This is a genomic window from Pseudonocardia sp. GCM10023141 (genome assembly GCF_042653605.1).
This window is the reverse complement of sequence record NZ_JBHSIR010000064.1, coordinates 1-57671: the sequence shown is the minus strand read 5'-3', so window position 1 is coordinate 57671 and position 57671 is coordinate 1. Positions and strand designations below refer to the sequence as shown.

Sequence of the window (57671 nt, the reverse complement as noted above, 5' to 3'; positions counted from 1 at the left end):
GCGGCCGCGGGCACCCGTGACGGCCCGTCCCAGCAGCGCGCCGCCCCCGGCCAGCAGGAGCTGCCAACTGGCCGAGGCCGCCAGCGCGGCGAGCACGAAGACCACCTGCTCGGCGGGCGTGGGGCTCGCCGACCCGGTCTGCAGGCCGACGACCAGCGCCACGAAGTAGACGACCGTGGTGGGGTTGATGATCGTCAGGCCCACGAGGTGCAGGAAGACCCGCTTCGGTCGAGCACCGGGCTCGGTCACGGTGCCCGGCGCGGCGGTGCGGAGCCCGGACCACACCGCCCGCACTGCCAGCACGATCAGCACCGCGACCGACACCCAGCGCAGCACACCCAGCGCGGGCCGGATGGCAGCGGCGAGCGCACCGCCGCCGAGGACAGCGGCCAGCGCGTAGGCGCCGTCGACCGCGGCGACGCCGAGCGCGGCGGCCGCCCCGGTGCGGAACGACGTGCGGGCGGTGAGCAGCACGACGTACGTCGCGACGGGCCCGACGGGGACGGCGATGCCGAACCCCGCCAGCAGCCCCGCGGCCAGCGCGGCGATCACGTGCGGAAGCGGGTCGACCTCCACCGGCGGCCGGTCTGCTGCTGGACCGGCGCGGTAGCGACGGCACCACACAGCAGGTCAGCGAGTCGGGAGAACATGCAGGCATGGTCGTGCACGTCCGCCGGAACCGGCAACCGGGTTTCGGCTGGGAGGGTGCTGAAGAACTCCGGCCGTGGCGAGCGGCGTCCAGGTGGTGTCATCGCAAGGCGCGCTCCTAGCGTGCGCCGTCCACGAGCATCGTGAGCAGGCTCGACAGGTCGGTGCCCGTCACCGCCCAGGCCCGCACGAACGTCGACGCCGGCACGAGCGACGGCATCGTCGTCACCACGTCGACGACCGCGCCGGCATCGGTGAGGGCGAAGGCGATCTCGGCGAGGCCCCGGCAGTCCAGCAAGCGGAACGCGGCGAGCGCAGCCTCCTGCACCCGCTCGGCGACGGCGTCGTCGAGCTTCGCGGGGATGTCGATCCCGTCGTCGGCAGCAGGGTCCTCGACCGTGCGGAGCTCCGCGGGCGCGCTCACGCGGACGTCCCCGTCGGGGAACTCCAGCACCCCGCACCGGACGGCACGCCCCTCGCCGGATCCGGTGGCGATCCCAGCCGCGCCCAGCAGCGTCGCAACGAGCGCGCGGTCGCGCACCGCGGCGCTGGCCAGCAGCCGCGAACCGACGTACGGAACGCCGATCATCTCCAGGATGCCCTGCACGGTGCCGCCCTTGCCGTAGGGGCCGTGCAGCACGGGGAACACGACATCGGCGCCGCCCACGATCGCCGCGTCGAGCTCCCCCGACGGCGTGATGGCGGTGGCGACGGCGTCGAAGCGGGCGGGGTCGAGGTGGGCGAGCACGCTGTCGGCCGAGGCCCGCTCGCCGTCACGCCCACCGGACAGGACGGCCACCCGCACCTTGGCTCCCATGCGGGCGAGCCTAGATGCGCCGACCCACCCCGACTCAGGGGCCACCTCACCCCGACTCGCGGGCCGATCCGTCCCGACTCGCGGTGATTGCGCCGATCGAACACGCCGATTTCGCGATTCCGGCACGCCGATTTGGCCGATCTGGCACGCCGTGTGCGCCGATCGAGCACGCATCACGCGCGCGTGGCCGTGTCGACATCGCGCACACGGCGTGTCGAGATGGGCAAATCGGCGTGTCGGGATGGCGGAATCAGCGGCGGGGCGGGGTCGGTCAGGAGCCGAAGCGCTGTTCCAGGTCCTGGACCTCGGGGAGGCCGATGAGGTCGGTGAAGCCGTCGAACGTCGGGAGGCCCGCCATCGCCGCCGCCGGCGTGCCGTCGGTCCTGATCGTGGCGAGCAGCGCCTGGATGCCCGCCGTCGCGGCCAGCAACGTGCCGATCGGGAACAGCACCAGCGAGAAGCCGTGCTCGGCGATGCGCTCCAGCGGGATCGGTGGCGTGCGGCCGCCCTCTGCCCAGTTGAACACCAGCGGCGCGACGCCCTTGAGCTCCGTGGCGACCTGCACGATGGCGTCCTCACTGGTCGGCGCCTCGACGAACAGCACGTCGGCACCGGCCTCGGCATAGGAACGGGCCCGGGCGATCGCCGCGTCCAGCCCCTCGACGGCGGCGGCGTCGGTGCGCGCGATGAGCACGAGTTCCGGGTCGCGGCGGGCGGCGACGGCGGCCCGGATCTTCCCGACCATCTCCGCTGCCGGGATCACCTCCTTGCCGCTCATGTGCCCGCACTTCTTGGGCGTGACCTGGTCCTCGAGGTGGATCCCGGCGACGCCCGCCTGCTCGTAGCCCTGCACGGTCCGCAGCACGTTGATCGCGTTGCCGTAGCCGGTGTCGGCGTCCGCGATCACCGGGACGTCCACCGCGGCGATGAGCCGGCGGGCGTTGTCGATCATCTCCGTGGCCGTGAGCAGCCCGACGTCCGGCCGCCCGATCAGCGAGGCCGTCGTGCCGAACCCGGTCATGTAGACCGCCTCGAAGCCGGCCTGCTCGATGAGCCGGGCCGACAACGCGTCATAGGCCCCTGGCGCGACGAGCGGCTCCGCGCGAGCCAGCAGCTCGCGCAACCGGGCGCGGGGTGACGTCGGTCCCGACAGCAGCTCTCCCACTTGCTTCCTTCCGCTATTTGTATGCAACTTGGCAAAAAGTAGTCGCGAATCCTTGCCGGGGGAAGCCGTCCGCCATAAGTTGCACACAATCTGACGGAGGGTAGGCATGACGCGGGCATCGGAACGGGCCGCCGGCACGATGCGGGAGCTGATACTGAGCGGCGACTTCGCCGCTGGCGCCCGGCTGGGTGAGGCGGAGCTGGCGGAGCGCCTCGGCGTCAGCCGGACACCCGTGCGCGAGGCGTTGACCCGGCTCGCCGCCGAGGGACTCGTGGAGATCATCCCCAACCGCGGCGCCCGCGTGAGCAGCTGGACGGTGGCCGAGCTGGAGGGCGTCTTCGAGCTGCGCGCCGCGCTGGAACCCCGCCTCACCGGGTTGGCCGTGCCCCGCGCCTCCGCAGCCGACACCGCCGAGCTCGCGGACCTCGCGCACGCGATGGAACGCGTCGGGCTGCCCGGCCCCGGCCAGGACCTCGACGCCATCGTTGCGCTCAACCGCGCGTTCCACGGCCGTCTCGTCGCGCTCGCCGATCACCCCGCGATGGCCACCGCGCTGGCCGGGGCCATCCACGCCCCGATCGTGCTGCGCAACTTCCACGCCTACGACGACGCATCGCTGCGCCGCAGCCTGTCCCACCACGTCGAGATCGTCGCGGCGATCCGGGCGGGCGACCCGGCCTGGGCCCAGGCCGTCATGACCGCACACATCCACAACGCGCGGGCCGTGATGGTCTGCGTGGCTGCAGAGGAGACAGGCGTATGACGTACCGCCTCGGTGTCGACGTCGGCGGCACCTTCACCGACGTGCTGCTCGTGGAGGAGGCCAGCGGCGCCACGTGGCGGGCCAAGACGGCCTCCACCCCCGCCGACCAGGCCGTCGGCGTGCTCACCGGGATCGGGAAGGTGTGCGCCGAGGCCGGGATCGAGCTCTCGGAGGTGGCACAGGTGCTGCACGGCACCACGGTCGCGACCAACGCGATCCTGGAGGGCAAGGGCGCCACCGTCGGCCTCGTCACGACGAAGGGCTTCCGGCAGGTCCTGCAGATCGCGCGCTCCTTCGTTCCCGGCGGGCTGGCCGGCTGGATCATCTGGCCGAAGCCCGAGCCGCTGGCCGCACTGGAGAACACCGTCGAGGTCGACGAGCGCATCGCGAGCGACGGCGCCGTGATCCGCGCGCTCGACGAGGACGACGTCCGCGCGCAGCTCGGCAAGCTCTCCGGCATCCAGGCGCTGGCCGTCTCGCTGATCAACTCCTTCGCCGACCCCGCGCACGAGCAGCGGATCCGGGAGATCGCCGCCGAGCTGCACCCCGGCATCCCCGTCTCGCTCTCGAGCGACGTGCTGCCGGAGCTGCGCGAGTACGAGCGCACCGTCACCACCGTGGCGAACGGCTACGTCCAGCCGCAGGTCAAGCGCTACGTGGAGACGTTGAGCGCGAAGCTGGCCGAGGGTGGGGTCACCGGCGAGCTTGCCATCCTGCGCAGCGACGGCGGGCTGTCGTCGGCCGCCGCGGCCGCCACGTCACCGGTGACGATGCTGCTGTCCGGCCCGGCGGGCGGCGTCACGGGCGCGGTGTGGATCGCCGAGCAGTGCGGCTACTCCGACCTCATCACGTTCGACATGGGCGGCACCTCCACCGACGTCGCACTGGTGCAGGGCCTCTCGCCGCGCATCGGCCGCGAGACGAAGGTCGGCGACCTCACCGTGCGCGCCTCCAGCGTCGACGTCCGGACGGTCGGCGCCGGCGGCGGCTCGATCGCCCACGTGCCCGAGCTGACCCGCGCGCTGCGCGTCGGCCCGCAGTCGGCGGGTGCCGATCCCGGCCCGGCCGCCTACGGCAAGGGCGGCACCGAACCGACCGTGACCGACGCCAACGTGGTGCTGGGCTACCTGCCCGCGACGCTGGCCGGGGGCGAGATCGCCTTGGACGTCGCCGCCTCCCGCGACGCGGTCGACCTCGTCGCCAAGGCCATGGGACTCGGCTCGCCCGAGCAGGCCGCGGCCGGGATCGTCGACATCGTCAACGAGAACATGCTCGGCGGCCTGCGCCTGGTCTCGGTGCAGCAGGGGTTCGACCCGCGCGACTTCGCGCTCGTCGCCTTCGGCGGTGCGGGTCCCCTGCACGCCAACGCACTGGGCAAGCTGACCGGCGCCTGGCCGGTGATCGTGCCACCGTCTCCGGGCGTCCTCTGCGCGTTGGGGGACGCGACCACGTCCAAGCGCAGCGAGTCGGCCCGCACCGTGCTGCGGCGGTTCGCCGATCTCACCGGGGGTGAGCTGGCCACGATCCTGCGGGAGCTGGCCACCGACGCCGGGGCGCGGCTGGCCGAGCAGGGCGTCGCCGCGGCCGACCAGACCGTGACCTACCAGGTGGACGTGCGCTACCACGGCCAGGGCTTCGAGATCCCGATCATCGTGCCGGGACTCGACGGCGACCCGCTCGCCGCGCTCGCCGCGGACTTCGACACCGAGCACGAGCGGCTGTTCTCGTTCCTGCTGACGACCGATCACGAGCTCGTCAACGCGCGTGCGACCGTGTCCGGCCCGCGCCCGGAGGTGGCCGCGGTGACGCTGCCGCCGAGCGAGGGCCCACCGACCCCGATCGACACGCACCCGATCCACGTCTCGGGCACCACGGTCGAGGCGAACATCTACGACCGCGCCACCCTCCGCGCAGGCGACGTGATCACCGGGCCCGCGATCGTCACGGAGATGGACTCCACGACCCTCGTGCTGCCCGACCACGCCGCCACCGTGCACCCGTCCGGCAGCCTGCTGATCAACCCGATTTCGGAGGCGTGAGATGGCGCGCATCATCGAGACGGCCACCGGTGCCGTCGAGAAGACCGACGTCGACCCCGTCACCCTGGACCTGATCGAGAACGGCCTGCGCAACGCCCGCTACGAGATGGACGAGGTGCTCTTCCGCACCGCGCTGTCGCCCGGCATCCGCGAGCAGCACGACGAGTTCCCGCTGATCGCCGACCCGAGCGGGAAGATGGTGGTGGGGCAGTTCGGCCTGTCGGTGCCCGATTTCCTCGACGGTTTCGACGGCACCGTCGAGGAGGGCGACGTGCTGCTGACCAGCGACCCGTACGCCTGCGGTGCCGCTATCAGCCACGCCAACGACTGGCTGATCGTCGTGCCGATCTTCCACGACGGCCGCGTGGTGGGCTGGGCGTCGATGTTCGGGCACATGTCCGACGTCGGCGGCAAGACGCCGAGCTCGATGCCCACCGACGCGCGCACGATCTACGAGGAGGGCGTGGTGATCCCGCCCTTCAAGCTGTACTCGCAGGGCCGGATCAACGAGGACGCGCTGCGGATCATCCTCAACCAGGTGCGCATGCCCGACTGGAACCGTGCCGACCTCAACGGGCTGGTCGCGGCCTGCCGCACCGCGTCGCGGCGGGTCGTCGAGATGTGCGAGCGGTTCGGCACCGCCACCTACCTCTCCGCGCTCGACGCGCTGCTGCAGCGCAACTACGACGCGATGAAGGCGCTGCTGGGCATGGTGTTCGAGGACGGCAGGACGCTCTCGTTCACCGACTACATCTGCGACGACGGTGTGGGCAACGGGCCGTACGAGCTGAAGCTCTCGCTGACCCGCACCGGCGAGAAGGTGCACCTGGACTTCACCGGCAGCTCGCCGCAGGCCGCGGGCCCGATCAACTACTACATCAACGAGAACCTCACCCGGATGTTCTTCGGCATCTACATGATCACGGTGGCCGACCCGCAGATCCTGTGGAACGACGGCTTCTACCCGCTCGTCGACGTCACGATCCCGGACGGCTCGTACTGGAAGCCGAAGCACCCGGCCTCGCTCAACGGGCGCAACCACGGCATCGGGCGCGTGTTCGACCTGTTCGGTGGACTGCTGGGCCAGACCAACCCGGCGCTGCTCAACGCGGCGGGCTTCTCGTCGAGCCCGCACTTCATGTACTCCGGCCACTACTCCGGCGGTGACCGCAAGGGCGAGTGGTTCCAGCTCTACTCGATCGGCTTCGGCGGGATCCCGGGTCGGCCGCTCGGCGACGGTCCCGACGGCCACTCACTGTGGCCCAGCTTCGTCAACATCCCGTGCGAGTACCTGGAGTCCTACTACCCGCTGCGGATCGAGAAGTGGGAGACGATCGCCGACACCGGCGGCGCGGGACTGCACCGCGGCGGAAACGGCGTCGACGTCGCCTACGTGTTCGAGGAGCCCGGCGAGATCGCGATCCACGACGACCGCTGGCTCACCTACCCGTGGGGCGTCAACGGCGGCACCCCCGGCGCGCGGGGCACGAAGTGGCTCGACCACCCCGACGGCACCCGCACGGTGCTGCCGTCCAAGTGCCACGACGTGAAGGTGTTCCCCGGCGACGTCCTGCACTTCGTCACGTGGGGCGGCGGCGGCTGGGGCGACCCGCTGGAACGCGACCCGGCGCTCGTCGAGCTGGAGGTGCGGCGCGGGCTCGTGACGACCGACGGTGCCCGGCGCTACGGCGTGGTGATCGGCGACGCCGCGGCGACCGCGGCGCTGCGCACCGAGCTGCGGGCCGCCCGACCGGCTGAGCTGCCCGTCTTCGACATGGGCCCGCCCATCGCCGAACTGCTGGCCAACTGCGAGGCGGAGACGGGGTTGCCCGCGCCGAAGCGACCGACATGGGCCTGACCCGCTCAGTACTGGTTGCGACGCGCCTCCAGCCGCAGGGCCGCGTCGATCATGCGCGCCGGCACCTTGAAGCCGTGCTGGCTGCGCGCGATCTGCCCGGCCGTCGGCACGTCCTTGCGATCGGGCCACGTCGCGGTGCCGTTGACGCGCAACGTGTCGCCGATACCCGGGATCATGAACAGCATCCCGACCTGCGGGCGCTCCAGGATGTTGAGCAGGCTGTCGAGGCGGCGGTTGCCCCTGCGGTCGCCGAAAGCGAGCGTCCGGTCGTCGAGCACGATGACGCTGCCGGCCGGGTCGCCGCGCGGCGAGACGTCGCAGCTGCCGTCGTCGGCCATGGTGGCGAGCAGGAAGAACGGGCTCGCCTCGAGGAACCGGCGCGACTCCGCGTCGATGTGGTCGGTGGACTTCTCCGCCACCGCCCGATGCGGTTCCTTGACGACCTCGCCCAACGCTTCCCGGGACGTGATCACCTGAAGCATTGGGTAAGGCTACCCTTAATCGGCAGTGCGCGGTGAGCGGCCCGCACGGCACCGCGTTCTCGGGACGGGTGGGCTGGGGCACCCGTCCCGCGGTGCTCGTCATCGACCTCGTGCGTGCCTACACCGATCCCGCCGGGCCGTTCGCGCTGCCCGACCCGGCCCCGGCCGTCGCCGCGACGGCCGAACTGGTGGCCGCGGCCCGCGCCGCAGGCCACCCGGTGGTGTGGACGGTCGTGCGCTACACGAGCGGAATGATCGACGGCGGCCTGTTCGTGCGGAAGGTGCCCGCGCTCGCCGCGTTCGCCGAGGATGCAACGGGAGGTTGGGGTGAGCTCACCGTGCGGCCGATCGCGGGCGAACCGGTGGTGGCGAAGCAGTACGCGTCGGGGTTCTTCGGAACCTCCCTCGCGTCGACTCTGCATGCGGCCGCGGTGGACACCGTGGTGATCGCCGGCGTCTCGACGTCGGGGTGCGTGCGGGCAACAGCCACCGACGCGCTGGGTCACGGCTTCCGCCCGCAGGTCGTGCGGCAGGCGTGCGCCGACCGCACGACGGCGCTGCACGACTCCAACCTGGCCGACCTGGATGCGAAGTACGCCGACGTGATCGACCTGGCCGAGGCGTTGCGGCAGCTCTGAGAGCTGCGGGTAGCAGGGGCCCGGCGTGGGGCTGCGGGGTGCGATTCTGTGATCAACGCCTACTGGTTCGGTGTTGACCATGACCCAGTGGGCGTTGATCTCCGTGCCGGTGGCCGAGCGCGCACTGGTTCATGATCGAACCGGAACCTGTGGGCGTTGATCACTCGCCCGGCGCGGCGGGCTCTCGCGTTGGGTGCAGTTGCAAGTAGGTCCACGCAGGCAGGCCGCCTGCTGTCGGCGATGGCAGGAAAGCCACTTTCCTGCAACGTCGTTGCGGGAAAGTGGCTTTCCTGCAACCGGGCGCGGGACAACGGGGCACAGGGCACACTCGACCCGTGAGCATCGATCTCGATCCCGTCCGCGCCATGGTCGCCAAGGAGACGGGGCTGGCGAGCATCAGCGTCGTCCGCGCCGACGGCACCCCGCACAGCTCGCTGGTCAACGCCGGCGTGCTCGACCATCCCATCAGCGGAGTGCCGGTGGTCGCCTACGTCACCTACGGGCAGGTGAAGCTGCGCAACCTCCGCGCCCGCCCCGCCACGTCCGTGCTGTGGCGCTCGGGCTGGCAGTGGGCCGGCATCGACGGGCCGAGCCAGCTCATCGGGCCGGACGACCCGTGCGAGGGCATCGACGCCGAGGGTTTGCGCCTGTTACTGCGCGCGATCTTCGTCGGGGCGGGCGGCTCGCACGACGACTGGGACACGTATGACCAGGTCATGCGCGATCAGGGCCGCGTCGCGGTGCTGATCGAGCCGACCCGCGTCTACGGCAACGGCTGACGTCTTTCGCGAATCGACCACGGGAGGCGACCCCGTGGCGCACCCTCCCCCGCATGACACTCCCGAACGCCTCCGACGCCCCGCCGCTGCACACCGACGCCGACGTGCTCGAGCGCGTCCGACAGATCGTCGGACCGGCGATCGCCGCGAGCCAGCTCTGGATCATGTTCGTCGACGGTGACGGCCGGCAGGCCCCGGTCGTCATGCCGGTCTCGGACGTCCCCCGACACCCGCCGACCGGCCTGCTCGCCGGGCTGACCGGCGTCATCGGCGGCCTGCACCGCGAGCTGATCACCGACCGCGGCTCCGGGTCGGTGATCCTCACCTACGAGCGGGTCGGGCCCGACGCGGTGCAGCCTGCCGACCGGGAGTGGGCCGCCGCGCTCATCGGGTGCTGCGAGCGGGCCGGGATGGCGCTGCGGGGGATCTTCCTCAGCACCCGGGCCGGGGTACGGCGGCTCTGAGTCCCGCGACGTCGTCCCGGATCCGCGCCGCCTCCGCCAGCTGCTGTTCCCGGCCCCGTTCGAGAAAGTCCGCGATCACGCCCAGCTCCGCCTCCGTGTAGCGCTCCAGCAGCGCGACGCCCGAGTCGCGGATCGGCCCGTAGACCCGATCGAGCCGCTCCGCGCACCCGGCGACGACGGTGATCACGGCGCGACGACGGTCGCCCGGGTCGGTGTCGCGCGCGAGCAACCCGCGCGCCACCAGCCGCTGGACCGCCTCGGTCGTCGCCGCCGGGCTGAGCCCGACGGCGGCCGCGAGCGTCCCTGCCGACTGCGGGCCGCCGACCGTCACGACGCCGAGCAGCCGCAGGTCGGTGCGGTTGATCCCGAACAGGGCCGCGGCCGCCTGGTCGACGACGTCCACGGAGTCACCGAAGCGTTCGGCCGCGGTGGCCGCGCGCTCCACGGCAGATTGCTTCGGCACCCGAAGGACTGTAGCGTCGAGGAAAAGATTCGGCTACCGAAGGGATTTCCAGATGGTTTCCACCGCGCTCCCCGGCTGGCTCCGACCGGCGAACCGGCTCATTCGCGGGATGAGCCGGATCGGCCTGTCGCTCGGCACGATCCACGTGCTGACGGTGCCCGGCCGCACCTCGGGACGGCCGCGACCGACACCCGTCTCCCCGCTCACGGTGGACGGGCGCCGCTACGTCGTCGCCGGGCTGCCGGACGGCGACTGGGCCCGCAACGTCCGGGCGGCCGGCCGGGGCGATCTCGCCAAGGGCCGCCGCCACCAGCGGGTCGATCTCGTGGAGGTGACCGACGCCGACGTCCGGCGCGCCGTCATGATGGCGTTTCCGACCGAGGTGCCGGGCGGCGTCTCGTTCTTCGTCCGGCTCGGCCTGGTCACGACGGCGAGCCCGGCGGAGTTCGCTGCCGCCGCCGACCGGGTCGCGGTGTTCGAGGTGCGCCGCTGAGCACCGCCGGTCCGGACGTCAGAGGTCGAGGATCGGGCAGGTGAAGAACCCGCCGGAACCCTTGATCTTCCGCGCGCCGGGCTTGGGGTTGCCCTTGCGGGACCCGATGGGAGGTGGAGGCCACCTGACCCCGGCGCCTCGGCACGCCCTGTTGCAGGAAAGCCACTTTCCCGCAAGGAGGTTGCAGGAAAGTGGCTTTCCTGCAAGGCGAGGGTGGCGGGGCGGCGGCCCTGATCACCGCTGCGCCGTCCCCGCCACCAGCGGCGCGGGGGCGAGTCCCAGCGTCCTGGCCACCGCGACGGCGAAATGGTCGGCAACCCCCTGCGCGGTGGCGACGTAGTCGTCGTCGAGGTTGGTCAGCCGGTCGTAGTACATGCTGATCGTGGCCACCAGCGAGTCGCCGTAGAGCATCGGCAGCGTCAGGAGGCTGACGTACCCCTCGGCCCGCACCAGGTCATGGGCGGCCGCCATCAGCGGGTCGGTGCGCGCGTCGGCCACCACCATGTGCAGCCGCGTGTCCCACACCCGCTTGATCACGCCGTCGGTGCGGCCGTCCTCGATCCGCTCGATGAGCGCGTCGAGGTAGCGCGTGGAGATCCCGCGCAGCTTCGCCACGCTCGTCGCCCGCCTCCCGACGCCCGGCTTGCTCGTGGCGATCAGCGCGCGATCGGCACCCAGCCCGATCGTCACCGCGTCGCAGATCGCCTCGGTGAGCTCGTCGAAGTTGCCGTAGCGCGGCGGCCCGATCATCTGCGCGGCGAGCACCTCGGTGTCGATCCGCGGCCCGGGCGGGCCCCCGGCGCGCGCCGGGCCGCCGACCTCGCCGATGAGGTGGCACGAGGCGGCCGACCGCACGCCGGGATGGCTCTCCACCGTCTGCACCTGGAACCGCAGCGCCGCGGCGTCGTCCGGGAAGGACGCGGCCACGAGGACGTCGGCGGAGCCGGTGATGAGGTGCACGCGGTCCACCTCCGGCAGGGCGGCGAGGTACTCCGCCACCTGGAAGCGCTTGCCCGCCTCCGTATGGAGCAGGTAGACCATCCGGCTGCGCTGCGTCGACTCGGCCAGGTCCGCGGTGACGGTGAGCCCGTGCTCCGCGACGAGGCGCGCGATCCGGCTCCGGACCGTCTTCTCCGACACCCCCACCAGCTTCGCCAGCTCCACGTTCGGAGCGCGGCCGTCCTGCTTCAGCGCGGCGATCAGCGCCCGATCCAGTTCGTCCAGATCTCGGCGACGTTCTCTCCCAGGCATCTTGACGTCCTACCCCCTCATCCCGTTAACTCCCCGAAATCGGCATCAATAACCCATCAAGTGCCGATATTCGACCCTATCACTCTCCCCGGCAGCGGCTTACGCCGATCTTCGGGGTTCGCAACGACGCGCATTGGGAGACCGGATGTCCGGACTGATCGGATCGCGCCGAACGAGGGCCGCCGTTGCGGCGGCAGCCGTGCTGGGCCTGGTGCTGGCCGGATGCGGCGGTGGGACCGGTGCGCAGGCGCCTGCGCCCGCTGGCCCCGGAGCGTCGATCGGCACCGCGCCGACGGGGCCCGCCAACCCGAACGCCACCCTCCGCTTCAGCTACGCCACCGACGCGAGCAAGAACTACGACCCGGCCACCGCGGCCAACCAGTTCGTCAACGCGTTCCTGCTGCCCGCCTACGACCGGCTCTTCGACATCGACGCCAAGGGCGCGGTCGTGCCGATGCTCGCGGAGCGCTCGGGGCTGACCGACGACGGCAGGACGCTGACGCTGACCCTGCGCGAAGGCGTGGTCTTCCACGACGGCACCCCGTTCGACGCCGCCGCGGTCAAGGCCAACATCGAGCGCGGCAAGACCGCGGAGCGCTCGACGCTCAAGCCCGACCTCGCCGTCGTGACGGCCGTGGACGTCGTGGACGCCCGCACCGTCGCGCTGCGGCTCTCCGCGCCCACCGCGTCGCTGCCGGCCGCGCTCGCCGACCGGGCCGGGATGATGGTCTCCCCCAAGGCCTTCACCAACCCCGATCTGGACCTCAAGCCCGTCGGCGCGGGGCCCTACCGCGTGGTGGAGGACCAGCCGGGCGCGCTCGTGGTCTACGAGAAGTTCGACCGCTACTGGAACGCCCAGGCCAACACGAACGCGGTCAAGCGCATCGAGATGCGCATCCAGCTCAACCCCGAGACGCGGCTGCGCTCGATCGGCGCGGGCGAGTTCGACGCCACCGCGATCAACCTCGACCAGTACGCGGCGGCGGCCGGCGCGGGCGGCCAGGTCCTCGTGCAGCCCGGCACCGGCGCGTTCCTGGTCTACCTGAACATGAGCAAGAACCCCGCGCTCGCGAAGCCCGACGTCCGCGCCGCACTGTCGATGGCCGTGGACCGGGCCGGCATCTCCAGCGCGATCCTCGGTGGCCAGTGCGCGGCGTCGCCGCAGATCTTCCCGAAGGGCTACTGGGCCGCCGCCACCGATCTCGGCCCCGCAGCGTCGACGTTCGACGTGACCGCGGCCAAGCAGAAACTGGCCGACGCCGGGTTCCCGAACGGCTTCTCGATGTCCATGACCGTGATCAACGTGGCGCCCTACTCGACGGTCGCCGAGGCCGTCGCGAGCCAGCTCGGCCAGATCGGGGTGAAGGTCGACCTGCAGGTCGCCGAGCCCGCACAGGTGATCGCCGGGTTCACCGGGCAGAAGAGCGTCGACTCCTACGTCTCGGCGTGGCCCGGTGCCGTCGACCCGGCCCGCACGGTCGCCTCGCTGTTCCTGGCGGGCGGCACGTTCAACCCCGGTGGCACGCAGGACGAGGAGATCGCGCGGCTGGCCAAGCAGGGCCTGGCGATCCCGGACGGCGACGCCCGCGCGAAGGTCTACCAGCAGATCGCGGCCCGGGCCGTCGACCAGCACATCCAGCTGCCGATCTGCAGCTCGCCGGTGCTGCTGATGGCCTCCTCCAAGGTCCGTGGGCTCGGCACGACGATCGCGGGCGCGCCCGACCTGCGTGCCGTCGAACTGGTCACGGGCTGAGCATGCTGCGCATGATCGTGGGCCGGGTGGCCACGCTGGTGCTGCTGGTCTGGGTCGTCTCGATCGCGGTGTTCGCGCTCGTGCTGCTGATCCCGGGCGACCCGACCAGCACGCTGCTCGGCGACAACGCCACGCCGGAACAGGTCGCCACGCTGCGGGCGAGCCTCGGCCTCGACGACCCGTTGATCGTCCGCTACGGCGACTGGCTCGGCGGGGCGCTGCACGGTGACCTCGGCACGTCGATGCTGTCGAGCTACCCGGTGACGCAGGCGATCACCGACCGGATCGGCATCACCGTCTCGCTGGTGGCGCTGGCGCTGCTGGTCTCCGTGGTCGTCGGCATGGTCATCGGCGTGCTCGCCGCCGTGCGGCAGGGCGGCATCCTCGACCGGATCGCGCTGCTGGGCAGCTCGGTCGGGATCGCGATGCCGAACTTCTGGCTCGGACTGGTGCTCGTGACGTTCCTGGGCGCCCAGCTGGGGCTGTTCCCGACCAGCGGCTACGTCGATCTGGGCAAGGACCCCGGCGGCTGGTTCGCGCACCTGGCGCTGCCCGTCGTGACGCTGGCGGCGGGCGGGGCCGCGGAGGTCGCGCGGCAGACCCGCGCGAGCGTCGTCGACACCCTGCAGCTCGAGTTCGTCCGCACCCTGCACGCCAAGGGCCTCAGCCCGGTCAGCGTGGTGGGCAAGCACGCGCTGCGCACCGCGATGATCCCGGTCGTCACGGTGATCGGCCTGCAGGTCAGCCGGCTGTTCGGGCTGTCGGTGCTGGTGGAGGCCGTGTTCGCGCTGCCGGGCATCGGCTCGCTGATGGTGGCGTCGGTGTTCGACCGCGACATCCCGATGGTGCAGGGCACCGTGCTGCTGGCCACGGTCGTCGTCGTCACCGTGAACCTGCTCGTCGACCTCTCCTACGGCTGGCTCAACCCGAAGGCGGCACTGACCTCATGACGGCCGTACTGGACAGGACCGCACCCGCGGCCGCACCGGAGACGGCGTGGGGCGCGTTCCGCCGCCGCTTCGCCACCCAGCGGCTCGCACTCGTCATGGCCGGGCTGCTGGCGGTGCTGGTCGTGATCGCCGTGCTCGCGCCGTGGATCACGCCGCTGGACCCCAACGCGCAGACGCTGCTCGACCGCCTCGCGCCACCGAGCGCGCGGCACTGGCTCGGCGCCGACGACCTCGGTCGCGACGTCGCGTCGCGGCTGATCGTCGCCACCCGCGTCACGATCTACGCGAGCGCGCTCGCCACGGCCGTCAGCATGGCCATCGGCCTGCCGTTCGGGCTGCTCGCCGGCTACCTGCGCGGCTGGACCGACGCGGTGCTCAGCCGCGTCGCCGACGCGTTGATGGCGATCCCGCCGCTGCTGTTCGCGATGGCGATCGTGGCCGTGCTCGGGCGCGGGGTGACCAACGCGATGATCGCGATCGGGATCGTGACGGCGCCGCGGTTCTACCGCATGGCCCGCGGCGTCGCGCTCGTGATCCGCCAGGAGACCTACATCGAGGCGGCCCGCTCGATCGGCTGCCCGACCGGGCGGATCGTGCGCACGCACGTGCTGCCCAACATGGCGTCGCCGCTGATCGTGCAGGTCTCGATCACGATGGGCTTCGCGATCCTCTTCGAGGCCGGGCTGTCGTTCCTCGGACTCGGCGTGCAGCCGCCCGACGCGTCGTGGGGCTCGATGCTGCAGCGCTCCACGCAGTTCGCCGGCGCGGCGCCGCTGCTGGTGCTGCTGCCCGGCATCGCGATCCTGCTGACGGTGCTGGCGCTCAACACCGTCGGCGACGCCGTGCGCGACTCGGTCGGCCGCGAGAACCGGAGGCTGGTGTGAACGTCCTGGACGTGCGCGACCTGGTGGTCGAGGTGGGCACCGCGGGCGGCCCACTCGTCGTCGTCGACGGCGTGAGCCTCGCGGTCGCGGCGGGCGAGACGCTCGGGCTCGTCGGCGAGTCCGGCTCCGGCAAGACGCTCACCGCGCTGGCGATCATGCGACTGCTCGGCTCGACGGCCAGGGTCGCGAGCGGGCAGGTGCTGCTGGAGGGCACCGACCTGACGACGTTGGACGCGAAGCGGATGCGCGAGGTCCGCGGCGGCCGGATCGGGATGGTGTTCCAGGAGCCGATGACCGCGCTCGACCCTGCCTACACCGTGGGCGAGCAGGTCGCGGAGACCGTGCGCCGGCACCGGGGGGTGGGCCGCAAGGAGGCCTGGTCCCGCGCCGTTGCGCTGCTGGACCGGGTCGGCATCCCGTCGCCGGAGCGCCGCGCCCGCGACTACCCGCACCACTTCTCCGGCGGCATGCGGCAGCGGGTGGTGATCGCGATGGCGCTCTCGTGCGACCCGGTGATGCTGCTGGCCGACGAGCCGACGACCGCGCTCGACGTCACGGTGCAGGAGCAGATTCTGACGTTGCTGGCCGACCTGCGTGACGAGTCGGGGCTCGCGCTGCTGTTCATCTCCCACGACCTCGGCGTGATCGCCGACATCTGCGACCGCGTCGCGGTGATGTACGCGGGCCAGGTCGTGGAGACCGCATCGGTGTACGAGCTCTTCGCCGCGCCCCGCCACCCCTACACCGACGCGCTACTGCGCTGCGTCCCCGGCGCTACCGGCACCCGGCTCGCGACGATCCCGGGCACCGTCCCGGCGTTCGACGCGCTGCCACCGGGGTGCCGGTTCGCGCCGCGGTGCACGCACGCGGCCCCGCGGTGCGCCGCGGGACCCGTCGCACTCGACGCCGTGACCACCGATCACGGGGCCCGCTGCGTGCGGCTCGACGAGCTGGCGGGAGCGGCATCGTGACCGAGCTGCTGCAGGTGCACGGCCTGGCCAAGTCGTTCCCCGCCCGGCGCAGCGGGTTCGGGCGGCCGCGCGCCTGGGTGCACGCCGTGCGCGACGTCTCGTTCACGCTCGATCGCGGCCGCACGCTCGGGGTGGTCGGCGAGTCGGGCTCGGGCAAGTCGACGGCCGCGCGGCTGCTGCTGGGCCTGGTCCGCGCCGACACCGGTGCGGTGCACCTCGACGGCACCGACGTGCTCGCCGCCCGCGGACCCGCGCTGCACGGGTTGCGCCGCAGGATGCCGATGGTGTTCCAGGACCCCTACTCCTCGCTGGACCCGACGTGGGTGGTGCGCGACATCGTCACCGAGCCGCTGCGGCTGACCGGCGAGCGCGACCGCGCCACGCTGGGCGCCAGGGCGGGCGAGCTGCTGGAGCTCGTCGGGCTCGCACCGGAGTTCGCCCGGCGCTACCCGCACGAGCTCTCCGGCGGGCAGCGGCAGCGGATCGCGCTGGCGCGGGCGCTGGCCTGCGAGCCCGATCTCGTCGTGCTCGACGAGGCCGTCGCGGCGCTGGACGTCTCGACCCGGGCCGGGATCATCGGGCTGCTGCAGGACCTGCAGGAGCGCCTCGGTGTGGCGTACCTGTTCATCTCCCACGACCTGGCGCTCGTGCGGGTGGTCAGCCACGACATCGCGGTCATGTACCTGGGCCGGATCGTGGAAACCGGCCCGACCGAGGCCGTCTACGCCGACCCGGCGCACCCGTACACGCGCGCGTTGATCGCCGCCGCCCCGGTGCCCGACCCGGTCGTGCAGCGCCGCCGCGAGCGGCCACCGGTGCGCGGGGAGGTGCCCAGCGCCCTCGCCGTGCCCAGCGGCTGCACGTTCCACACCCGCTGCCCGCTCGCCACCGAGATCTGCCGCACCACCGAACCGCCCGAGGTCGCCATCGCACCGGGCCACTCGGCCGCCTGCCACCACACCGACACCGCCGCGCCGACGCCGGAACCCGCCCTCATCAACACCGCAACGAAGGGGAAGCCGTGAGCACACTGGACTACCGCAAGGGCCTCTACGACCTGGGCAGCGGCTGCCACTCCTGGATGCTGCCCGACGGCAGCTGGGGGTGGAGCAACTCCGGCCTGATCACCGGGTCGGGCACGTCCCTCATGGTCGACACCCTCTTCGACCTCGCGCTGACCAGGGAGATGCTGGCCGGGATCGCGCCGGTCACCGACGAGTTCCCGCTGGCCACCCTGGTCAACACGCACTCGGACGGCGACCACGTCTTCGGCAACGAGCTGCTCGCCGAGCGCGACGTCGAGATCATCGCCTCGGCCGCGGCGGCCGAGCTGATGACCCAGGACGCCGTCGACGCGCTGGCGTCGATCAAGCGACGCGAGGACGTGCTGGGCGAGTTCGCACGGGCGATCTTCGGGCCGTTCGAGTTCGAGGGCATCACCGCCACCGGGCCGGACCGCACGTTCGAGGGCGAGCTGAGCCTCGACGTCGGGGGCCGCGAGGTGCAGCTGATCCAGGTCGGCCCGGCGCACACCCCCGGCGACACGCTCGTGCTCGTCCCGGACGCCCGCATCCTCTACGCGGGCGACATCCTGTTCATCGGCGGCACCCCGATCGCGTGGGCCGGCCCGATCGACCGCTGGATCAACGCCTGCGACCGGATCCTCGACATGGAGGTCGACCAGATCGTGCCGGGCCACGGCCCGATCACCGACAAGTCCGGTGTCGACGGCATGCGCGAGTACCTGGTGTTCGTCGACGCGGAGGCCCGCAAGCGCTTCGAGGACGGCGTGGGCGTGGACGACGCGATCGCCTCGATCGACCTCGGCAAGTGGGCCGAGATGCCCGAGCACGGGCGGCTCGCGCAGAACGTGCTCAACGTCTACCAGCAGCTCGACCCGAGCCTGCCGCGCCCGGACCGGCTCACGGTACTGACCCGGATCGCGGCGCTCGAGGGGTTCACCGCACCGTCCGACGAGAAGGTGGGCAACTGATGCGCTTCGTCACCTACGCCGCGGCAGCGGGCGATGACCGGGTCGGCGTCGTCGACGGGACCGACGTCCACGGCTACGAGCCCGGCGTCACCCTGCTCGATCTGCTCGACGCCGACGGCCTGCGGGAGGCGGGCGAGCGGGCCGCCGCGTCGCCGAGCGAGACCGTGCCACTGGCCGGGCTCACCCTGCGCGCACCGCTGCAGCCCCGCTCGATCCGCGACTGCACGGGCTTCCTGCAGCACCTGCGCAACTGCCAGGGCGCCGCCGACATCCCCGTCGACGAGCGCAACAACCAGTTCCCGGCCTTCTACCAGGGCAACGTCAATGCGGTGGTCGGGCCGCACGACGACGTGCCGATCTCACCGGGGTGCGAGCGCTTCGACTACGAGCTCGAGGTCTGCGCGGTGATCGGCAAGCCCGCCGCCAACGTCGCGCTCGACCGCGCGGAGGAGCACATCGCGGGCTACATGCTGTTCTGCGACTGGAGCGCGCGGGACCTGCAGATGAACGAGATGGCGCTGCGGCTGGGGCCGGCCAAGGGCAAGGACGGCACCAACACGCTCGGCCCCATGCTCGTCACACCCGACGAGATCGCGCCCTACCGCAGCCGCAACGCCTTCGACCTGGGCATGACCGGCTACGTCAACGGCGAGCTGGTCAGCGAGGGGCGCTGGGACTCGATCGACTGGGGCTTCCCCGACATGATCACCTACACGTCGCGGGGCACGCACCTGCGGCCCGGTGACGTGATCGGGTCGGGCACCGTGCCGTCGGGCTGCCTGTTCGAGCACTTCGCGATGGACCCCGACCACTTCCGCGGCTGGCTCCAGCCCGGTGACGAGGTGCGGCTGGTCGTCGAGCAGCTCGGCGAGATCCGCCACCGGGTGGTCGCCGGGGCCAAGGCCGAGCCGCTGAGCTCGGGGTACTGAGCATGACGGTCGCGACGGCGCCGGCCGAGCTCACGCTGCGCCGGCTCTTCGTCGGCGCGCTGGACCGGTTCGGCGACCGTCCGGCCGTCGTCTTCGCGGGGCGGACGTGGAGCTACGCGGAGATCGTCCGCGACGCGAACCGGCTCGCGCACGTGCTGGTCGCCGCCGGCGTCACGCCCGGCACGCCGGTGGCGATCATGATGTCCAACTGCGTCGAGTGGGTGGTGGCCGACCAGGCGATCATCCGTGCGGGCGCGGCGAAGGTGCCGGTCAACGACATGCTCTCGGCGTCGGAGATCGGCTACATCCTGCGCGACTCCGGCGCGGTCGTGGCGCTGGCCGACGCGGGCCTCGTCGATGCGGCGCTGGGCGCGGGCTCGGCTGCGCTGCGCACCGTGATCGTGGTCGGCGAGCCGGTGGCGGGCACGCGGTCGTGGGACGAGGTGCTGGCGAGTGCGCCGGACGGTGTCACCGACGGCGGCCCGCCCGAGGCCGACGTCACCGGCTCCGACGTCGGCATCATCGCCTACACCGGCGGCACCACGGGCCGGCAGAAGGGCGTGGTCCACACCCAGCGCGGGCTGGCGGTCAACATCCTCGCGCACGTCGTCGAGATGGGCCTGCTCGACGACGAGCGCCTGCTGCTCACCTCGCCGCTGCCGCACTCGGCGGGCTTCCTGACCCAGGCCGGGCTGCTCAAGGGGGCGCTGCACCTCGTCGAGCGGCGGTTCGACCCCGACCTGGTGCTCGACCGGATCGAGCGCGACCGCGCCACGTTCCTGTTCATGGTGCCGACGATGATCTACCGGGTGCTCGACGCCGCCGGGCGCCGCGACGTCGACCTGACGTCGTTGCGCACCATCCTCTACGGAGCCGCGCCGATCACCCTGGAGCGCCTCGAGCAGGGGCTGCGCCGGCTCGGGCCGGTGTTCATGCAGCTCTACGGGCAGTCCGAGGCACCCAACTTCCTCACCAGGCTCACCCGGGAGGACCACGACCTGGCCCATCCGGAGCGCCTGGGCAGCTGCGGACGGGCCGCGACGCTCGCCGAGATCGCCGTGCTCGACGACGACGGCGTGCCGGTCGAATCGGGGCGGCCGGGCGAGATCTGCGCGCGGGCCCCGTACGTCATGGAGGGCTACCTCGGCCTGCCGGACAAGACCGCCGAGACGCTGCGCGGTGGCTGGCTGCACACCGGTGACCTGGGGCGGATGGACGCCGACGGGTACGTCCACCTGCTCGACCGCAAGCACGACATGATCATCAGCGGCGGCATGAACGTGTACTCCACGGAGGTGGAGAACGTGGTGCAGACCGCGCCAGGGGTGGCTCAGGTGGCCGTGGTCGGCATCCCGCACCCGGACTGGGGCGAGGCGGTGGTGGCGTTCGTCGTCACCACGGCGGAGCCCGACACGGATCACCAGGAGGGGAGCGCGTTCGACGAGGCGGCCACCACCGCGGCCTGCCGCGCCGAGCTGGCGGCGTACAAGCGTCCGAAGGCCTACCGGAGGGTCGCCGAGCTGCCCGTCACCGCGTTCGGGAAGGTCGACAAGAAGGCGCTGCGGGCGAGCTGGCCGGGTTGGTGAACCTGGTGAATCAGCTGCGCGTCAGCAGCGACCGGGCGAAGAACGCCAGGTTGGCCGGACGCTCGGCCAGCCGGCGCATGAAGTAGCCGTACCACTCGGTGCCGTAGGGCAGGTAGACGCGCATCGCCAGCCCGTCGGCGGACAGCTCCTGTTGGGCCTGCGGGCGCACCCCGTGCAGCATCTGCAGCTCGAAGTCCTGCTGACCGCGGCCGTGCGCCCCCGCGAGGTGGCGGGCGATCGCGATGAGGCGCGGGTCGTGGCTGGCCACCATCGGCAGCCCGGCGCCCGCCATGAGCACCTTGAGGCAGCGCACGTACGAGCCGTCGACATCGGCCGCGTCCCGGAACGCGACGCTCGACGGCTCGTCGTAGGCGCCCTTGCACAGCCGGACGCGCGAGCCGGCGCCGGCGAGGTCGCGGCAGTCGGACTCGGTGCGGCGCAGCATCGCCTGCAGCACGGCCCCGACCCACGGGTGGTCAACGCGCAGGTCCCGGACGGTCTCCAGGGTGCGGTCGGTGGTGGTGTGGTCCTCCATGTCGACGGTGACGGTGGTGCCCGCCGCCGCGGCGGCTGCGCAGATCCGGCGCGCGTTCTCCAGCGCGATCTTGTCGGCGTCGACGGCGAGGCTCTGCCCCAGTGCCGAGAGCTTCACCGACACCTCGACGCGCCCGGCCAGTCCCTCGTCGGCGACGCGCGCGAGCAGCGTGACGTAGGCGTCGACCACGGCGTCGGCGTGCTCGCGGTCGGTCACGTCCTCGCCGAGGTGGTCGATGGTCACCAGCCGGTCGCGGGTGATCCCGCGCGCAGCGGCGATCACGTCGTCGGTGGTGACGCCCGCGACGAAGCGGTCCACCACGGGACGCAGCAACGGGGTGCCTTCGGCCAGGTTGCGACAGGTCTGCGACCGGGCCGCGGCGAGCAGCCCGGACCTCAACGGCGCGGTCATCATGGCCAGGAACGTTAGAGCGCCACATCCGGCGCCGGTTGGTTCAGCCGGACAACGAATGCCCCGCCGAGTCGTACGATCGTCTGATGGAGGCAACGGTGCGACGGCTGCTCGCGGCCATCGGCGAGCCGCTGGTGGACGTGCTCGTGGCGCCCGCGGGTCTGGACGTCGCGGTCACCGGGCTGGCCATCGTCGACCCCGACGACGAGCCCGACGACCATGCGGGCCGGCTGGTGCTCGTGATCGGCGCGCGGGGCCGTTCCGCGGAGCGGGCCGTGCGCGGGGTCGCGCGCGGCGGTGCCGTCGCCGTGGCCGTCAAGGCCGGCCCCGGGGCCGCCCGCGAGCTGCGGGCCGTGTGCACCGAGGCCGGCGTCGCGTTGCTGGCCGTGCGCGACGACGCCCGCTGGGACCACGTCGAGCAGCTCGCCCGCAGCGTCATCGAGGAGGCGGGTGGCAGCGGCGAGGCGGCGGGTGACGGCGACCTGTTCGCCCTCGCCCAGACCATCGGCATGATGGCAGGCGGACTCGTGATCATCGAGGACGCCGCGAGCCGCGTGCTCGCCTACTCCCGCTCCGACGACGCGGCCGCCGACGAGCTGCGCAGGCTCTCGATCCTCGGCTGGCAGGGCCCGGCCGACTACCTGCAGATGCTGCGCGAGTGGGGCGTCTTCGACCGGGTCCGCACGGGCGAGGACGTCGTGCACGTCGACGAGCACGCCGAGCTTGGCATCCGCAGGCGGCTGGCCATCGGCATCCACGCCGGGCAGCGCTGGCTGGGCACGATCTGGGTGCAGGAAGGCGCGCAGCCCTTCGCCGAGCACGCCGAGCGCGCGCTCGTCGGCGCGGCCCGGGTGGCGGCCGGGCACCTGGTCCGACGCCGGTCGCAGCGCTCGCCGGGCACCCGCTGGAGCCACGACCTCGTCGTCGGGCTGCTCGACGGGCGGGTCGACCCGGAGCTGGTGGCCGCCACGTTCGGCCTCGACGTCGAACGGTCCGCGGTGGTGGCGGGGTTCGCCGTGCGGTCGGCACCCGGCGGCGCGCACGCGTTCGGTGTCGCCGAGCTGGCCGACGTCGTGTCGGTGCACGCGGCCACCTACCGGCGCCGCGCGCTCACGGCGTCCGACGGCGCGCACGTCTACGCCGTGCTGCCCGACGTCCCGCTGGACCGCACCGAGCCGGGGCTGCGGGCGATGTGCGCCGAGGTGGTGACGCTGACGGCCCGCCGCGCCGGGGTGCGGGTGCAGGCCGGCATCGGGTCGGCCGCCGCGAGCCTGGCCGGGATCCCGGCGTCACGCGTCGAGGCCGACCGCGTGCTCGCCGCCATGGGCGAGCAGCTCGAGGTGGCCGCGCTGGGCGACCTGCGGGCCGAGATCCTGCTCGACGGCACGCTCGCCCTGCTGGCCGACGCCGCCGACCTGCGCGATCCCGCCGTGACCCGGCTATTGGCCTACGACGCCGAGCACGGCAGCGAGCTCGCGGAGTCGGTGGTGGCCTACCTCGATGCCATGGGTGACGTCCGCGCCGCCGCCGCCCGCCTGACCGTGCACCCCAACACGCTGCGCTACCGGCTGCGGCGCGCCGGCACCGTGGGCGGCCTGGATCTGGACGACCCGCGGGCGCGGCTCGTGCACCACCTGCAACTGCTGCTGGCACTTCGTTCAGTTCACCAAGCCAGCGGCAAGGTTGCTGTCCGCACGAACGAACCATCGGCGGGCGCAGCTTCCTAGGGTTCTTCCATGGACGCCACCACCAGCACGCCCGCGCCCCGCAACGAGCCGGTACTGAACTACGCGCCCGGATCGCCGGAGCGCGCGGACCTGGAAGTGGCTCTCTCCGAGTTGGGTGGTCAGCAACACGAACTGACCGTCACCATCGACGGCAGCCAGCACATGGCCGCCGGAGCGCGCTTCGACGTCGTCGCCCCGCACGACCACCAGCACGTGCTGGGCACCGGCGCCAACGCGACCCACGAGGACGCGAAGGGCGCCGTCGAGGCAGCGTTGCGGGCTGCCCCGGCATGGCGCTCGCTCCCGTTCGACGAGCGCGCCGCGGTCCTCCTGCGCGCCGCCGACCTGCTCACCGGACCGTGGCGGGCCCGGATCAACGCCGCCACCATGCTCGGCCAGTCCAAGACCAGCTACCAGGCCGAGATCGACTCCGCTTGCGAGCTGGCCGACTTCTGGCGCTTCAACGTGGCGTTCGCGAAGCAGATCCACGAGAACCAGCCCACGAGCGGCCCCGGCGTGTGGAACCGCATGGACTACCGGCCGCTCGAGGGCTTCGTCTACGCGATCACCCCGTTCAACTTCACGGCCATCGCCGGCAACCTCCCCACCGCGCCCGCGCTCATGGGCAACACGGTGATCTGGAAGCCCTCCCCCACCCAGGGCCTCGCCGCGCACCTCACGATGCGGCTGCTCGAAGAGGCCGGCATGCCGCCCGGTGTCATCAACCTGCTCACCGGCGACGGCCGCGACGTCTCCGACGTGCTGCTGGGCGATCCCGCGCTCGCCGGCATCCACTTCACCGGCTCCACCGCCACGTTCCAGCACCTCTGGGGCCGTGTCGGCGCCAACATCAGCACCTACGCGAGCTACCCGCGGATCGTCGGCGAGACCGGCGGCAAGGACTTCGTGCTGGCCCACCCCTCGGCCGACGTCGACGTCCTGCGCACGGCGCTGGTGCGGGGCGCGTTCGAGTACCAGGGTCAGAAGTGCTCCGCCGCCTCGCGCGCGTTCGTGCCGCGCTCGCTGTGGGCCAAGCTGCGCGACGACCTGGCGTCCGAGGTCGACGCGCTGGCGATGGGCGACGTCGCCGACTTCCGCAACTTCCTGGGCGCTGTCATCGACAAGCGCGCGTTCGCCAAGGTCAGCGCCGCGCAGGCGCTCGCGAAGAGCGACCCGACCATCGACGTCATCGCGGGCGGTACCTCCGACGACGCGGTCGGGTACTTCGTGCGCCCGACGATCGCGGTCGGCACCGACCCCACCCACGAGATCTTCCGCACCGAGTACTTCGGCCCGTTCCTCGCGCTGCACGTCTACGACGACGGCGACTTCGACAAGGTGCTCAAGCAGGTCGACCGCGGATCCGCCTACGGCCTCACCGGCGCCGTGATCGCCCGCGACCGGGCGGCCGTCGCGCAGGCCTCGGAGGCGCTGCGGTTCACCGCGGGCAACTTCTACGTCAACGACAAGCCCACCGGCGCGGTCGTCGGGCAGCAGCCCTTCGGTGGCGGGCGGTCGTCGGGCACCAACGACAAGGCGGGCTCGATCTACAACCTGCTCCGCTGGGTCAGCCCCCGCACCATCAAGGAGACGTTCGTGGCGCCGACGTCCTCGGGGTACCCGCACCAGGGCTGAGCCCGGGCATCCCCGCCCACCGCGCCGACCCGGCAGCCACGGCGCCGACGTCACGACATCGGCGCCGTGGCGAAAAGGTGGGCGCGGTGCGTACGCCCCACCGCTGCGTCACCACCGGCTGACCGATCGGGAACTATCCTGTCCACCGCCGACCCGATCGGGGGGGGTCACGTCACCGGTCGGCGCCCAGGTGGTTGGCGCGAGGCTGAGGCGGGGTCTGTGGCTGAGCAGTTCGGTCGGTACCGGCTCGACGCGCTGCTCGGGCAGGGCGGGATGGGCGAGGTCTACCGCGCGTTCGACGTCGCCAAGGGCCGCCACGTGGCGGTGAAGCGGCTGCGGCGCGACCTCGCCTCCGACACCGGCTACCAGCGCCTGTTCCGCAACGAGGCCGAGCGCACCGCGCGGCTGCAGGAACCGCACGTGATCCCGATCCACGACTACGGCGAGATCGACGGTCAACTGTTCCTGGAGATGCGCCTCGTCGAAGGTCTGGACCTGGGCAAGGTGCTCGCCACCAACGGCCCGATGCCGGCCGCGCTCGCGGTCGACCTCATCTCCCAGGTCGCCTCCGCCCTCGACGCCGCGCACGCCGTCGGGATGATCCACCGCGACGTCAAGCCGTCCAACATCCTCATCGCAGGCGGTGCCGGGTTCGGCCCGCCGTTCGCCTACCTCGTGGACTTCGGGATCGCCCGGTTGCTGCCCGAGGCCGGCGGCACGTCCCGCACCAGCCCCGCGTCGCTGATGGGAACGCTGGCCTACTCGGCTCCCGAACGCCTCGACGCCGCGGTGATCCAGACCGACGAGACCCAGCCCATCGGCCGTCCCACGATCGACATCTACGCGCTCGCGTGCGTGCTGTTCGAGTGCCTCACCGGCCTGCGCCCCTTCACCGGGGAGGCACTCGCCGTGATGTTCGCCCACCTCCACGCCGACCCGCCGCGGCCCTCCACGGTCCGCGAGGACGTGCCACCGGAGCTCGACGCGGTGATCGCGCGCGGCATGGCGAAGGACCCGGCCGAGCGCTACCAGCAGGCGGGTGAGCTCGGCCGCGCCGCCCGCGCCGCGCTGGGGATGGACACCGGGCCGTCCACGGGACCACGTCAGCCCTTCGTGCCGGGCGCCTTCCCCACGGGCCCGGTCGCCGACGTCCGGACGACCGGGGCCGTCGCGCGTGGGCCCGTGCTGTCGCGGCGCAACGTCCTGATCGGCGCGGGGGCGGCGGTCGTGGCGGCCGGGGTGGGAGTCGGTGTCTGGCAGCTGGCAGGCCGCGGTGGCGGCGGAGCGGTGCGCTGGTCGGCCCCGACGGGCGGGAAGGTGCTCGCCACGCCCCGGGCGGTGGGCGGCACGGTCTTCGCGGCGAGCACCGACGGCTCGGTGTACGCGTTCAACGCCGACGACGGGGCACTGCGGTGGACCTTCCCCACCAGCGGCACGCTCGGGTCCGCGCCCGACGTGCTGGGCGGCGTCGTCTACGTCGGCAGCGACGACAGCTTCCTCTACGCCGTGGACGCCGGCACCGGCAAGGAGCGCTGGCGGTTCAAGACCGGGGGCATCGTCCACACCCCGAAGGTGACCGGCGGGGTGGCCTACGTCGGTTCGTCGGACAAGCGGCTCTACGCCGTCGACGTCCTGACCGGGACCCAGCGGTGGGCCTTCCCGGGCGGCAACGACATGCACATCGCCGTCGTGAACGGCAACACGGTCTACATCGGCAGCAGCGACACGAACCTCTACGCGATCGACTCCTCCTCGGGGCGCGAGCGGTGGCGCTTCCCCACCGAGGGCGCCGTCTCGGGCACGGCGGCCGTCACGGGCGGCACCGTGCTCGTCGGCAGCACCGACGGGCGGCTCTACGCGGTCGCGGCGGCCGACGGCCGCATGCGGTGGCGCTTCGACGCGGCCACGTCGGCGGCATCGCCCGCGGTGCTGAGCAACTCCGTGTACGTCGCGAGCACGGACAACGCGCTGACCGCGCTCGACATCGCCGCCGGCACCCCGCGCTGGACGTTCGGCGCCGCCGGCGAGCTGCACACCCCCAGCGCCACCGGCTCCGCGCTCTACGTGGGCAGCTCCGACGGCACCCTCTACGCCGTGGAGGCGACGACCGGCAAGCAGCGCTGGAGCTACCAGGCGGGCGGCGCCGCCTTCAGCCCGTTCGTCACCGACGGCACGGTGTACGTCGGCGCCGACGACAACCGGCTCTACGCCGTGCAGGCCTGAGCGCCCCTGCCGTTCGCCCGATCGGAACCGGGGCGCGGGCGCGGATCGACTCGGGTAGCCGACTACGCAAGACGCCCACCACCGCCGCGGCGATGCTGCGTAACGAATCCCGACGTCGCCCGACAACCTCAACCGGGGGAGAGCGGAGTGCACGTGCGCCACAGCGATCCCGTCAGGCCGGATCGGCGATGACGACGAGCCCGTCGCGGTCGGCGGCACTGGCGGACGTGTCCGATCGCCGGTCGGCGCGCAATGCCGCGGTGTGGGCCGCCTACCTCGGATCGGCCGAGCTCACCGGCCCGGCGATGATGCCGGCGGCGCGCGAGCCCTCCGTCATCTACCGGCCACTGCTGTCGTCGCGCACCCGCGCCGCGCTCACCGCGATGGTCGTGGTCAACACGATCCTGACCGCGGCGTTCCTGTTCTGGCTGCTGCTGCCGTCGCACCTGCCCGATCCCGGCTACGTGCGGATCGAGAACTGGCGGGTACTGGCGGCAAGGGTGTGCTTCTGCCTCGTGGTCATCGTCGAGGCGATCAAGGTCTGCCAGAACGTGGCGATCTGGCTGCTGGTGTACCGCGCCATGGACCCGGTGCCGCTGGCGCCGCCGACGGGGCTGCGGGTGGCGCTGCTGACCACCATCGTGGCGTCGCGCGAGCCCATCGCGCTCGTCGAGCGCACCCTGCACGGGATGATCCGCCTCACCTACCGCGGCCGTCTCGACGTGTGGGTGCTCGACGAGGAGGACTCCCCCGAGGTCCGCGCGATGGCCAGGCGGCTGGGGGTGCGCCACTTCACCCGCCGGGGCCGCCCCGAGTACAACCAGCCGGCAGGCGAGTTCCGGGCCAAGACCAAGGCGGGCAACCACAACGCGTGGCGCGCCGAGCACGAGGCGGCCTACGACGTGGTCTGCCAGATGGATCCCGACCACGTGCCCTTCCCGTGCCTGCTGGCCAGGACGCTGGGCTACTTCCGGGACCCGGACACCGCGTTCGTCGTCGGGCCGCAGGTGTACGGCAACGTCTACGACACGTTCGTCTCGCGCGGAGCGTCGGTGCAGCAGTACGTGTTCAGCGGTGTGATCGAGCGCGCCGGCAACGGGTTCGGGGCCCCGCTGCTGATCGGCACCAACCACCTCTACCGCCCTGCGGCCTGGCGGCAGATCGGCGGCTACCAGGACTCCATCACCGAGGACCACCTCACGGGCATGCGGATACTGGGCACCGTCAACCCCGCGACGGGCCGCCCGTGGCGGGGCGTCTACACGCCGGACGTGCTCGCGATCGGTGAGGGCCCGACGACCTGGACCGACTACTTCAACCAGCAGCGCCGCTGGGCCTACGGCATCTGGCAGATCAAGGTCACCTCGAGGCTGCGGCGCGGGATCGCGCTGGCCGCCCCGCAGCGGCTGCTGTTCGGGATGGTGCAGTTCTACTACCCCAGCGTCGCGCTGCACCTCGTGCTGGGCAGCCTCGCCACCACCGCGTACCTCCTGATCGGCGGCAAGTCCGCCCGCGTCGACGGCACGCAGTGGGTCGCGCTCTGGGGGCTGAGCATGGCGAGCTGGCTGGTGCTGTGGTTGTGGCTGCGCCGGTTCAACCTGGCCCCGCACGAGCGGCGCGACCTGGGGCTGCACGGCATCGTCCTGACGCTGGTGGCCGGTCCCGTCTACGTGGCGGCCGCGATCGCCGCCACGCTGCGTCGGCCCCTGACCTACACCGTGACGGCCAAGGGCGGGCTGCGCAGCACCGACTCGGCCCGCACCTTCCGGCTGCACTGGCTGTGGGCCGCGGCCGCGGTCGTGGTGATCGCCGCGAGCGTGGTGCTCGGCAACTCGCCCCCCGCGCTGCAGGTCTGGACGGGGCTGGCGCTGGTCACCGGACTCGGCCCGCCGATCGCCGCCGCCGTGACGCGCGCGCGGTCGCAGCGCCACCGCCCGCGGTGAAGCCGACCGTCCCCCGGGCGCTCGCCGCCGTCTTCCTGCTCCTGCTGGGCCTCTACGTGTTCCGGTGGGGACCGGAACTGGGTGCCGCCGACGCGCCCGAGAGCACCTGGACCTACGTTCCCCCCGCGCCCGTACCGTCCGGGCAGCGGGCGGCCGCCGCGCTGCCCACGTTCCCCCCGGCGGGCCGGACGTTCCTCGGCGTCCAGACACGGGCAGGCGTCGACGACTTCACCGACGAGCGGACGTTCGCCGCGGCGACCGGCGTCCGCCCGTCGGTCTACCAGTTCTCGCTGGGCTGGGCGGTGGACGACTTCGATCCGCGCACCTTCGCGAAGGCGGCGGCGCGGGGCATGTTGCCGCTGATGTCGTGGGAGCCGTGGGACTTCCGCGACGAGTCGCGCCTCGACCGCGAGCGCAGCAACCAGCCCGACTACCGGCTCGCGCGGATCATCGACGGATCGTTCGACGCCTACATCACCTCGTGGGCGCAGGGCATCGCCACGCTGCGCTACCCGGTGGCCGTGCGGCTCGGACACGAGATGAACGGCTACTGGTATCCCTGGTCGGAGCAGTCCAACGGGAACCGGCCCGGCGAGTACGTGCAGATGTGGCGCCACGTCCACGACATCTTCACCGCCGCGGGCGCCTCGAACGTCATCTGGGTGTGGTCCCCCAACGTCACCTACGACACGGCGACGCCGCTACCCGGGCTCTACCCCGGCGACAGCTACGTCGACTGGATCGGGCTCTCCGGCTACTTCGGCGTCGACGGGCAGTTGGCCTACCGCTCGTTCAACGTGATCTTCGGGCCCACGTTGGCCGAGGTCGCCAAGCTCAGCAGCCGACCGGTGGTCATCACCGAGGTCGGCGCGACCGACGCCACCGGCCGCCGGGCCGAGTGGATCACCGGGATGTTCCGGTCCATCCCCCGCTACCCGCAGATCATCGGCCTCATCTGGTACGAGGCCGTCCGCGAGGTCGACTGGCGCATCGGCGGGTCGCCCACCTCCGCCGGAGCGTTCCGGGAGGGTGCGGCCGACCCGCGCTACGACGCGCCGTGGTCGCCCGCCACCCGGCCGCTGACATCGGCCGGCTGAGCCCGCCGTCCGAAGCCGACCATCAGTCCGAGCGCCACCACCGCCGAGCCCGCCCAGACCGCAGGCGCCGGGACGGGACCGCCGAGCAGCACGCCACCGACCGCCGCCGACACCGGGACGACGCCGGTGAACAGCCCGGCCCGACCGGCCCCGAGCCTGCCGACCGCGCTGTACCAGAGCACGAACGCCACCGCTGTCACGACGAGCGCCAGGTAGCCGGCCGCGGCGAGGTCGGCGCCGGTGAGCGTGGCGACGGCACCGGGCCCCTCGACCGTCACCCCGAGCACGACGAGCACGACCGCCGCGATCCAGGTGGCGTGCATCGACACCGCCCATGGCCCGAGCCTGCCCAGCACCGGCACCGCCAGCAGCGTGAACCCGACCTCGGTCACGAGCACCAGTGCCGCGTAGCCCAGCCCAGCGAGATCCGTGTGACCGCCGCCCTCCACGAGCACCGCGCCCGCCGTCACGATGACCGCGCCGATCACGACGAGCGGCGCGGGCCTGCGGCGCGCCGCGAGCGGGCCTGCCACCGCCAGCACCAGCGGGACCGAGGCGACGGCGACCCCGATCACCGCGGGCTCGGCGTGCTCCACCCCGCGCACGACACCGACGTTGAACAGCACGAGCCCGGAGCCGGCCACGGCAGCGAGCCAGCACCACTCGACACCCCGCGGGCGCGGCAACGCGCGCCCGGTGAGCCGGGCCATGACGACGAGCACCACCGCGGCGAGCGCGTAGCGGACGGCCTGGGTGGTGAAGAACGGGGCGTCGACGATCGTCTGCGACACGGCCATCGAGCTGCCGACGCACAGCATCCCGGCCGTGGCGAGCAGCGCACCGGCGCGGACCGGGGTCAGTGACAGGATTGGGGGCACCCCTGCACTCTGCGCCGCATATGGTCCGGGACTACAGAGCCAAACCCTGCACTGACTACTGGTCCATAGTGGGGTGTGGCAGAGAACTCCACCCCCGGTGGTGGCCCCGGTCACCCAAAAGTGCTTAGCTTTAGACAACTAATATTGCGTTCTGTAGGGGGTGGTGCCGTCGTGGTCTCAGACGGACGGGTGACAGCAGGCGATATCGACAAGGAACCCGGGTCCCACTACAAGTGGATAGCCCTGTCCAACACGACGCTCGGCCTGCTGATGGCCACGATCAACTCCTCGATCGTGCTGATCGCGCTGCCGGACATCTTCCGCGGCATCGACATCGACCCGCTGGCGCCCGGCAACACCAGCTACCTGCTGTGGATGATCATGGGCTTCCTGGTCGTCACGGCGGTGCTGGTGGTCGGCTTCGGCCGCCTCGGCGACATGTACGGCCGGGTCAAGATGTACAACCTCGGCTTCGCGATCTTCACCGTCGCGTCGGTGCTGCTCGCGGTGACGTGGCAGACCGGCGACGCGGCCGCGCTGTGGCTCATCGGCTGGCGCGTTGTCCAGGGCGTCGGCGGCGCGTTCATCATGGCCAACTCGAGCGCCATCCTCACCGACGCGTTCCCGGTGCACCAGCGCGGCACGGCCATGGGCATCAACGGCGTCGCGGCCATCGCGGGCTCGTTCCTCGGCCTGGTGCTCGGCGGGCTGCTCGGGCCGGCCAACTGGCACCTGGTGTTCCTCGTCTCGGTGCCGGTCGGCATCTTCGGCACGATCTGGGCCTACCTCAAGCTGCGCGACAACGGCCAGCGCGTGCGGGCCCGCATGGACTGGTGGGGCAACATCACCTTCGCGGTCGGCCTCATCGCGCTGCTGGTCGGCATCACCTACGGCATCCAGCCCTACGGCGACAGCGTCATGGGCTGGGGAAGCCCGCTCGTGCTGTCCTGCATCATCGGCGGCGTCATCGTGCTGATCGGCTTCGGCGTGATCGAGGCGAAGGTGGCCAACCCGCTCTTCGCGCTCTCGCTGTTCAAGATCCGCGCGTTCACCCTGGGCAACACGGCCAACCTGCTCGCCTCACTCGGCCGCGGCGGGCTGCAGTTCATCCTGATCATCTGGCTGCAGGGGATCTGGCTGCCCCAGCACGGCTACAGCTTCGAGGACACGCCGCTCTGGGCAGGCATCTACATGCTGCCGCTGACGGTCGGGTTCCTCGTGTCGGCGCCACTGTCGGGCCTGCTGTCGGACCGCTACGGCGCCCGCTGGTTCGCCACCGGCGGCATGCTGCTCTCGGCCGTGAGCTTCCTGCTGCTCGAGCTGCTCCCGATCGACTTCGGCTACGTGCCGTTCGCGCTGATCCTGCTGCTCAACGGCGTCGGCATGGGCCTGTTCTCCTCGCCGAACCGGGCCGACGTGATGAACAGCCTGCCGGCCAACGCGCGCGGCGCGGGCGCCGGCATGACAGCGACGTTCCAGAACTCCGCGATGGTGCTCTCGATCGGCTTCTTCTTCAGCCTCATGATCGCGGGCCTCTCGCAGCACCTGCCGGCCGTCATGGAGGCCGGGCTCGTCCAGAACGGCGTGCCCGCGGCGAACGCGTCGCAGATCGCCGGGCTGCCGCCGGTCGCGGTGCTCTTCGCGTCCTTCCTGGGCTTCAACCCGATCCAGCAGCTGCTCGGGCCGGTGCTCAGCTCGATCCCGGCCGACCAGGCGTCCTTCCTGACCGGGCGCAGCTTCTTCCCGCAGCTGATCTCCGGCCCGTTCGCCGACGGCCTCGCCGCCGCGTTCTGGTTCGCGATCGCCGCGTGCGTCGTCGCGGCCGTCGCGTCCTGGTTCACCGGACGCCGCACGGTCGCGACCGTGGAGGGGCCGCTGGCCGCTGTCGAGCTCACCCGCGAGACGGTCGGCGGTGAGCTCGCCGCCGTCGCCGCCGGTGGTGGCAACGGTCCGTCGGAGCTGGTCACGAACGACTTCGACACCAAGAGCGTCGGCACTGCTCGCGGTCCGGCAGGCCCTGCCGCGGGCGAGCTGCTCGGGGCGATGCGCACCGCGTCGGGATCGGGTGTGGTGGACGGCGTCGTCACCGTCACCGACCAGTCCGGCAGGCAGGTCGGGCGCGTGAGCGCCGAATCCAGCGGCCGCTACGCGCTGCGGGGCCTGGCGCCGGGCACCTACACCGTGGTCGCGAGCTCGCCGGGCCTGCGCCCGGACGTCGCCGCGATCACGCTCAACGGGTCCGGCGCGGAGCACGACTTCGCGCTCGACGGCCACGGCACCGTCTCCGGCACGGTCCGCTCGGGAACGGCCCGCGTCCCGCTCGTGGACGCGGTCGTCATGGCCACCGATGCGGCGGGCCGCGTCGTCGGCACCACGCGCACGGCGCACGAGGGCACCTACGAGCTGCGCGGGCTGCCGCTGGGACCGGTCACGATCACGGCGAGCCTCCCGGGGCACCTGCCGACCGCGACGGCGCTGACGATCGCCCCCGACACCGTGGAGGCGCTCGACCTGACCCTCGACGCGTCGATCGGCGGGCTGGAGGGCGTCGTCAGCGCACCGGACGGCACCGCGTTCGCCGGGGCCACCGTCACCGCATCGGACATCCACGGCGACGTCGTCGCGATGGCCACCACCGATGCCGCAGGCGCCTACACGCTGACCGGCCTCGTTCCCGGCCGGTACACCGTCGTCGCCACCAGCCACGCGCCGGCCGCGGTGCAGGTGGAGCTCCCACCGGGCGCACCGGCCCGGATCGACCTGCGACTGGGTGCACCGGCGGCCGATCGCCCGGCACACGCGCTCCGGTCGGATCCCCTTCCCTCGGAGCGCTGAGGACATGAGCACCACGACGGACGCAACGGCGGGTCCGACGGTTGCCGAGCTCGCGGGGCGGCTGCGCATCGCCGCGGGCCGGCTGTCGCGGGAGGCGGGTGTCCAGAGCAAGCTCGACGGCATGACGCCGACGCGGCTCGCGGCGCTGGCCGTCCTGGAGTCGGACGGGGCGCTGCGGGTCGGGGAGCTGGCCGAGCGGGTGGGCATCAGCGCGCCCACCACGTCGCGGCTGATCGAGTGCCTCGACGAGCGCGGCTTCATCGAGCGCACCGCCGACCCGCGCGACCACCGCGCGGTCCGCGTCAACCTCAGCGCCGAGGGTGCCGCGGGCCTGCACGCCGTGCGCGAGCTCGGCACCGGCCTGATCGCCGAGCGCATCGACGGCCTGGACCCGGGCGCGCGGGCGGTTCTGGCCGCCGCACTCCCGGTACTGGAGGCGATCGCGAACGGGCAACGCTGCACCCCCTGATCTCGCGATCCCAACCCGCTGATTTCGCGATCCCGGCACGGTGATTCGCGATCCCAACTCGCGGTGCGTTCCACCCCAACTCGCCGGCGGGCGGTCCCCGCTCCAGCGCGAGTCGGGACGAACGGACCCGCGAGTCGGGATGGATGGCCCGCGAGTCGGGGGCATTGCTGACCGTGGGTCAGCCGGACGGCACTTGACCTGAAGCCAGGTTCATCTCGCAGGGTGGGTGGCATGACACTCGCCGCCCGCTCCTACGCGGACCTACCAGGCTTGATGACGCTGATGACCGGCGACGAGAAGCACGGTGCCAGCGCCACCTCCACCCTCGACGTGCTGTGGGTCCTCTACGACCGCGTGCTGCGGGTCGACCCCGCCGTCCCCGACGATCCGGGACGCGACCGGTTCCTGCTGTCCAAGGGCCACGGGCCGATGGCCTACTACGCCGTGCTCGCCGCCATGGGCTTCCTCTCCCCCGACGACCTGCGCGGCTTCGGCGGTCCGGACTCGCGGCTCGGGTACCACCCGGACCGCACGCTCGTGCCCGGCGTCGAGATCGGCTCCGGCTCGCTCGGGCACGGGCTGGGCCTCGCCGTCGGCACTGCGCTGGGCCTGCGCCTGGCGGGCACCGACTCGCGCACCGTCGTGCTACTGGGCGACGCCGAACTGGAGGAGGGCAGCAACGCCGAGGCGATCCAGTACGCCGGACGCGTCGGGCTGCACCGCCTGACGGCCGTCGTGATCGACAACTCGTCGGCGTCGCTGGGCTGGCCGGGCGGGATCCTGCGGCGGTTCACCGTGGAGGGCTGGTCGGGCGTGGACGTGGACGGTCGCGACCACGACGCGCTGGAACGCGCGCTCGCCGAACCCGGCGACAGCCCGCACGTCGTCGTCGCCCACGTCGAGCCGAAGGAGTCCTGATGACCGCCACGATCACCCGGGGCACCGACCAGCGGGAACGCTTCTACGGGCTGCTCCCGGAACTGCTCGCCGCCGACGATCGGCTCGTGGCCGTTCTCGCCGAGATCGGCGCCGGCTACCTCGATCCCGCCGCGGTCGCCCCGGTCGCCGACCGCGTGCTCAACCTGGGCATCCGCGAGCAGTTGCTCATCGGCGTCGCGGGTGGCCTGGCGCTGACGGGCCGGCGCCCGATCGTCCACACCTTCGCCCCGTTCCTGGTGGAACGACCGTTCGAGCAGGTCAAGCTCGACCTCGGACACCAGGACGTCGGCGCCGTGCTGGTGAGCGCGGGTGGCTCCTACGACATGCCCGGAGGCGGCCAGACCCACTTCGGCCACCGCGACGTCGCGCTGCTCGACACGCTGCACGGCTGGACGGTGCACGTACCCGGGCACGCCGACGAGGCCGAGGCGCTGCTGCGCGCTGCCGCCGCCGGTACCGGCCGGGTCTACGTCCGGCTCGACGGGCGCAGCAACGCCACGGCGTTCGACCGCGGCGACGGCCGGATGGCGGTGCTGCGCCGCGGCTCACGCGGCTCACGCGGCACGATCGTCGCGATCGGGCCGATGGCCGAGCGCACGCTCGCCGCCACGGCCGGGCTGGACGTCACGGTGCTCTACGCCGCCACCGTCCGCCCCTTCGACGGCGCGACGCTGCGGGCGACCCTGGATGCCCCGGACGTCGTGCTCGTCGAGCCGTACCTGCGCGACACCTCGACGGCCGAGGTGAGCCGGGCGCTGCGCGACGTCCGGCACCGGGTGCTCGGGCTCGGTGTCGGCCTCGACGAGCTGCGGACCTACGGCTCCCGCACGCACCACGACGCCCGGCACGGGCTCGACGAGGCCGGGCTGCGGCAGGCGATCACGGACTTCCTGCGGTGAGGGCGGCCCCGACCAGCGGCAGCGCGCGGTCCAGATCGGGGCGGGGCGGTCCGGCGTAGCCGATCACGATGCCGGCCGTTGCCGCCGGCCCTTCGTGGTAGGCGGCCAGTCCCTCCAGCCCGACGCCGCGCACCGCTGCGGCGCGCAGCACGGCCCGTTCGGCGGCCGCATCCGGCAGTGGGACGGCGATGTGCGCACCGGCCGCGTCGCCCAGCACGGTGTGCCCCGCACCGACCACGGCGGCGACGGTGGCCGCCCGCCGGTCGGCCAGCTCGCGGCGCAACCGGCGCAGGTGGCGGGCCAGGTCGCCGTGGGCGGCGAGCGCGGCGAACACGCGCTGCCCGGCGCGGGCGGGCCGGGCGCCGGTGCGCTCGCGCAGGTCCACCACCGCGGCGCGGACCGCGGCCGGGGCCACCAGCCAGCCGATGCCGAGCGTTGGGGTCAGCAGCTTGCTCGCTGTACCCAGGTGCGCCACCACGTCACGTCCGAGCGCGGCGAGCAGCGGCAGCGGGGCCACGTCGTAGCGCAGCTCGCCGTCGTAGTCGTCCTCCACCACGAGGAACCCCTCGGCACGGGCCCGGCTCACCAGCGCGACACGGCGGGCGGCCGAGAGTCGCGCCCCGAGCGGGAACTGGTGCGCCGGCGTGCAGTAGACGGCGGCGATCCCCGCCGGTAGCGCGTCGACGACGAGTCCCGCCTCGTCGACGGGCACCGCCACCGTCACGAGCCCGGCCGCGCGGAACGCGCCGACCGCGCGCTGGTAGCCGGGCTCCTCGACGGCCACCCGGGCGCCGGGCTGCAGTGTCCGCGCGATCTCGCCGATGGCCGCCGTGCTGCCCGCGGTGACGAGCACCTCGGCGGGGTCGGCTGGCAGCCCGCGGTGACGCATCAGGTGCTCGACGACGGCGCCGCGCAGCTCCGCGAGCCCGGCGGAGTCGGTGTCGGCGTCGGGCGGCGCATCCGAGGCCACCCGCCAGGCCCGCCGCCACGCGGCCCGGTCGAGCACCTCGACGCACGGCACGCCCGCGTACAGCCCGACCCGGTCGGCGCGATCCGCATCGGGGCGCGGGCGTGGCGCGCTGGGGAGCGACAGGACGCGCCGGGCGGCCGGCATCCCGACCACGAACGTGCCCGACCCGTGCCGCGCGGCCACCCACCCCTCCGCCAGCAGCTGGTCGTACGCCGCCGACGTCACGGTGCGGCTCACCCCGAGCGTGGCGGCCAGCATGCGGGTGGAGGGCAACCGATCTCCCGCGCGCAGCGTGCCGTCGACGGCGGCGGCCCGCAGCGCTGCCACGAGCTGCACGGCGAGCGGTCGCCCGTCGGTGCGGTCGAGGAGCAGCGGCGGCAGGTCCACAAGTGGCCTTCCAGTATCGATGGGAAGTGGCACTATCAGGATGCCACTCGGTGACCGACCCTGGAAGGGTGACGCAGCCGCTCTCCACCACCGCCCGCACCACCATCACCCGCGACCGGGAGCGCGGCCGCACCGATCGCGCCGACCTCTACGGCGTCCTCGACTCCGGGCTGGTCTGCCACCTCGGCATCGTCCGCGACGGCGGGCCGGTCGTGCTGCCCACCGGCTACGGCCGCATCGGCGACACCGTCTACGTGCACGGGTCCACGGGCGCCGGCTACCTGCGGATCATCGACGGGACGCCGGTCTGCCTCACCGTCACCCACGTCGACGGCATCGTCTACGCGCGGTCGGTCTTCCACCACTCGATGAACTACCGCAGCGCCGTCGTGCTCGCCGACGCCCGTGTCGTCCGGGATGCCGACGAGCGGTGGAACGCGCTCGAGGCGATCACCGAGCAGCTCGCGCCCGGCTCGTGGGAGCACGCGCGCCGGCCCCATCCCAAGGAGCTCGCCGCCACCGCGGTGATCGCGATCGACCTGTCGGAGGCCAGCGTCAAGATGCGCGTCGGCCCACCGGTCGACGATGCAGCCGATGTCGAGGAGGGTGGCCGCTGGGCGGGCGTGCTGCCGGTCCGGCCCGCCTTCGACGGGGCGCAGACCTGCCCGACGCTGCCCTCGGACGAGAAGGTGCCGGCGCACGTGACGGCCCGGGCCTCCGGCTGATCCAGCGGGGTGACATCGCTGACGTCGAACGTCAGCGATGTCACCCCGCTGGATCAGCCGCGAGCCGCGCCGCGTTCGCCATCGCAGCCCGCTGCAGGTACTCGGCCATCCCCGGCAGCTGCCGTTCGGGGCGCACGAGGAAGGCCAGCTGCTCGGGGTCGGTGACCGCGAGCCCGACGAGCTGCACGTGCATCGCGGGCGGGCAGTCGAACCACCAGCGGTCCAGCGCGAGCCGATGCTCCTCGGCGAGCTGGACGGCCGCGGGCGCATCGGGGGGTGTGCCCGCGGCCATCCCGGCGCGGAGCCGGTCGATCCAGCGGTCGGTCTCGTCCTGCATCCGCTGCAGGTCAGCAGCGGTGTAGGACGCCATCCGGTCGCGCGACTGCGACCACTGCGGCGTGGCACCCCAGCGCTGCTGCGCGGCGTCGGCGTACCCGGTGGGTGGCCGCCAACGGCCGAACACCGCGAACCGTTCCGCCGGGCTCACCGCCAGCCCGACGAGCTGGGCGCCCAGCGCCTCCTCCACCGCCGCGGCCATGTCCTGCAGTCGCCGCGACCGCTCGATGAGCAGGTCGCGCTGGCGGCGCAGGTGGGTGGCCGGGTCGGCGTCGGAGTTCAGCAGCGTGGTGATCTCGTCGAGCCCGAAGCCGAGCTCGCGGTAGAACAGGATCTGCTGCAGCCGCTCCAGATCGGCGTCGGCGTAGGCGCGATGGCCTCCGCGCGAGCGCTGCGACGGCGCCAGCAACCCGATCGCGTCGTAGTGGTGCAACGTGCGCACGGTGATGCCGGCCAGCGCCGCCACCTGCCCCACGGTGTGCGCCACATCACCCTCCTCGCGCTTGAACCTGACGTCGCGTCAGGACCGACCGTAGTGGCATGTCGAGGTACGAGGTACGACGCGACGACGGCGAGCTGCTGGGATTCGTGGAGCCCGACGCGGTGGGGGGCTGGCGCGCGCTCAGCGTGTTCGGCGCCGAGCTGGCCACCGCCGACGACCGGGACGGCGCCGAGGAGCAGGTCGCCGCCGTCGGGCTGGCGGTGCTCGCCGAGCGCTGGTGGTACCGCGACGGCACGGCCTGGGTACCGGCCACCCTCACCGAGGCCGCCCCGGAGCGCGTCACGGCCGTCGTGGGTGTGTTCCCCGACACGCCGCGCACGCTGACGCTGGTCGGGTCCGCCGCGGCCGGGCTCAGCAGGCGGCCGGCATGAGCACCACGATCACCGGCGTCGCGCTGTTCGACGGGCGCACCGCTCGCGGCCGCACCTCGGTGCGGTTCGCGGGCGGTGTCGTCACCGCGATCGCGGCCCCGGCCGAGGCGGGCGACACCGTCGTCGACGGGTCCGGTGCCACGCTGCTGCCCGGCCTGATCGACGCCCACGTCCACCTGCTGCCGGGCGCACCCCGGCAGGCGCTGGCGTTCGGGGTCACCACCGAGCTCGACATGTTCAGCAGGCCCGAGCTGGCGCAGCGCTGCCGCGCGGAGGCCGCCGCCTGCAACGACGTTGCCGACGCCCGTTCCAGTGGCATCGGCGCCACGGCTCCCGGCGGGCACCCGTCGCTGATGTACGGGTCGTTCCCGACCGTCTCCGGGCCCGCAGACGCCGCGGCCTTCGTGGCTGCGCGCGTCGCCGAGGGCGCCGACCACCTGAAGATCATCGTCGAGCCCGGCAACGTGCGCCTGTTCCGCATCCCCGCGCTCGACCTGCCCACCGTGGCGGCGCTGGTGGCAGCCGGGCGCGACCGGGGCCTGGTCACGGTCGCCCACGCGACGTCGGTGGCGGGCGTCGAGCTCGTCGTCGAGGCAGGGATCGACGTGGTCACCCACCTCCCGGTGGACGGCGTGCTCCCGGCCACGCTCGTCGCGCGGATGGCAGCCGCGGGCACCGCGGTGTGCCCGACTCTGACCGTCGTCGAGTCGGCGAGCGGCACCGCCGGACCCGTGCTCGCCGACGACCCCGCGCTCGGTCCGGCACTCGGACCCCGCTGGCAGCAGCGCCTGCGCGGCCCGTTCCCCACCGGCCCGATCGGTGCCGGTCCGGACGTCTCGGCGCCGATCATCGGGCAGCTGCTCGCCGCGGGGATCCCGCTGCTCGCCGGCACCGATGCCCCCAACCCCGGCGTCGTGCACGGCGCGTCGCTGCACCGGGAGCTGGAGCTGCTCGTCGCGGCGGGCCTCTCCCCTACCGCGGCGCTGCAGTCGGCCACGTCGACGACCGCGGACGCGTTCGGTCTCGCCGACCGCGGCGTGATCGCCCCGGGCCGGCGGGCCGATCTGCTGCTCGTCGACGGCGACCCGCTCACCGACATCACCGCGACCCGGCGGATCCGGCAGGTCTGGCGCGGCGGCCGACCGCGCGATCGCACGGCCTTCGCCGGCAGCCCGGCGGAGGACGAGCAGCTCGCCACCCTCGACGCGCAGGTGGCAGCGCTGCTGGCCACGATCGCCGAGCGCTGGCCCGGCGCGTTCACCGGAGGGGCCGGGAGCGACTGATCCGGGTCACGTAACCTCGGCCCGCGTGACCGAGCACCTGATCGAGCGATACCCGGCGGCCGAGCGACTCGACCTCGTCGAGGAGCTGCACGGCCACCCGGTGGCGGATCCGTACCGCTGGCTGGAGAACGCCGCCGACCCGCGCACCGTCGCCTGGTCGCAGGCCCAGGACCAGCTCGCGCGGCCCGTGCTGGACGCCCTGCCCGGCCGCGACGCCGCGGCGGCAACGCTGCGCGAGCTGCTGGCCACCGGCTCGGTCTCGGCGCCGCTGTGGCGGGCCGGGCGCCGGTTCCGGACGCTGCGCAACCCGGGTGACGAGCATGCCGTGCTGCACGTCACGGACCCGGACGGCGTCGAGCGGGTGCTGCTCGATCCGGTCGCGATCGACCCGACCGGGCTCACCACCCTCGACGCCTGGGTCCCCGACCTGGAGGGCCGACAGCTCGCGTACCAGCTCTCGGTCGGCGGCGACGAGCACTCCGTGCTGCACGTGCTCGACGTCACCACGGGCGAGCAGGTGGAGCCGCCGATCGACCGGTGCCGCTACTCGTCGGTGGCCTGGCTGCCCGGCGGCGCCGAGTTCTGCTACGTCCGGATGGTCGCCGAGGACGAGGCCCCCGCGGGCCAGCAGGCCTTCCACCGGCGCGTCTGGCGCCACCGCATCGGCACGCCGCCGGAGCAGGACCGGCTGATCGAGGGGCCCGGCCTCTACGAAGACCACACCTACTACGGCGTGCGCGTCTCCCGCGACGGGCGCTGGCTGCTCGTCAACGGCAACGTCGGCACGGCCCGTCGCGACAGCCTGTGGATCGCCGAGCTGGGCGAGGGCGCGCCGGAGCTGACGCCCGTGCTCGTCCAGTCCGACGACGTGCGGGCCGACGCCTGGGTCGACCGCGACGGGCTGCTGTACGTGATCACCACCGACGGTGCCCCGCGCTGGCGGCTCGCCGTCACCGATCCACGCACGCCCGGCCGCGAGCACTGGCGCGAGCTGGTGGCCGAGGACCCCGGATCGGTGCTGGAGGGCGTCCGCAGGCTGGAGCCGGCCGCCGGATCCGGCGAGACGCTGCTGGTGCTGATGCGCAGCCGCCACGCCGTGGCGGAGCTGGCCCTGCACGCGCTGGACGGCACGCCCCGCGGCGTCGTCCCGCTCCCCGGGCCCGGCTCGCTCACCGGGCTGTCGGTGGCCGACCGCGACACCCCCGCGCAGGCCGGGCGGCTCTGGATCGGCTGGACCGACTTCGTCACGCCGCCGCAGGTGCACCGCTTCGAGTCCGGCTCCACCGTGCTGGAGGACGCCGCGCCGGGCGCCGCCGCGGCTCCGGCGGTGCGCAGCGAGCAGCGCGAGTTCACCTCCCGCGACGGCACGACCGTACGGATGTTCGTGCTCCAGCCGGCAGGCTCCGGGCAGCGACCCACGCTCGTCACGGGCTACGGCGGCTTCGGTCTCAGCCGCGAACCTGCCTACGCGCCGTCGGCGCTGGCCTGGGTGGCCGCGGGGGGCGCCTACGCGCTCGTGTCGCTGCGCGGCGGCGGCGAGGAGGGCGACGCCTGGCACCTCGCCGGCAACCGCGCCCACAAGCAGAACGTGTTCGACGACCTGCACGCCGCCGCGGAGTCCCTCATCGCGGCCGGCACCACCACCCCCGACCAGCTCGCGATCATGGGCGGCTCCAACGGCGGCCTGCTCGTCGGGGCCGCGCTGACGCAGCGCCCCGATCTCTACCGCGCCGTCGTCTGCTCGGCGCCGCTGCTCGACATGGTGCGCTACGAGGAGTTCTCGCTCGGGCGCACCTGGAACGACGAGTACGGCACCGCGGCCGACCCCGAGGAGCTCGGCTGGCTGCTGTCCTACTCCCCCTACCACCACGTCGAGACCGGAACGGAGTACCCCGCCGTGTTGTTCACCGTGTTCGAGGCCGACTCCCGGGTCGACCCGCTGCACGCCCGCAAGATGTGCGCCGCACTGCAGCACGCCACCTCCGGCGACCCCGAGACGCGCCCGATCCTGCTGCGCCGCGAGACCGACGTCGGGCACGGCGCGCGCTCGGTGTCGCGCACCGTCGACCTGACGGCCGACTGGCTGGCGTTCCTCGCCACGCACACCGGGCTGGAGCTGGGCGGATGACCCTGAGCCCCGACACCCTTACCCCCGCCGGCATCGACTCCCTGCTCCCCGACCAGCCGCCGTGCGCCGCCGACACCGGGTCGCTCTGCGCCACCTTCTACGAGTGGACGAAGAACGACGCGATCGCCCGCTCGGCCGACACGATCGTCTCCACGACGCTGCACATCCTGCTGATCGTCGTGCTGGCGCTGGTGGCGCGCCTGCTGCTGCACCGCCTGATCAAGCGGATGGTCGACGGCGCCACGAGCTCGCGGCTCTCGCGAATCGTCGGCCGCAACGGCCGCAGCGCCGTCGCCACCCAGCGGAGCCTGCAGCGGGCCCGGACGGTCGGCTCGGTGCTGCGGTCGATCACCTCCGCGGTCGTGCTGCTCATCGGCGCGATCATGGTGCTCGCCGAGTTCGACGTGAACCTCGGCCCGATCCTCGCCTCGGCCGGCATCGTCGGTGTCGCGGTCGGCTTCGGCGCCCAGAACCTGGTGCGGGACTTCCTGTCGGGCATGTTCATGCTGCTGGAGGACCAGTACGGCGTGGGTGACATCGTCGACGTCGGCTCCGCGAGCGGCACCGTCGAGGCCGTCGGCCTGCGCATCACCACGTTGCGCGACGTCAACGGCACGGTCTGGTACGTGCGCAACGGCGAGATCCTGCGCGTGGGCAACAAGAGCCAGGGCTACGCCGTCGCCGTGGTGGACGTGCCCGTCGCCCACAACGCCGACATCGCCGAGGCCAGCGAGCTGGCCGGGCGGGTGGCCCGCGAGCGGGTCGCCGAACCCGACCTCCAGCCCGACATCCTCGACGACGTCCAGGTGCTGGGCGCCGAGAAGATCACCTCGGACGGTACGACGCTGCGCCTGACCGTGCGCGTCAACCCCGGTAAGCAGTTCGCCGTGCAGCGCGCCCTCAACGCCGCGCTCAGCGACGCCTTCGAGGACGCGTCGGTGCCGCGGCCCGGTCCCCCCGCGGTGGCCGTCCCGGTGCTCGCGCCGCCGGACCCGGCACCGGCTCCCACCCCGTCGCCACCTGCCGCACCCTGACGTCCGGTACCGGCGCGGCCACCATGGATGATGGAGCCGTGACGGATCCGCAGAACTTCTACGCAGAGGTCGGCGGCGCACCCGTCTTCGAGAAGATCATCGCCCGTTTCTACGAGCAGGTCGCCGAGGACGAGGTACTGCGCCCCCTCTACCCCGAGGAGGATCTCGGCCCGGCCGAGGTCCGCTTCCGGATGTTCATGGAGCAGTACTGGGGCGGCCCCCGCACCTACTCCGAGCAGCGCGGACACCCCCGCCTGCGGATGCGACACGCCCCGTTCAAGATCGGGCCGATCGAGCGCGACGCATGGCTGCGGTGCATGCTCATCGCCGTCGACGAGGCCGGGCTCGACGCCGCCCACCGCGACCAGCTGTGGAACTACATCCAGTACGCCGCCGCGAGCATGCAGAACTCGGACTTCTAGGACACGCGGCGGCCGGGACCCACCCGATCGCCGACAGGCACTACCCCGTGTCACCGACATGCCGCCATTCGGCGGGATGTTTGGCAAGATTCCCTCGTGCAGTGGTGGCGGGACGCGACGGTCTATCAGGTCTATGTCCGGAGCTTCTCCGATTCCGACGGCGACGGCGTCGGTGACCTCGACGGCATCCGGGCGCGCCTGGGCTACCTGGAACTGCTCGGCGTCGACGCGATCTGGCTGACACCGTTCTTCACCTCGCCGATGGCCGACCACGGCTACGACGTGGCCGACCCCCGCGACGTCGACCCCGTGTTCGGCGACCTCGACCGCTTCGACGCGCTCGTGGCCGACGCGCACGAGCACGGGCTGCGGATCACCGTGGACCTGGTGCCCAACCACACCTCCAGCGAGCACGAGTGGTTCCGCGCCGCGCTCGACTCCGGCCCCGGCAGCCCCGAGCGGGCGCGCTACCACTTCCGGCCCGGCCACGGGCCCGACGGCAACGAGCCGCCCAACAACTGGCGCAGCGTCTTCGGCGGGCCGGCCTGGACGCGCGTGCAGGATCCGCATCCCTCCGGTGGCTACGTGCCCGGCGAGTGGTACCTGCACCTGTTCGCCGCCGAGCAACCCGACCTGAACTGGACCAACCCCGAGGTCTGGGCCGACCTCGAGAAGACGCTGCGGTTCTGGCTGGACCGCGGCGTCGACGGGTTCCGCATCGACGTCGCCCACGGCATGAGCAAGCCCGACGGCCTGCCTGACGCGGTCAACACCGAGGGCGGCCTCCTCGACGACGCCGCCGACGACCCCCGGTTCGACGACGACGCCGTGCACGACGTCCACCGCATGATCCGCGCGGTGCTCGACCACTACCCCGGCCGCGCCGCCGTCGGGGAGGTCTGGGTCCGCGACGACGAGCGGTTCGCGCGGTACCTGCGCCCCGACGAGCTGCACATGGGCTTCAACTTCCGGCTGCTCGAGGCCGCGTTCGACGCCGCCGTGGTGCGCGAGGCGATCGAGCACTCGCTCGCCGCGGTCGCCGGGGTGAAGGCGGCGCCGACGTGGGCGCTGGCCAACCACGACAAGCCACGGCCCGTCACCCGCTACGGCGGCGGCGCGCTCGGCACGGCCCGGGCCAGGGCGATGGCGCTGGTCATGCTCGCGCTGCCCGGCTCGGCCTACATCTACAACGGCGAGGAGCTCGGGCTGCCCGATGTCGAGCTGCCCGACGAGGTGCTGCAGGATCCCGCCTGGGAGCGGTCCGGGCACACCGAACGCGGCCGCGATGCCTGCCGCGTGCCCGTGCCGTGGGAGGGCGGGGCGCCCGGCTACGGGTTCACCACCGGGGCTCCCTGGCTGCCGATGCCGCCCGAGTACGGGGAGCTGACCGTCGCCGAGCAGCTCGAGGACACCGACTCGACGCTGTCGCTGTTCCGCACCGCGCTGGAGCTGCGCCGCACCCACACCGGGTTCGACGGCGCGAGCGTCGAGTGGTTCGGCGCGCCCGAGGGCTGCCTCGCGTTCCGGCGCAGCGGATCCACGCTGGTGTGCGCGCTCAACACGTCGACGAGCGCGGTGCCGCTGCCCCCCGGCGACATCCTGCTGACCAGCGGCCCGCTGCAGGACGGGCTCCTCCCACCCGACACAGCGGCCTGGCTCGCCTGACGAACGCCCACTGGTTCCGGTTCGATCATGAACAGGTAGGCGTTCGCGGGGTGGGCCGCCGACGGCGCCCACCAGTTGGCCACCGCGCCGACGTCGAGACGTTGGCGCGGTGGCTGCGGGGTTGGCGCGGTGGGAGCGGGAGTCAGCCGACGAGGAGTGGCAACGCGGTGAGGCGGCGGCGCACCACCGCGCCGTAGCGGGCGTCGAGGCGCAGCCAGGAGCCGGTGGCCGACACGCGCACCGCGGAGCTGTCGGTGCCGATGAAGCCCATCCCGGACAGCGCGAACAGGCACCGCAACGGCACCTTGACGGCCGGCCCGGAGCCGGCGCTGACCGTGAGCACCGTCTGGTCGAGCAGCGAAGCGGGCGGGCCGAGGGGGCCCGCGTTCTCGCGCGCCAGCGTGAGCCCGCGCTCGGTGAGCCCTTCCACCTCGGCGGCGGGCACGTCGTCGACCTGCGCCCAGCCGTCATCAGGTGGCAGGTCACCCTGCCAGAGCCCGCCCGGGCCGGGGTCGACCGTGTCGCCGCGCTCCACCGAGAGCGCCGTCAGCAGCCCGACCGCCGGCGCCGTGACGTCGGACGGGTCGAGCGTGCCGTGCACCGACCGCGTGGCCAGCACGTCGAACGGTGTGGTGGCCCAGGTGGTGACACGATCACCGGCGGCGCGGAGCCGGACGGTGGCCGCCTGGTCCAGCCGCACCACCCGCCCGACGAACGAGCCGAGATCGGAGCGCTCGTCGCCGTCGGGGATCCGCAGCTCCGTCACTCGTCCACCCAGGTGCGCAGGAATGCCAGCTCGTCAGGGGTGAACCGGCGGGGTCGCTGTGTATCGAAGTCGAACATGGCCATCTTCGTCCACGCCTCGACGGCCACCGGGTCGTCCTCCTTCGGGCCGACGTGCAGCTCGTAGTGGATCTTGTAGGACGCGGCGCGCAGCTCGGCTACCCACAGCGTGGCGTGCAGGGGCTCGGGCCGGTACGGGAGCTGGCGCCGGTAGTCGACGTTGAGCCCGGCGACGAACAGCCCGCCGATCTTGTCGGTGGTGCGGGCCTCGTAGAGCAGCCCGACCCTGGCCTCCTCGAGCAGCGTGACCACCCGCGCGTTGTTCACGTGGCGGTTGGCGTCCTGGTCGCTCCAGCGCAGCGGAACCTGCGTGACGTAGCGGCTCATGCGTCAGCGGGCCAGTCCGCGCAGCTGCCGCGAGACGACCGACAGCGTGGCGAGGTCCAGCTGGCCGGCCGTGCCGACCTCGTGCAGTGCCGCCCTGGCCCGCACGAGCCGGGACGCGTTGGACTTCTCCCACTGCATGATCGCCGTCTGCACCGGGGTGCCCGGCGCCGACTCCCGCAGCGCGTCGAGCGTGATCGACCGCAGCGACCCGTAGAGGTCGTCGCGCAGCGCGAGGCGCGCCAACGCGTGCCAGCGGTCGCCGCGTTCGAGCGCGCTGACCGACGTCAGCGCCAGATCGATCCCGAGGTGCTCGGAGACCGCGTAGTAGAGGGCCGCGACCTCCATCGGCTCGCGCGGCTCGCGGTCGCGCTCGGCCAGCTCCGTGAGCTCGACGACGTCGAGCAGCCCGTAGCCGTAGACGAGCCCGGCAGAGCGCAGCGCGCACCCGCGCTCGACACCCGCGGCGCGCAGCTCGGCTGCCGGATCCACGACGGCGGCGAGCTCGCGCCCGCGCAGCAGCTCCGGCAGCTTCGCCCGCAGCTCCCGCACCGTGTCGGCGAACCGCGCCACCTCGGCGCCCACGGCGAGCGGCTGCGGGCGGTGGTTGAGGAACCAGCGCGACGCGCGGTCGAGCAGCCGGCGCGTCTCCAGCGCGATGCTGTCGGAGACCTGCGTCGGGATCCGCGCGTCGCGCAGCTCAGCCCACAGCTGCGGCAGGTCGAACACGGCCGTGGTGACGGCGTAGGCGCGCACCGCGTCGGTGGCGGTGGCCGAGAGCTCCTCACCGAGGCGGAACGCGTACGTCATGCCGGCGCCGTCGACCATCTCATTGACGAGCATCGTGGTGACGATCTCGCGGCGCAGCGGGTGACCCTTGATCGCCTCCGGGAACCGCTCGCGCATCTCGTGCGGGAAGTACTCCGGCAGCCTGCCCGCGAACGCTGCCGCGTCGGGCAGGCCGGTGGCGAGCACCTGCGCCTTGAGGTCGAGCTTCGTGTGCGCCAGCAGGGTGGCGAGCTCGGGGCTGGACAGGCCGGTCTGCGACGCCTCCAACTCGGCGAAGCCCTGCTCGTCTGGCAGCACCTCGAGCCTGCGGTCCAGCCCGTGGCGAGCCACCAGGTCGGTGGTGAGCCTGCCGTGCACACCCACCATCGACGCCCCGTGGGCGCGGGCGATGCCGAGCACGGCGTTCTGGTCGCGGTTGTCCTGCAGCACGAGCTCGCAGACCTCGTCGGTCATCTCGACGAGCACCGCGTTGCGGCTCTCCCGGTCGAGGTCGCCCGCGGCGACGAGCCGGTCCAGGAGGATCTTGATGTTGACCTCGTGGTCGGAGCAGTCGACGCCCGCCGAGTTGTCCAGGGCGTCGGTGTTGATCTTGCCGCCGGCCCTGGCGAACTCGATCCGACCGCGCTGGGTCAGGCCGAGGTTGCCGCCCTCCCCCACGACCCTGACGCGCAGCTCCCGCCCGTCGGCGCGCAGCGCGTCGTTGGCCTTGTCACCGGCATCGGCGTGGGACTCGTCCGACGCCTTGACGTAGGTGCCGATCCCGCCGTTCCACAGCAGGTCGGCGGGTGCCCGCAGGATCGCGGCCATCAGCTCCGGCGGGCTCAGCTTCACCACGCCGTCGGCCAGGCCCAGCGCTGCACGCACCGACGGCGCGATCGGCACCGCCTTCGCCGTGCGTGGCCAGACCCCACCACCCTCGCTGATCAGCGAGCGGTCGTAGTCGTCCCACGACGAGCGCGGCAGCGCGAACATGCGCTCGCGCTCCGCGAACGACGTGACCGCGTCCGGGTTCGGGTCGAGGAAGACGTGGCGGTGGTCGAAGGCGGCGAGCAGCCGGATGTGGCGCGAGAGCAGCATGCCGTTGCCGAAGACGTCGCCGGACATGTCGCCGACGCCGACGACCGTGAACTCCTCGCTCTGCGTGTCGACGCCGAGCTCGAGGAAGTGCCGCTTGACGCTCTCCCAGGCGCCCTTGGCCGTGATGCCCATGGCCTTGTGGTCGTAGCCGACCGAGCCGCCGGAGGCGAACGCGTCGCCCAGCCAGAAGCCGTAGGAGTTGGCCACGTCGTTGGCGGTGTCGGAGAACTTGGCCGTGCCCTTGTCGGCGGCGACCACGAGGTAGGAGTCGTCCGCGTCGTGGCGCACGACGTCGGGCGGCGGCACGGTTGCCCCGTCGACGAGGTTGTCGGTGACGTCGAGCAGGCCGGAGATGAACATCCGGTAGCACGCCTCGACCTCGGCGGGCCCCAGCTCGGAGCGGCGGACGTAGAACCCGCCCTTCGCGCCGACGGGCACGATCACGGCGTTCTTCACCGCCTGCGCCTTCACCAGGCCGAGTATCTCGGTGCGGTAGTCCTGCGGCCGGTCCGACCAGCGCAGCCCGCCGCGGGCGACGGCGCCGAAGCGCAGGTGCACGCCCTCGACGCGGGGCGAGTAGACGAAGATCTCGAACTTCGGCCGCGGCGCCGGCATGTCCGGGACGGCCGACGGGTCGATCTTGAAGGAGAAGAACTCGCGGTCGCGGAACCAGTTGGTGCGCAGCGTCGCGGTGATCATCGCGAGGTAGCCGCGCAGGATCCGGTCGGCGTCCAGGCCGGTGACGGCGTCGATGAGCGCCTGGACCCGGCCGAGCGACTCCTCGACGGCCGCCTCGCGGTTCTCCAGAGCCGGGTCGAACCGGGCACGGAACAGCGCCAGCAGCCCGCGCGCCACATCGGGCTGGGCGAGCAGTGTGTCGGCCATGTACTGCTGGCCGTAGGTGGTGTCGAGCTGGCGGCGGTAGCGGGCGTATGCGCGCAGGATCGCGACCTCCCGCCACGGCAGGCCGGCGCGCAGCACCAGCGCCGAGAAGCGGTCGGTCTCGGCGTCACCGCGCCAGGCCGCGCTGAACGCGGCGCAGAACCCGCGCTCGATGTCGGCCTCGCTGCGACCGGCCAATCCCGCGCGGGTCAGCTCGTCGATGCGCAGCCCGAAGTCGTAGACGAACACGCGCAGCCCGTCGGGGCGCACGAACTCCGACGGCCGCTCGTCGAGCACCTCCAGGCCCAGCTGCTGCAGCAGCGGCAGCACGGCCGTCAGGGTGGCCGGGGAACCGCCGAGGTAGAGCGTGAAGCGCCGCTCGTCGGGGCCGGAGCCTTCACCGGTGGCCGGGTAGAGGCGCACGGCGAAGGCGCCGGGGCCGCCGAGCGCGGCGATGTGGCGCAGGTCCTCCACGGCCTGGGCGGGGGTGGCCACGGCCTTGTACGCCTCGGGGACGCCGGCCAGCGATCCCGCCACCGTGGGGCCGTCGGGCTCGGACAGCAGGCGGTCGTCCCAGGTGCGGACGGCCTCGGTCAGCTCGTCCTGCAGCGCCGCGACGTCGACGCCGGCGAAGCCGACGGCGTCGGTTCCGGTGTGCACGGTGAAGTGCACCAGCGCGAGCCGCGACTCCGAGACGCTGGCGGTGTGGTCGACGGAGGTGCCGCCGAGCCGGCGCTGCAGCAGATCGGCCATCGCGAGCCGCGACGAGGTGGTGTACCGGTCGCGCGGCAGGTAGACCAGGCAGGACAGGAAGCGGCGGTACGGGTCGGGACGCAGGAACAGCCGCACGCCGCGGCGACCGGCCACGGCGAGCACGCCGACGGCCGTGTCGTGCAGCCGCTGCGCGCTTGCGCTGAACAGCTCCTCGCGCGGCAACCCGGAGATGACCTCGAGCATCTGCTGGCCGGAGTAGGACTCGATCGGGAAGCCGGCCTGGTGGATGGCCTCCCGGACGCGCCGCTCGACCACGGGGATGTCGAGGACGCTCTCGTAGAGCGCCGGCACGGTGAGCGTGCCCAGGAAGCGCTCCTCACCCGAGGGGCGGCCGGAGCCGTCGTAGGTGGTGACGGCCAGGTAGTACGGGTAGACCGGACGCAGCGGGCTCGGCGCGCTGGCCCGCGTGATCACGAGCATGTCGCGCTCGCGGTCGAGCGCATCGACGCGCGGGGCGAACGAGGCGGCCATGCCGGTGTCGCTGCGCAGCATGCCGAGTCCCGATCCGGGCTCGGCCACCAGCTGCGACGGATCCTGCGGGTCGACGGTGTAGCGGCGGCAGCCGATGAACGTCAGATGCCCGTCGACCATCCACCGCAGCAGCTTCGCGACCTCGGCGGGGTGCGTGCCGTGACCGGTGCCGGGGCCGGGCAGCGCGGGCAGCCGGTCGGCGAGCTTGCTCGCGCGCTGCTGCATCGGCTCGGCGTCCTCGACGACCTCGCGCACGTTCTGCAGCACCTCGGCGAGCACCCGCTCGAGGTCCTCGCGCGGGGTGGCGAGCGGTGCGAGGTCGAGGTGGATCCAGGACTCCACCACGGTGTCGGCGGGCGGCGACGCGGGATCCGCCGTGGCGAGCACCTCGGCCAGCTTGCCCCCGGTGCCGCGGCGCACCACGACGATCGGGTGGATGACGCGGCGGACCTCGCCACCGGCCTTCGCGACGCCCGCCAACGCGGACCCCACCAGGAAGGGCATGTCGTCGGTGACGATCTCCACCACCGGCCCGGCATCGCCGTCGGGTCCGGCGCCCGGCTCGGGGTCGCGCACCCGGATCAGCGTCTCACCGCCCGGACGTTCGGCGGCGAGCTGGAGGTGACCGCGCGCGGCCGCCTCCAGCATCGGAAGCAGGTCGCCCGACGCGGCCCGGAGTTCGGGCGCGTGACGCGCGTAGAGCGCGCTCAGGTCGGCCAGATCGGGGTCCGGAGTGTGGGCGGTCCGGCTCGTCACATGCGGCTCCGAGGATCGGCGGTGATCACCTTGTGGGTGACGTCGGCGGCAGCAACCCTATCCCCGACGACACTTCACCCATCGTGCGCTTCGCCCTCGCCCACAGCACCACCCGGGCCGGGAACTTGAGCGAGGTTTGATGTGCACGGCGGCACGTGGTGGCCGCGGTCACAGCATGCCGCAGCGGGGCCCCGGTCGCGGCGTACAGGGTGCCGCGCCCGTCGGGGATGCGGCGGGTTCGGGTGCGGGCGGTTTCAGATGCCGCGGTAGGCGGCCAGCGCACCGGCGAGGAGGTCGGCGAGGCCGAGTCCATCGGTGGAGTCGGCGACGGGCCGGGCCTCCGATGCCGGTTGCCCGGCCCCCTGGGCATCCGGATCCGCTGCGGCGCGGCGGGCCCTCGTTCCGGCCGCAGCGTCCGAAGCGGCGGTGTCCCCACCGCTGCCGGCCCCACGGCTGCTGGTGCTGGGGTCCCGGTTGCTCGCGCCCTCACGACGGTGCCGGCGACCGTCGTCGCTGCTGCCGCGCTCCTCTGGCCGGAACGGGGCGCGCCCACCGGCGTCGTGGCGCCCGGCGCCACCTGCGGGCTCCGCGCTCCTCGGGCCGTCGAGCTCCGACCAGGAGGCCCGCGCGGGACGCGACGACTCGCTCAGCGCCGAGGTGAGTTCCGGCCACCGGTCCTCGGACGCAGCGGCGGGCTGCGGCTCGGTGTACCCGGCCGGTGTCGGGGTTCGCCAGTCGTCGATCCCCCGGTTGTCGGGAGCCGGCTCACCCGCGCCGGAGAGATCGGTGAGGGGGTCGGCCAGCGGATCAGGGCGGCGGGCGGGGGCGGCGTCGAGACGCTGCATCAGCTGCGCACCCACCGGCCCGTCGGCGTCGTGGACGGCGGCGCGCAACCGCGCACCCGCGAGATCCTCGGCTGCGGTGAACCCCTCCAGCAGCCCGGTGAGGGTGCGGTGCATCCACTGGGTGGCCTCGGAGCGCCCCCATCCCGGCAGCACCACGGAGAGCGCATCGTTCTCGTCCTGGCGCAGGCGGGCTCCTGAGGGCAGCCGGTCGGTGAGCCGCTCGGTGAGATCCCGCACGATCGCGCGGGCCCGGCGCCCGGCGAAGCGGCGCCCCTCCCGCGCGACGTCGATCACCACGACGCAGCCCTCCGCTGCTGTCTCCCGGCGTTCCGGCGTCTCCCGGCGTTCTGGGGCGGAGCGCCTCCCGGAGCCGGCGGGAGCAGCCGCGTCGGGCGCCGCCTGCTGGGTCGCAGCCGCAGCGGGTTGATCCCCCGGCTTGCCCCAGACGCGGTCGAGCTCGGCGAGTGCGGCTTCCAACCAGCCCTCGGCGTTGGTGTCGATGTCAGCCATCTCGCGGGGCAGCTCGCGGTGCTCCGGCGCGGACGGAGCGACGTCGGCGGGCTCGCTGTCGCGCCGGCGCCTGCCGCCGCGCTGCCGCCCGTTGCGGTCGCCGGATCCGTTCTCGGACGCGGTGCCGTTGCTCCCGGTGCCGTTGGGCCCGGTGCCGGAACGGCCGGGCTCGGGCAGAGCCTGCTCGTCGAGCGATGTGGACCAGCGACCGGTCGACCACGGGTCGACGGCAGGCAGCTCGGCGGTGAGCGAGGGCTTGCGGTGCGCCGGGGCCTGCGGCTCGGGCCGCTGATGAGCAGACCTGCCGTTTCCGGTGCCGCGCGATGGTCGCTCGTCGCGCCCATGGCTGCCGTTCACGTTGCCGGCCTTCCGATCACCGCTGTTGCGCCCGCCGCTGTTCGTGGTGGAACCGTTGGACGAGCTGCCGCCGCGGGCGGTGACACCACCGTCACGGCCACCGGTCTCGTCTCGACCACCAACGACTTGACGGTCCTGCGGGATACGCGGCGCCACAGTAGGGGTGACGGTGGGGGCCACCGTGCGAAGGGCCTCGAGGAACCGGGCTCCTCGACGTCCATCACGCAGCTGGGCGGCGACCCCCAGCCGCATGGACTCGAGCGCGGCGTCGATCGAGCCCGCCTTCTCGTGCAGTGCACCCAGCGCCGAGTGGCACACCGACTCGAGATCCGCGGCGTCGCTGGCCGCGGCGTCGACCGCGGCCCTCTCCAGCGCGTCGGCCGCACCGGCACCCGATCCGCTCGCCAGCGCCCGGGCGAGGGTGAGCCGCAGGCGGGCGACCTGGCGGCTCGGCCGGGAGGTGCGCAGCCGGGCACCCCACGGCTCGCAGGCGGCCCGGGCCTCACCGAGCCGACCCGCATCCAGTAGTGCCGAGATCCACTCCGCGGCGAGCGCAGCGGACAGATGGGCCGACGCGGTGCCCGAGAGCGCGGCGCCCCGACCGCGGTCGAGCCGGTCGAGACCCTCCGCGGCCCGCTCCACCGCCTCGCCGGAGCGACCGGCGCGGCGCGCCGTGGCAGCCGCGACGAGCGTGACGGCCGCGATGCCGACATCGGCACGCGGCGACGCGACGTCCGACCATGCCGACTCGGCGCGGCGCAACGCTGCGGCGACCTCGCCGGGGCTGTCCTCCGCCGCGCATCGGGCCAGCGCGCAGAACGCGTCGGCCCGCAGACCCGCAGGCACGTCATCGGCCGTGACGGGCTCCAGCAGCGCCCGGGTGACCCGCACCTCGCCCGACGCGGCGGCCAGCACGGCGAGCTCGACACGCAGCCGGTAGGCGGCGGTGTCGGACAGCGGCTCGCCGCCCCATCGCGCAAAGCCGCTCAGGACCTCACAGGCCACGACCCGGCCGTCACCGGTGGCCGACCGGGCGTGCACCGCCCAGCCGGCTGCCCGCAGCCATCGGTCCAGGTCGGCCTCGGCGACCGCCGTCTCGAGGACGTGGTCGGCGAGCGCCCCGGTGAGATCGGGCCGCGACCACCGCAACGACGCCGCAGACGACAGCAGGTCGGCCTCGGCCCCCCGGCTCGACCCCACCAGCGCGATGCCCGAACGCGTCGTGCCCACATGACCTCCTGCAATTCGGGCATCCCACGGCAGAGCCGACCGTGATCATCTTACGAGCGAAGTATCGCTCTCAGTCACGGGTCAGCTTACGATGCGTCACTCGGTGCGGGCGCGCGGCCTCCACTCCCAGGCGTTCGACCTTGTTGGCCTCGTACGCCTCGAAGTTGCCCTCGAACCAGAACCACGACGCCGGGTTCTCGTCGGTGCCCTCCCACGCGAGGATGTGGGTGCAGACCCGGTCGAGGAACCACCGGTCGTGCGAGATCACCACGGCGCAGCCGGGGAACTGGTCGAGTGCGTTCTCGAGCGAGCCGAGTGTTTCGACGTCGAGGTCGTTGGTGGGCTCGTCGAGCAGGATCAGGTTGCCGCCCTCCTTCAGCGTCATCGCGAGGTTGAGCCGGTTGCGCTCGCCACCCGAGAGGACGCCGGTGGGCTTCTGCTGATCCGGGCCCTTGAACCCGAACGCCGCGACGTAGGCCCGCGACGGCATCTCGGTCTGCCCGACCTTGATGTAGTCGAGCCCGTCCGAGACGACCTCCCAGAGGTTCTTCTTCGGATCCAGACCCGAGCGGTCCTGGTCGACGTAGGACAGCTTGACCGTGTCGCCGACCCGGACCGTGCCCGAGTCCGGCTGCTCCAGCCCGACGATCGTCTTGAAGAGCGTGGTCTTGCCGACGCCGTTGGGACCGATCACGCCGACGATGCCGTTGCGCGGCAGCGAGAAGGACAGGTCCTTGATCAGCATCCGACCGTCGAAGCCCTTGTCGAGGTGGTCGACCTCGACGACGACGCTGCCCATCCGGGGGCCGGCGGGGATCTGGATCTCCTCGAAGTCGAGCTTGCGGTGCCGCTCGGCCTCGACGGCCATCTCCTCGTAGCGCTGCAGGCGGGCCCGCCCCTTGGCCTGGCGTGCCTTAGCTCCGGAGCGCACCCAGGCGAGCTCCTCGGTGAGCCGCTTCTGCAGCTTCACGTCCTTGCGCCCCTGGACGGCCAGTCGCTCGGCCTTCTTCTCCAGGTAGGTGGAGTAGTTGCCCTCGTAGGGGTAGGTGTGGCCGCGGTCGATCTCGAGGATCCACTCCGCCACGTTGTCGAGGAAGTACCGGTCGTGGGTGACGGCCAGCACCGCGCCCGGGTAGGCGGCGAGGTGCTGCTCCAGCCAGAGCACGCTCTCGGCGTCGAGGTGGTTGGTGGGCTCGTCGAGCAGCAGCAGATCCGGCTTGCTCAGCAGGAGCTTGCACAGCGCCACCCGGCGGCGCTCACCACCGGACAGGGTGGTGACCGGCGAATCCGGCGGCGGGCACCGCAGCGCGTCCATCGCCTGGTCCAGCTGGGAGTCGAGCTCCCACGCGTCGTTGTGATCGAGGATCTCCTGGAGCTGACCCATCTCCTCCATCAGCTCATCGGTGTACTCGGTCTCCATCTCGACGAGGATCGCGTTGTAGCGATCAAGCTGCTGCTTGATCTCGCCGAGGCCCTCCTCGACGTTGCCGAGGACGGTCTTCTCCTCGTTGAGGGGAGGCTCCTGCTGCAGGATGCCGACCGTCGCACCCGGCTTCAGGTACGCGTCTCCGTTGTTGGGCTGATCCAGCCCTGCCATGATCTTGAGGACGCTCGACTTGCCGGCCCCGTTCGGACCGACAACGCCGATCTTCGCGCCCGGCAGGAAGTTCAGCGTCACATTGTCGAGGATGACCTTGTCGCCGTGGGCCTTACGGACCTTCAGCATGCTGTAAATGAACTCCGCCACATCACGATGGTAGGCGTGAGGTCCTCAGCCCCCGACGCCCGCCTCCACAGGCTCTGCCGGTCTGAGCGCCACGCCTTGCTCCGGGACGGCGGTGGCCTTGCGCACGCGGGTGACCTCGGCCGTGCTCCACGTCAGATCGGGCCCGACGGCCGAGGCCTCGATCTCGACGGCCGTGGCCTGCCGGCCGTCCTTGTCGTACTGGCGGGTGAGCAACCGGCCGCGCACGATGACCGGATCGCCCACCTTCAGCGATGCGCCCACATGCTCGGCGAGCCCGCGCCAGCAGTTGACGGACATGTAGACGGAGTCGCGCTCCTGCCAGGTGCCATCGGCGCGGTTGAACCAGCGCTCGTTGCACGCGATCCGGAAGTAGGCCTTGGTCGTGCCGTCGGCGAGCGTGCGCATCTGTATCGCCGTGACCACGTTGCCCACTGCCGTCAGCTGCGTCTCGTTCATCTGATGCTCCATCCGTAGCGATCCGGTCTCGTACGAACGAGCCTGCCGGGTGCGGGCGGGGCGTGGCAGCCGAATGTCGAATCTGTGGACAGCGCAGGGCGATGGGGACAACGTGTGGCCGGAGCGGCTGGCGTAGCCGGTTCTGTCGGTGCCGACTGGCATGCTGCGGCAAAAACACGCCCGGCACGAGAACGCACAAAAAAGGGCCCCTCCGTCCGAAGACAGAGGGGCCCTTAATCACATTTGATGTCGGCGGCGACCTACTCTCCC

47 protein-coding genes (1 of these 47 running past the window's edge) are annotated in these 57671 nt (G+C 72.7%); 31 read left to right on the top strand and 16 right to left on the bottom strand.

All coding sequences use genetic code 11. The features are described from left to right. The 3 genes from ACFPFQ_RS36325 to ACFPFQ_RS36315 form a co-directional block, all read right to left on the bottom strand. Window positions 1-576: the 5' portion of a LysE family transporter gene (locus tag ACFPFQ_RS36325; RefSeq protein WP_379627199.1), read on the bottom strand. The gene continues 66 nt to the left of window position 1, outside the view; the window shows 576 of its 642 coding nt (coding positions 1-576); it begins with the start codon at window positions 574-576; the stop codon falls past the left edge of the window. A gap of 190 nt (window positions 577-766) precedes the next feature. Next, on the bottom strand, window positions 767-1465 hold the full coding sequence (locus ACFPFQ_RS36320) for a hypothetical protein (RefSeq protein WP_379627197.1): 699 nt from the start codon (window positions 1463-1465) through the stop codon (window positions 767-769). A gap of 271 nt (window positions 1466-1736) precedes the next feature. After that, window positions 1737-2630 (bottom strand): isocitrate lyase/PEP mutase family protein, encoded by an 894-nt coding sequence (locus tag ACFPFQ_RS36315; RefSeq protein WP_379627196.1) that lies wholly within the window; start codon window positions 2628-2630, stop codon window positions 1737-1739. 106 nt (window positions 2631-2736) lie between these two features. On the opposite strand from ACFPFQ_RS36315, the gene ACFPFQ_RS36310 reads away from it, so the two are divergent. From ACFPFQ_RS36310 to ACFPFQ_RS36300, 3 genes are read left to right on the top strand one after another with little or no spacing between them, the layout of a single operon-like run. After that, window positions 2737-3393 carry a GntR family transcriptional regulator gene (locus tag ACFPFQ_RS36310; RefSeq protein WP_379627194.1) on the top strand — a complete coding sequence of 219 codons (657 nt, stop codon included), beginning with the start codon at window positions 2737-2739 and terminating at the stop codon, window positions 3391-3393. Continuing rightward, window positions 3390-5432, top strand: a complete 2043-nt coding sequence (locus tag ACFPFQ_RS36305; protein ID WP_379627192.1) for a hydantoinase/oxoprolinase family protein — start codon at window positions 3390-3392, stop codon at window positions 5430-5432. Before ACFPFQ_RS36310 ends, ACFPFQ_RS36305 begins: the two co-directional genes overlap by 4 nt. Before the next feature lies 1 nt (window position 5433). Further along, a complete protein-coding gene (locus tag ACFPFQ_RS36300) occupies window positions 5434-7290 on the top strand; it encodes a hydantoinase B/oxoprolinase family protein (RefSeq protein ID WP_379627190.1) in 1857 nt (618 codons plus the stop codon). Window positions 7291-7295: 5 nt separating this feature from the next. Here the strand turns inward: ACFPFQ_RS36300 and ACFPFQ_RS36295 are convergent, their stop codons facing one another. Next, window positions 7296-7772 (bottom strand): pyridoxamine 5'-phosphate oxidase family protein, encoded by a 477-nt coding sequence (locus tag ACFPFQ_RS36295; RefSeq protein ID WP_379627188.1) that lies wholly within the window; start codon window positions 7770-7772, stop codon window positions 7296-7298. Between the two features lie 32 nt (window positions 7773-7804). On the opposite strand from ACFPFQ_RS36295, the gene ACFPFQ_RS36290 reads away from it, so the two are divergent. The 3 genes from ACFPFQ_RS36290 to ACFPFQ_RS36280 all read left to right on the top strand — a co-directional run bounded on the left by ACFPFQ_RS36290 (window position 7805) and on the right by ACFPFQ_RS36280 (window position 9653). Further along, complete coding sequence (locus ACFPFQ_RS36290; protein WP_379627186.1) at window positions 7805-8410, top strand: isochorismatase family protein; 606 nt, start codon at window positions 7805-7807, stop codon at window positions 8408-8410. Between the two features lie 335 nt (window positions 8411-8745). Beyond that, window positions 8746-9189 carry a TIGR03618 family F420-dependent PPOX class oxidoreductase gene (locus ACFPFQ_RS36285; protein ID WP_379627184.1) on the top strand — a complete coding sequence of 148 codons (444 nt, stop codon included), beginning with the start codon at window positions 8746-8748 and terminating at the stop codon, window positions 9187-9189. Between the two features lie 53 nt (window positions 9190-9242). Further along, the gene (locus tag ACFPFQ_RS36280; protein ID WP_379627182.1) at window positions 9243-9653 is read left to right on the top strand and encodes a hypothetical protein; all 411 of its coding nucleotides are present in this window, start codon (window positions 9243-9245) and stop codon (window positions 9651-9653) included. Here the strand turns inward: ACFPFQ_RS36280 and ACFPFQ_RS36275 are convergent. Then, complete coding sequence (locus ACFPFQ_RS36275; RefSeq protein ID WP_379627180.1) at window positions 9622-10116, bottom strand: MarR family winged helix-turn-helix transcriptional regulator; 495 nt, start codon at window positions 10114-10116, stop codon at window positions 9622-9624. The two genes, ACFPFQ_RS36280 and ACFPFQ_RS36275, sit on opposite strands and share 32 nt — an antisense overlap. A 52-nt stretch (window positions 10117-10168) precedes the next feature. Between ACFPFQ_RS36275 and ACFPFQ_RS36270 the strand changes: the two genes are divergently transcribed. Next, window positions 10169-10609, top strand: a complete 441-nt coding sequence (locus tag ACFPFQ_RS36270) for a nitroreductase/quinone reductase family protein (RefSeq protein WP_379627178.1) — start codon at window positions 10169-10171, stop codon at window positions 10607-10609. Window positions 10610-10843: 234 nt separating this feature from the next. Here ACFPFQ_RS36270 and ACFPFQ_RS36265 read toward each other — a convergent pair whose 3' ends face one another. Then, on the bottom strand, window positions 10844-11860 hold the full coding sequence (locus ACFPFQ_RS36265; protein ID WP_379627176.1) for an AsnC family transcriptional regulator: 1017 nt from the start codon (window positions 11858-11860) through the stop codon (window positions 10844-10846). Window positions 11861-12005: 145 nt separating this feature from the next. Between ACFPFQ_RS36265 and ACFPFQ_RS36260 the strand changes: the two genes are divergently transcribed. Genes ACFPFQ_RS36260 through ACFPFQ_RS36225 form a run of 8 tightly spaced genes read left to right on the top strand, consistent with a single transcriptional unit; the run spans window position 12006 to window position 20926 of the window. Next, the gene (locus tag ACFPFQ_RS36260) at window positions 12006-13613 is read left to right on the top strand and encodes an ABC transporter substrate-binding protein (RefSeq protein WP_379627174.1); all 1608 of its coding nucleotides are present in this window, start codon (window positions 12006-12008) and stop codon (window positions 13611-13613) included. A 2-nt stretch (window positions 13614-13615) separates the two neighbouring features. Next, window positions 13616-14563 carry an ABC transporter permease gene (locus ACFPFQ_RS36255; RefSeq protein ID WP_379627172.1) on the top strand — a complete coding sequence of 316 codons (948 nt, stop codon included), beginning with the start codon at window positions 13616-13618 and terminating at the stop codon, window positions 14561-14563. Beyond that, a complete protein-coding gene (locus tag ACFPFQ_RS36250; protein ID WP_379627170.1) occupies window positions 14560-15447 on the top strand; it encodes an ABC transporter permease in 888 nt (295 codons plus the stop codon). The genes ACFPFQ_RS36255 and ACFPFQ_RS36250 overlap by 4 nt, the downstream gene beginning before the upstream one ends. Beyond that, window positions 15444-16418, top strand: coding sequence for an ABC transporter ATP-binding protein (locus ACFPFQ_RS36245; RefSeq protein ID WP_379627168.1), 975 nt, complete (start codon window positions 15444-15446; stop codon window positions 16416-16418). Before ACFPFQ_RS36250 ends, ACFPFQ_RS36245 begins: the two co-directional genes overlap by 4 nt. Continuing rightward, on the top strand, window positions 16415-17443 hold the full coding sequence (locus tag ACFPFQ_RS36240) for an ABC transporter ATP-binding protein (RefSeq protein WP_379627166.1): 1029 nt from the start codon (window positions 16415-16417) through the stop codon (window positions 17441-17443). The genes ACFPFQ_RS36245 and ACFPFQ_RS36240 overlap by 4 nt, the downstream gene beginning before the upstream one ends. Beyond that, the gene (locus tag ACFPFQ_RS36235; RefSeq protein WP_379627164.1) at window positions 17440-18411 is read left to right on the top strand and encodes an MBL fold metallo-hydrolase; all 972 of its coding nucleotides are present in this window, start codon (window positions 17440-17442) and stop codon (window positions 18409-18411) included. The genes ACFPFQ_RS36240 and ACFPFQ_RS36235 overlap by 4 nt, the downstream gene beginning before the upstream one ends. After that, on the top strand, window positions 18411-19340 hold the full coding sequence (locus tag ACFPFQ_RS36230) for a fumarylacetoacetate hydrolase family protein (RefSeq protein ID WP_379627162.1): 930 nt from the start codon (window positions 18411-18413) through the stop codon (window positions 19338-19340). Before ACFPFQ_RS36235 ends, ACFPFQ_RS36230 begins: the two co-directional genes overlap by 1 nt. A gap of 2 nt (window positions 19341-19342) precedes the next feature. Beyond that, on the top strand, window positions 19343-20926 hold the full coding sequence (locus tag ACFPFQ_RS36225; RefSeq protein WP_379627160.1) for a class I adenylate-forming enzyme family protein: 1584 nt from the start codon (window positions 19343-19345) through the stop codon (window positions 20924-20926). 10 nt (window positions 20927-20936) lie between these two features. Here the strand turns inward: ACFPFQ_RS36225 and ACFPFQ_RS36220 are convergent, their stop codons facing one another. Continuing rightward, window positions 20937-21875 (bottom strand): proline dehydrogenase family protein, encoded by a 939-nt coding sequence (locus ACFPFQ_RS36220; protein ID WP_379627158.1) that lies wholly within the window; start codon window positions 21873-21875, stop codon window positions 20937-20939. An 83-nt stretch (window positions 21876-21958) separates the two neighbouring features. Here ACFPFQ_RS36220 and ACFPFQ_RS36215 point away from each other — a divergent pair, with 83 nt between their 5' ends. The 5 genes from ACFPFQ_RS36215 to ACFPFQ_RS36195 all read left to right on the top strand — a co-directional run bounded on the left by ACFPFQ_RS36215 (window position 21959) and on the right by ACFPFQ_RS36195 (window position 30497). Then, window positions 21959-23599, top strand: coding sequence for a PucR family transcriptional regulator (locus ACFPFQ_RS36215; protein WP_379627156.1), 1641 nt, complete (start codon window positions 21959-21961; stop codon window positions 23597-23599). 9 nt (window positions 23600-23608) lie between these two features. After that, on the top strand, window positions 23609-25234 hold the full coding sequence (gene pruA, locus ACFPFQ_RS36210) for an L-glutamate gamma-semialdehyde dehydrogenase (protein ID WP_379627154.1): 1626 nt from the start codon (window positions 23609-23611) through the stop codon (window positions 25232-25234). A 219-nt stretch (window positions 25235-25453) separates the two neighbouring features. Then, window positions 25454-27457 carry a PQQ-binding-like beta-propeller repeat protein gene (locus tag ACFPFQ_RS36205; RefSeq protein ID WP_379627152.1) on the top strand — a complete coding sequence of 668 codons (2004 nt, stop codon included), beginning with the start codon at window positions 25454-25456 and terminating at the stop codon, window positions 27455-27457. A 188-nt stretch (window positions 27458-27645) separates the two neighbouring features. Then, window positions 27646-29400 carry a glycosyltransferase family 2 protein gene (locus ACFPFQ_RS36200; RefSeq protein WP_379627150.1) on the top strand — a complete coding sequence of 585 codons (1755 nt, stop codon included), beginning with the start codon at window positions 27646-27648 and terminating at the stop codon, window positions 29398-29400. Beyond that, window positions 29397-30497: a glycoside hydrolase family 26 protein gene (locus tag ACFPFQ_RS36195; protein ID WP_379627148.1), complete on the top strand. Its 1101-nt coding sequence runs from the start codon at window positions 29397-29399 to the stop codon at window positions 30495-30497. The genes ACFPFQ_RS36200 and ACFPFQ_RS36195 overlap by 4 nt, the downstream gene beginning before the upstream one ends. Here ACFPFQ_RS36195 and ACFPFQ_RS36190 read toward each other — a convergent pair. Then, the gene (locus ACFPFQ_RS36190; protein WP_379627146.1) at window positions 30446-31375 is read right to left on the bottom strand and encodes a DMT family transporter; all 930 of its coding nucleotides are present in this window, start codon (window positions 31373-31375) and stop codon (window positions 30446-30448) included. The genes ACFPFQ_RS36195 and ACFPFQ_RS36190 overlap by 52 nt on opposite strands. A gap of 189 nt (window positions 31376-31564) precedes the next feature. Here ACFPFQ_RS36190 and ACFPFQ_RS36185 point away from each other — a divergent pair, with 189 nt between their 5' ends. From ACFPFQ_RS36185 to ACFPFQ_RS36170, 4 genes are all read left to right on the top strand, one after another. Beyond that, complete coding sequence (locus ACFPFQ_RS36185) at window positions 31565-34210, top strand: MFS transporter (protein ID WP_379627144.1); 2646 nt, start codon at window positions 31565-31567, stop codon at window positions 34208-34210. Between the two features lie 4 nt (window positions 34211-34214). Further along, window positions 34215-34679, top strand: a complete 465-nt coding sequence (locus tag ACFPFQ_RS36180; protein WP_379627142.1) for a MarR family winged helix-turn-helix transcriptional regulator — start codon at window positions 34215-34217, stop codon at window positions 34677-34679. A gap of 231 nt (window positions 34680-34910) precedes the next feature. Next, window positions 34911-35597 (top strand): transketolase, encoded by a 687-nt coding sequence (locus ACFPFQ_RS36175; RefSeq protein WP_379627140.1) that lies wholly within the window; start codon window positions 34911-34913, stop codon window positions 35595-35597. Then, window positions 35597-36517, top strand: coding sequence for a transketolase family protein (locus ACFPFQ_RS36170; protein ID WP_379627138.1), 921 nt, complete (start codon window positions 35597-35599; stop codon window positions 36515-36517). Before ACFPFQ_RS36175 ends, ACFPFQ_RS36170 begins: the two co-directional genes overlap by 1 nt. Here ACFPFQ_RS36170 and ACFPFQ_RS36165 read toward each other — a convergent pair. Continuing rightward, window positions 36498-37874, bottom strand: coding sequence for a PLP-dependent aminotransferase family protein (locus ACFPFQ_RS36165; RefSeq protein ID WP_379627136.1), 1377 nt, complete (start codon window positions 37872-37874; stop codon window positions 36498-36500). The two genes, ACFPFQ_RS36170 and ACFPFQ_RS36165, sit on opposite strands and share 20 nt — an antisense overlap. A gap of 68 nt (window positions 37875-37942) precedes the next feature. On the opposite strand from ACFPFQ_RS36165, the gene ACFPFQ_RS36160 reads away from it, so the two are divergent. Next, window positions 37943-38599 (top strand): pyridoxamine 5'-phosphate oxidase family protein, encoded by a 657-nt coding sequence (locus ACFPFQ_RS36160; RefSeq protein WP_379627134.1) that lies wholly within the window; start codon window positions 37943-37945, stop codon window positions 38597-38599. 40 nt (window positions 38600-38639) lie between these two features. On the opposite strand, the gene ACFPFQ_RS36155 is transcribed toward ACFPFQ_RS36160, so the two are convergent. Further along, on the bottom strand, window positions 38640-39422 hold the full coding sequence (locus tag ACFPFQ_RS36155; protein ID WP_379627133.1) for a MerR family transcriptional regulator: 783 nt from the start codon (window positions 39420-39422) through the stop codon (window positions 38640-38642). A gap of 53 nt (window positions 39423-39475) precedes the next feature. Here ACFPFQ_RS36155 and ACFPFQ_RS36150 point away from each other — a divergent pair, with 53 nt between their 5' ends. From ACFPFQ_RS36150 to ACFPFQ_RS36125, 6 genes are all read left to right on the top strand, one after another. After that, window positions 39476-39808, top strand: a complete 333-nt coding sequence (locus ACFPFQ_RS36150) for a hypothetical protein (RefSeq protein WP_379627131.1) — start codon at window positions 39476-39478, stop codon at window positions 39806-39808. Continuing rightward, on the top strand, window positions 39805-41091 hold the full coding sequence (locus ACFPFQ_RS36145; RefSeq protein ID WP_379627129.1) for an amidohydrolase family protein: 1287 nt from the start codon (window positions 39805-39807) through the stop codon (window positions 41089-41091). Before ACFPFQ_RS36150 ends, ACFPFQ_RS36145 begins: the two co-directional genes overlap by 4 nt. Window positions 41092-41116: 25 nt before the next feature. Continuing rightward, window positions 41117-43219 (top strand): prolyl oligopeptidase family serine peptidase, encoded by a 2103-nt coding sequence (locus ACFPFQ_RS36140; RefSeq protein WP_379627127.1) that lies wholly within the window; start codon window positions 41117-41119, stop codon window positions 43217-43219. Next, window positions 43216-44253: a mechanosensitive ion channel family protein gene (locus ACFPFQ_RS36135; RefSeq protein ID WP_379627125.1), complete on the top strand. Its 1038-nt coding sequence runs from the start codon at window positions 43216-43218 to the stop codon at window positions 44251-44253. Before ACFPFQ_RS36140 ends, ACFPFQ_RS36135 begins: the two co-directional genes overlap by 4 nt. 38 nt (window positions 44254-44291) lie before the next feature. Then, window positions 44292-44675 carry a globin gene (locus tag ACFPFQ_RS36130; RefSeq protein WP_379627123.1) on the top strand — a complete coding sequence of 128 codons (384 nt, stop codon included), beginning with the start codon at window positions 44292-44294 and terminating at the stop codon, window positions 44673-44675. Between the two features lie 96 nt (window positions 44676-44771). After that, on the top strand, window positions 44772-46340 hold the full coding sequence (locus ACFPFQ_RS36125) for a glycoside hydrolase family 13 protein (RefSeq protein ID WP_379627122.1): 1569 nt from the start codon (window positions 44772-44774) through the stop codon (window positions 46338-46340). 142 nt (window positions 46341-46482) lie between these two features. On the opposite strand, the gene ACFPFQ_RS36120 is transcribed toward ACFPFQ_RS36125, so the two are convergent. The 6 genes from ACFPFQ_RS36120 to ssb form a co-directional block, all read right to left on the bottom strand. Continuing rightward, window positions 46483-47106, bottom strand: a complete 624-nt coding sequence (locus ACFPFQ_RS36120; protein ID WP_379627120.1) for a hypothetical protein — start codon at window positions 47104-47106, stop codon at window positions 46483-46485. Continuing rightward, window positions 47103-47510: an acyl-CoA thioesterase gene (locus tag ACFPFQ_RS36115; RefSeq protein ID WP_379627118.1), complete on the bottom strand. Its 408-nt coding sequence runs from the start codon at window positions 47508-47510 to the stop codon at window positions 47103-47105. Before ACFPFQ_RS36115 ends, ACFPFQ_RS36120 begins: the two co-directional genes overlap by 4 nt. Before the next feature lie 3 nt (window positions 47511-47513). Then, window positions 47514-52256, bottom strand: coding sequence for an NAD-glutamate dehydrogenase (locus ACFPFQ_RS36110; RefSeq protein ID WP_379627116.1), 4743 nt, complete (start codon window positions 52254-52256; stop codon window positions 47514-47516). 254 nt (window positions 52257-52510) lie between these two features. Further along, window positions 52511-55198, bottom strand: coding sequence for a hypothetical protein (locus tag ACFPFQ_RS36105; RefSeq protein ID WP_379627114.1), 2688 nt, complete (start codon window positions 55196-55198; stop codon window positions 52511-52513). Window positions 55199-55268: 70 nt separating this feature from the next. Continuing rightward, window positions 55269-56945 (bottom strand): energy-dependent translational throttle protein EttA, encoded by a 1677-nt coding sequence (gene ettA / locus ACFPFQ_RS36100; protein ID WP_379627112.1) that lies wholly within the window; start codon window positions 56943-56945, stop codon window positions 55269-55271. A 24-nt stretch (window positions 56946-56969) separates the two neighbouring features. Further along, entirely contained in the window at window positions 56970-57401 is a 432-nt protein-coding gene (gene ssb, locus ACFPFQ_RS36095) for a single-stranded DNA-binding protein (RefSeq protein ID WP_379627111.1), read from the bottom strand. Between the last annotated feature and the right edge of the window lie 270 nt (window positions 57402-57671).

Excerpts from the sequence above, each read along its gene's own strand:
- ACFPFQ_RS36320 (WP_379627197.1), bottom strand. The coding sequence starts at position 1,465 with ATGGGAGCCAAGGTGCGGGTGGCCGTCCTGTCCGGTGGGCGTGACGGC.
- ACFPFQ_RS36310 (WP_379627194.1), top strand. The coding sequence starts at position 2,737 with ATGACGCGGGCATCGGAACGGGCCGCCGGCACGATGCGGGAGCTGATA.
- ACFPFQ_RS36305 (WP_379627192.1), top strand. The coding sequence starts at position 3,390 with ATGACGTACCGCCTCGGTGTCGACGTCGGCGGCACCTTCACCGACGTG.
- ACFPFQ_RS36300 (WP_379627190.1), top strand. The coding sequence starts at position 5,434 with ATGGCGCGCATCATCGAGACGGCCACCGGTGCCGTCGAGAAGACCGAC.
- ACFPFQ_RS36295 (WP_379627188.1), bottom strand. The coding sequence starts at position 7,772 with ATGCTTCAGGTGATCACGTCCCGGGAAGCGTTGGGCGAGGTCGTCAAG.
- ACFPFQ_RS36280 (WP_379627182.1), top strand. The coding sequence starts at position 9,243 with ATGACACTCCCGAACGCCTCCGACGCCCCGCCGCTGCACACCGACGCC.
- ACFPFQ_RS36270 (WP_379627178.1), top strand. The coding sequence starts at position 10,169 with ATGGTTTCCACCGCGCTCCCCGGCTGGCTCCGACCGGCGAACCGGCTC.
- ACFPFQ_RS36265 (WP_379627176.1), bottom strand. The coding sequence starts at position 11,860 with ATGCCTGGGAGAGAACGTCGCCGAGATCTGGACGAACTGGATCGGGCG.
- ACFPFQ_RS36260 (WP_379627174.1), top strand. The coding sequence starts at position 12,006 with ATGTCCGGACTGATCGGATCGCGCCGAACGAGGGCCGCCGTTGCGGCG.
- ACFPFQ_RS36255 (WP_379627172.1), top strand. The coding sequence starts at position 13,616 with ATGCTGCGCATGATCGTGGGCCGGGTGGCCACGCTGGTGCTGCTGGTC.
- ACFPFQ_RS36250 (WP_379627170.1), top strand. The coding sequence starts at position 14,560 with ATGACGGCCGTACTGGACAGGACCGCACCCGCGGCCGCACCGGAGACG.
- ACFPFQ_RS36230 (WP_379627162.1), top strand. The coding sequence starts at position 18,411 with ATGCGCTTCGTCACCTACGCCGCGGCAGCGGGCGATGACCGGGTCGGC.
- ACFPFQ_RS36225 (WP_379627160.1), top strand. The coding sequence starts at position 19,343 with ATGACGGTCGCGACGGCGCCGGCCGAGCTCACGCTGCGCCGGCTCTTC.
- ACFPFQ_RS36220 (WP_379627158.1), bottom strand. The coding sequence starts at position 21,875 with ATGATGACCGCGCCGTTGAGGTCCGGGCTGCTCGCCGCGGCCCGGTCG.
- ACFPFQ_RS36215 (WP_379627156.1), top strand. The coding sequence starts at position 21,959 with ATGGAGGCAACGGTGCGACGGCTGCTCGCGGCCATCGGCGAGCCGCTG.
- pruA (WP_379627154.1), top strand. The coding sequence starts at position 23,609 with ATGGACGCCACCACCAGCACGCCCGCGCCCCGCAACGAGCCGGTACTG.
- ACFPFQ_RS36200 (WP_379627150.1), top strand. The coding sequence starts at position 27,646 with ATGACGACGAGCCCGTCGCGGTCGGCGGCACTGGCGGACGTGTCCGAT.
- ACFPFQ_RS36180 (WP_379627142.1), top strand. The coding sequence starts at position 34,215 with ATGAGCACCACGACGGACGCAACGGCGGGTCCGACGGTTGCCGAGCTC.
- ACFPFQ_RS36175 (WP_379627140.1), top strand. The coding sequence starts at position 34,911 with ATGACACTCGCCGCCCGCTCCTACGCGGACCTACCAGGCTTGATGACG.
- ACFPFQ_RS36170 (WP_379627138.1), top strand. The coding sequence starts at position 35,597 with ATGACCGCCACGATCACCCGGGGCACCGACCAGCGGGAACGCTTCTAC.
- ACFPFQ_RS36150 (WP_379627131.1), top strand. The coding sequence starts at position 39,476 with ATGTCGAGGTACGAGGTACGACGCGACGACGGCGAGCTGCTGGGATTC.
- ACFPFQ_RS36145 (WP_379627129.1), top strand. The coding sequence starts at position 39,805 with ATGAGCACCACGATCACCGGCGTCGCGCTGTTCGACGGGCGCACCGCT.
- ACFPFQ_RS36135 (WP_379627125.1), top strand. The coding sequence starts at position 43,216 with ATGACCCTGAGCCCCGACACCCTTACCCCCGCCGGCATCGACTCCCTG.
- ACFPFQ_RS36115 (WP_379627118.1), bottom strand. The coding sequence starts at position 47,510 with ATGAGCCGCTACGTCACGCAGGTTCCGCTGCGCTGGAGCGACCAGGAC.
- ssb (WP_379627111.1), bottom strand. The coding sequence starts at position 57,401 with ATGAACGAGACGCAGCTGACGGCAGTGGGCAACGTGGTCACGGCGATA.